Source organism: Amycolatopsis sp. NPDC051071 (assembly GCF_040682875.1).
Classification (GTDB): domain Bacteria; phylum Actinomycetota; class Actinomycetes; order Mycobacteriales; family Pseudonocardiaceae; genus Amycolatopsis.
Map to the genome: position 1 here is coordinate 1 of NZ_JBFBBY010000063.1, position 44,009 is coordinate 44,009.

Sequence of the window (44,009 nt, forward strand, 5' to 3'; positions counted from 1 at the left end):
AATACGACTTAGTTGATGTGGTGTCTGTATTTCAGAGGTGGGCACTACCGATCTCCCCCCCGGGGGGTCGCGACCCCGGCCGGGATCGCGACGATGAGGAACACCGGTACCGGCACGAACCCCCGGGTCAGCGAGTACAGGCCGTAGAGCAGCAGGCCGGTGACGCCGAGGATCGCGAGCTGCCGCGCCGTCAATGGTCCTAGCACCCGGTCCGGGCGGTCGACGTCGGCAGGAACACGTACGGGAGAAGTCATGGCGAATCGGTCCTCACTTCGTCTTCGGACCCCGCCGGGGCGGCAGGTCCAGGGGCAGGCGCAGTTGCGTTCCGGCTCGCCGCTTCGGCGGCGGCGACGCGCTCGCTCCGCTCGCGGGTGGCGGCGGTGTGGGTTGGCGGCGGGCTCCGAGCGGCAGCGGATACTGGCCGGAGGCCAGTGGCCGGTTGCCGGTGTAGGCATCCCGTGCCGGGCGGCGCGGGGCGCGTGCGGCGCGGTTGATCTGGCCGGACGGAGTGATCAGCCCAGGCCCGGTCTGCCGCGGCGGACTGGCGAGCGCCGGGTTGGCGAGGTCATCGGCGAGCGACCGCCGAGGCGTGGCCGGTGGCGCGGGCCGCAGATGGATCGGCAGCATTCCCGTGCTCGGCGCGATCAGCGCGCGCGGTAGACGGGCGGGCGGGCGCGCGTTGCGATTGACTCGCCCATCGCTCGTGAGCAGCCCTGGCTGCGGCGCCGGCGGCGGCATCCCGGGGCGCCGTTCGGCGAGGTCGTCGGCCAGCGACCGGCGCCCGACCCGGTCAGGGTCCCTGCGGGTGGTGATCGGCAGCCCGAGCTGGTCCCGTGGCAGCGCACCGGGCAGGGAGTTCGCCGGGAGCGCCCGAGGGTTCGCCGAGACCGCCTGCTCGTCCCCGGAACTGCCCGTGGTGAACAGCGACATCTGACCCGGCCCGGGTTTCCTTCCCGCTTCGGTGCCGGTGCCCGGCAGCTCACCCAGACGCGGGGAACGCCCGGGAGAGGAGCGTGTGCGGCGGACCCGCATCGGCAACATGAACTGGCCCGTACGCGTCGACGGCGGATCCGCGGGCGCGGTGTCGCGTCCACGAGCGCGAGAAGAAGGGCCGGGCTTGCGGCCCTTGCCGCCGAAGAAAGAGGTGGCGCCGCCGAGCAGGCCCATCGTCTTGTAGGCGATCGCGCCGCGCACCAGCGACCCGAGCAGCGACCGGCCGCCACTGCCGCGCAGGGGTCGTAGGCACCAGAACGGGATCTTCACCAAAATCCACATCAGCGCGACACAGAACAGGAGGTTGGTCAGCCCGTTCAGCGTCGGCCCGAACACGGTGAACCCGCCCGGGGTGAAGAACACCCGCAAGGCCACGCTCACCGCCCCGGCCTGTCCGATCGGGATGATCAGTACCAGTCCGTAGGCCTTCCACCAGAACACGGCGACGCCCTCGGTGTGGGGGAGGGCGTGCCACATCAGCAGGATCGGCGCGGCCGCGATCAGCAGGATCGTCGCGACGACCCGCACGATGAAGGTGAGCAGCAGGACGACGAGCATCACCGCGAGCGCGAGCCCGATGAACAGCAGCCAGCCCTGCCCGCCGTTGAGCGAGCCGAGGATCATGTCGGTCATCGCTGTGGCGGCGGTGTCCGGGTTGACCGCGCCGGTCATCAGCGCCGAGCTGACGGCGTTGGAGATCTCGATGCCCTGGGTCGCCAGGAACAGCGAGAGCGTCCCGGCGAGGAACCCGACCGCGAGCCGGGGCGCGATCTCCTTGATCGTGTAGCGGGTTTGCAGGGTTTCGTAGGCCATCAGGAGCAGGCCAGCGATCACGACGATGCTGCCGTAGAAGGCGAGCATCAGGTGCCACGATTCGTTCCAGGCCTGGCCGATGGCGGGCAGCATGCTCGGGTCCGGTGTGGACAGCACCGTTTTGCCCAGCAGATCGAGTAACGGGTTCAGTGCGCCGATCACCAGGCCGCGGAAGAAGGTGTCGATGGCCTCGGTGACACACGCGACCGGGTCGGTGAACCCGCACTCGCTCTCGTCGTCGGCGGGATCACGCGGAGACGGTTGCGGGATGCAGTTCGGTCCGTCACACGGCTGGCTCGTTGGTGGCTGGGTGGGGAGATTGCCGCACTCGGGCAGCACCGATCCGGGGAAACACGACACCGGCGGCGCCGACGGGCCGGGAACCAGCGGCGTACTCGGGAGTCCCGCCGGAGGCGCGGGTCGCGAAGACGAAGGCGTCGGCAGAAGGCACGCCGATTCGGCAGAACCTGGCACGCAGCCGGGATTGGGCGGCAGCGGCAGTACCGGGGGCTGCGCGGGCGCCAGCGGCGCCGCCGCAGCCGTAGGCGCGGGTGTGGCCGAGGCGGTCAGTGCGATTCCCGCGATGGCCACCAGCAGTGGCACCAGCACCGTGAGCGCGCGGGCCCATGGCGGCTGGGGCAGCCAGCGTCCGCGGCCGCAGTGTCCGTGACGGCGTCGGGCGGGTGCTGCCGGTGGTCCGAGCATGAGCCGGTCGCGGTGCCCCGACCGAGTGTCGGCGCCGTCAGGCTGAGGACTGGAATCGGCGGTTCGGGCGGGGCGCACGGCTGGCGCCGCCGGTCGACACCGGGCAGGGTCACGTGGACGGAAAGACGGTGTGTGGCGGGGGACGGTCATCGCTCACACCCCGCCCACGATGCCCTTGAAGATCTCGACCACGAGCGGGGCGAGCGCGGCGAGCGCGAAGCCGATGCCGGCGGCCTTGAACGCGCCCTTAGCCTTCTCGATCTCGCCGGGATCGCCCGAGGCCATCAGGTAGCGCAGGCCCCCGATGGTGATGAACACGACCGCGACCCCGGCCAGGATCCCCATGATCCAGTTACGGATGTTGTTGAGAACCTGATCGATGGTCGCCGCCAGCGCGACATAGTGGACCGTGTCCGCCCGCGCGGCCGAGGACGACAGCGCCACGGCGGCGACCAGCCATCCGAGAGGCAGCACTACCTGACGACGGGTCACACGGTGGCGAAGCCGGGGTCGTGTAGTGGCAGAACTGGTGCGGCGGCATGGGCGGTGGGGGGTGGGCACCGTCTGTGGGTGCGCTTCGCCTGGGCACACCGCGGTGGCCTGGGTTCCGCGACGGCGGGATGCGATGCGCCGTACCGGGAGGCGGACGGAGCGGGACATGCGGCGTGGTGTCAGTCGCATGAGTTCACCTCCCGGCCGGTCTGCGCGAGCGCAGCGAAGCCGATACGGCGAGTGTGGAAACGGGGTTCCGCGGGCAGTTGGGTTCCGCGCGAAGCGAGGTCCGATCGTGGACCCGTTCGCGGGACGGGAACGTCGGCAAGTCGTGGAAGACCGCGGAGCCAGGCAGGGGTTGATCGCGGTGCCTGGCGGATGCGAGACAACGATCCAGCAGGGTTGTCCCCGTGTCCGGTCAGGTCGGAAATCAGGCGCTGTTCAGCGCGGCTGCGTACCTTCCGGATCGCCCACCCGGCGCGGCCGAGAGGCCCTCCGGCGTCCTCGATCGGCACGTCACCGAAGCGGGTGTCCCAGATCAGGGCGGCCTCTTCGAGGGTGATGACATCGTCGCGGGCGGCGGCCGTCAGCAAGACCTCGGGGTGTCCGCCCAGTCGCTGAGGCGGTGCCGAGCGAAAACGTGCGGATCTCGCCGAGAGCTCGTCCAGTTCCTCGGTCAGCAGCGGGGCGTCGAGCGCCGCGCGCAATGCGAGATGGCCGCTGCGGAAAGCCGCCCACCGCAGACGCGCGAGGATCGCCGGCCGGTCCAGATCGACCTCATTCAGCCACTGCAGGAACCCGGTCAAGACTTCGGCGTGGATGTCGTGCTTGTCGCCGCTGAACCATTTGGTCAAGGCCGCCGCCACGGGCAGCAGTACGGGCAGCGCCAGCCCGACGCACGCGACTGTCCAAGTGCCGCGCTCGGTTCGCGCGCGGGTGATCAGATAGGTCCACGCCGCGTCCCGGACGGCCTGCGTGCACTCCTCGGCCACCAGCATCGCACCCAGCTCATCCAGCGGCACCGGCAGAGCGGGCAGGCCCGCGATCTCGGCGCCGTTCACACACACCGGACGCGGGCCGGTCACCAGCCACTCAAAGCTGGCAGCCGCGACATCGAACACCCCGCCCTCGATGCCTGTGCCACGGCCCCGACGGACAGAGAAAGAACCGTGTTCGGGTTCGACGTTCGACAACGATGAGTCCATGTCGGACACTCCCTAAAAGGCGAAATAAGGACGACCAAAGAAAGCCATAATTGGCGCCTCAAAACCGCCTCAAAAACGCTTCGCGAGCGCCTCAATATCGCCTCAAAAGTGCCTCAATGCTCGGAGTCGCGAGCGGTGGTCGGCGTGCTGCCTGGCGCGAGAACTCCATCGCGAGGCGCCGTCTTCGAAGGAGAAAAGTGCCTTTGAACTGCACGCATGTAGCTGTTCGATTCAGGTTTCGTGCGGCGGCGCCCTCAAGCTTCCGGCTTGACAGGTATGACGGTCAGGCAGGGCGAAGGAACTCTCAATGCGCAATCAGATTCTGGCAGCGTTGACGTACTCGGTGCGCCGCGCGCCGGTTTAGTAAATTAATCGGAAAATTTCCGATACCACATGTCCAAAATCGACGTTTTTTGCGGAGTTAGGGGGTGACAGCGCCACACGCCGCATACGTGGTGGCAACTCGTGCTCGGAGGTCCTGATGTTCCCTCGTCCGCAACCGTCGGATGGCCGCCCCGGTCGCCGCACAGACTTAACTCGCCCGCCGCGCACCCGGCGCGGTGGCGACCGTGCTCCCTACCCCGGAGCCCGTGTTCACAACACCATGGCAGGTGCCGGCGGAACCGGCAGCACCTCGCGTCCCGAGGGCACGCCGACCTCCTCGCGCCGGCGCCCGGCGCCGTCGTCGACCGCGTCGACTCCGGCGACGGTGTGGACGTGCGGGCCGGACCCGATCGACGCGCACGCGGTATGGCCGGTACCGATCGTGGAGTCCGTCACGGTGGCGTTCACCGACCCCGGTGCGCACGTCGTCCTGGTAGACCTCGACCCCGCACCGGCCACAGCACTGGGCTCCGGTGCGGACGCCTCGTCGACGACCGGCGAGGCGTCGCTGGCGGCGGCACGGGAGGCGGTGCGTGCGCTCGGCCGCACCGCCGACACGGTCGCCTTCCACAGCGGCGACGGCGGCTCCGCCGCGTCGTCGCGACCGTTCTGGGCCGGCCTCGTCACCGACGCAGACGACCCGTCCGCGGCGCTGGCCGGAACACCGTCGGCCTCGGCGCGCTCCGGTGTCCCCGGCAGCGCGGAAGGACAGGCGTCCGAGCGCGGCGCGCGGGCGGATCTCGTGATCGTGTCCCTGCCCGACGACGCCGCCGGATCGGTGTCGCTGGACCGGCTCGCGTTACTGGCGGCGAACCGTCTGCGTCAGGGCGGCATCCTCGCGGTGTACACGCACAGTGACTGGACGCGGGGGCGGTTGGTCGATCCGACCGGCGCGATCGTGGCCGCGGCCCAGCACGCCGATCTCCTCTATCTGCAGCACATCGTCACGCTGCACGCTCCCGTGGAGAAGGGCCGTCTGCGGGCCGCGCCGAGCGCGGTTGTGGCCGCCGAGTACGGCCTCGCCCGTCAGCGCGCGACGGTGCGCGGACTGCCCGCGCCGCATCTGCGCGCGCACGGTGATGTCCTCGCGTTCGCGCAACCGGGCGGCTCCGGAGCACCGCCCTCGGCGACCGCGGCGCCCGGTGCTGCTGGAGGTGGCCAGTGACCTCGCCCTCGCCGTGCCCTGCCGGGCTGTCCCCGGTCACTCCTACACCTGCGAAAGGCAGCGTCCTCATGTCCCACCAGCACCTCGCGACATCGGTCGCCACCGGCGCGACCAGTTCGCCCACCCCGGGAAGCGACGACCCGACCGTGCCGATCTCCCGCGCGCTCATCAATGCCCTCGATACCGCCGATGAGACCAGCCCGGCACAGGCGGATACCGCGACCGGACACGGCCCTGTCAGCCCGAGCAGTAAGGCCGGCGGGCTCGACGTCGGCGAATTGCCGTTGTCGGTGTGGGCGACCGCCCAGACCTCCCCGGCCTCCCAGCGCAAAGGCCGCTATGTACCCGAGTCGACCGCGCACCCGGCGAAGATGCTCCCGGCCGTCGCGGCGCACGCGATTCACGCGTACACCCGTCCCGGGGAGCTGGTGTTCGACCCGATGGCTGGATCCGGCACCACGCTGGTCGAGGCGATCGACGCTGGGCGTCGCGCGGTCGGCGTCGAGTACGAACCGCACTGGGTCAGCGTCGCCCAGGCGAACCTCGGCCTGGCCCGCGAACGTGGCCATGATCACGACGGCGAGCTCGTGCACGGCGACGCCCGGCAGTTGCCGTCTCTGCTGCCGGAGAAGTACCTGGGACAGGTCGCGCTGATCATCACCTCCCCGCCTTACGGGCCGTCCACCCACGGGCAGGTCGTCACCAGCGACACCGGCTCTCGAGACGGGAAGGTACACAAGTTCCACCACCGTTATGGCAGCGCGCTGGATCGCGGGAACCTCGCCAATGTCGGCCACCACCGGCTGCTGGCCGGATTCACCCGCATCCTCACCGGCTGCGCGGCGGTACTGCGTCCCGGCGGACACGTCGCGATCACCGTGCGTCCGTGGCGTGAGCACTCGGAACTGATCGACCTTCCGTCGCAGATCATCGCCTGTGGCCACGCCGCTGGGCTGGTCCCGGTCGAACGCTGCGTCGCCCTGCTCGCCCGCGTCGCCGACCGCGAGCTGGTCGCCCGAGGCTCGTTCTTCCAGCGCGACTTCATCCGCAAACAGCGAGAGCAGGGCCTGCCGCTGCATCTGATCGCGCACGAGGACGTCATCGTCCTGCGCCGCCCGCTCGAGACCGCTGGCTCGCAGGCAGCGCCTGACACAAGGTGGGGGCGGTCATGAGCGCCCGTGCCCGGTGCCAGGACTGCGGCTGGACCGTCCGGTACCCATGGCTGGATACCGCGCGACGCGCCGCCGCACGGCATCGCTGCCCGGCGCCCGAGCCGCTCGCCCCGGAACCGCCTCGGTTTGGCGGGCGATCATGATCGCGGCAGGGGGGAGGGCGATGTCCGTATTCCCGGCGCAGTGGCACTGGCCGACCGTGCCGGTAATGGGAGTGCTCGCCGCAGGCTTCTACTTGACCGCGTTGGCTGGCGCGAACTGGGCCAGCGCACACGACCTGCTCACCCTGGGCGGGCTGGCTGTTCCCGCAGGAGCCTGTATCGCGGGGATGGTCTTCATCGCCCGCGACGCCCTGCACGAGACGCTCGGCTCGCGAGGCGTGCTCGTGGCCATCGGCGGGGGCACGGCGCTGTCGGCGATCGTGGCCTCACCACGGATCGCGGTGGCGAGCGCGGCGGCGTTCGCCGTCTCCGAGCTCGCCGACTCGTGGCTGTACCGGCGGTGGCGCTCGCGGCGACGGGCGGTCGCGATCGCTGGATCGAATCTGGCCGGCCTGCTCGTGGACAGCGCTGTATTTGTGCCCTTCGCGTTCGGCTCGTGGGCGCTGCTGCCCGGTCAGCTCGCGGGTAAAGCCGCCGCCACAGCGGTGGTTTGCGTGGTCCTGGCGCTGTGGTCGTGGCGGCGGGAGGTGGCATCGTGAAGTTCTTTCTCGGTACCCACCAGCCCGCCTGGCTCGCTCGTGATCTTGGGGTTCCGCTGCTGGTCTCACACCGGCGCCTGGCGGGGCGCCGCAGCCTGCCTCGCGCGTCGGGGGAGTGGGCGCTGGATTCCGGCGGCTTCACCGAGCTCTCGCTGCACGGCCGCTGGCGTAGCGACGCCCGCGCCTACGCCGCCTCAGTACGCCGCTACGCCAGCGAGATCGGCCAGATGGCGTGGGCCGCGCCGCAGGACTGGATGGTCGAAGCGCACGTCCGAGCGCGCACCGGACTGAGCCTGCGCACCCACCTGCAGCGGACCGTGCGCAACTACCTGCAGTTGCGAGAGCTGGCGTCGGACCTGCCGATCATCCCGGTGGTGCAAGGTGATGAACTCGCCGACTACCACCGCTGCGCCGACGCCTACGAACGTCACGGTGTCGACCTCGACGCGCTGCCGCTGGTCGGTGTCGGGTCGGTGTGCCGGCGCCAGCACAGCGGACAGGTCGAACACATCGTGAGGTCCCTGCACGCGCGAGGTCTGCGGCTGCACTGCTTTGGCGTCAAGACGACCGGATTGGCCCGCTACGGCGATGCGATCCGCTCCAGCGACTCCGCCGCATGGAGTTACAGCGGCCGCTACCAGCCGGGCTGCACCCCGAGCCATCGCAGCGAATCCAACTGCCTGACCTACGCGATGGCCTGGCACTCCCGGCTCCAGCACACGCTGCGCCAGCCGAACCACCGGCCCGCAACCCGGTGCGCCGCATCACGCCTCTCGTCGGGAGCGCCTGGCCGTGCTCGACCAGGACACACCGGCTCACACCGCAACCAAGGAACACGCCCGCCTGCGCGGCCGGGCATCACAACAGGGGAGCGGCGATGAACACCATGGCTGAGCGCCGCGCCGACGCTGTGGATCCGCTGCGGTTCGTCGCGACCGAGGGCCCGGTGATCGGGTCGCTGTGCACCGGCGTGGCCGGTCTTGACCTCGGCGTCGCCGCCGTGCTCGGCGGCCGCATCGCCTGGTACTGCGAGGTTGACCCGCACGCGGCCGCGATCCTCGGCGTGCGACTGCCCGGCGTGCCGAACCTGGGCGATCTACGCGCGGTCGACTTCACCTCCGTCGCACCGATCGAGGTGCTCACGGCGGGCTTCCCCTGTCAGGACATCTCCGCCGCCGGTCGGCGCGCGGGCATCGAGAAAGGCGCTCGTAGTGGACTGTGGAGCAACATCCTGGACGCCATTCGCCTACTACGACCCCGCCTCGTCGTCGTGGAGAACGTCGCCGCCCTCCGCTGGAAAAACGGAGGCCTCGACCGAGTACTCGCGGGGCTGGCCGAAGCGGGGTATGACGCGGTCTGGCGTTGCGTACGAGCCGCCGACATCGGCGCCGCCCACCGCCGCGAACGCGTGTTCCTGTGTGCCGTCACCGCCCCGGGACGGGATGCGGATGATGCCGACCCCCCAAGCGCGCGACGGCGAACCCCGCGGCCCCGTCGACCCGGCACGGCGACGGGCGGGCGGGCATCAGGTCAACCTCAACGACGCGGTCGACTCCGTCGTCAAGCCGACACAGCCGACGCCGACGGCGGAGGACTCGCGGTCATCGGCGATCCAGACCGTGCGGAAACCGGGACGCCCGATCCCGGCCGGGTGCGTGACGCCGACCGACTCGGTGCGGCTACTGCCGACCTCGGCCGCATCGGACTCGAAGAACTGCACCCACGACACACACGACGGCGGACCGTCGCTTCCCGACCGCGCCCGCGCCCTGACCACACCGACACCGCCGACGGACGGAACGGGGTGCGCCGCGGCCCACAGCGGCGAGATCGATAGCTGCCTTCCCGCCGGTGCGTGGGGCCCTGCCGCCGACACCCGACCGCGCACGACGGTTCGTCTACCGACATCTCCGCCACACCATGACAAGGAGGCCCAGCCCTCATGGCCACTCCACGACTTCTGCCGACCCCGCGCGCGACCGACGGAACCAAAGGCTGTCCCGCGCAGCGCGGCTCGAAGGGCGATCTGATGCTGCCCTCGGTCGTCATCGCCGTCACCATGCCCGCACCGAAGTCCCGAGCGCGGAAGGAGGTGAAGGAGCGTGACGACCGCCCGTGCACCGCGCGCCCGCCGCACAGCACGCGGTGAACCCAGGCCGGTGGACTGGGGCGAGTACGCCGCCGCCGTGCACCGGTGGGAAGTCATCACCGGCCGCGCGGCTCCGTACCCGACCCAGCCCGGCCGTCACGGGCGTCCCGTGCTCGCGCCGCCGTTCGTCGAGTGGCTCATGGGCCTTCCCCCAGGCTGGGTCACCGCCGGGCACCTCGACCTGCCCCGCACCGCGCAACTTCGCGCTTTGGGCAACGGGGTCATGCCCCAGCAGGCCGCGCGCGCACTGCGTCACCTGCTGGACGACCTCACTCACCTGCACCGTCCGTCCTGCCAGCCGCCGGCCAGCCCCCCGCCGCGGGACAGGCGCTCTCGAGCGAGTCGACCGTCACGGGCGGACAGTGGTGTGACGCATCCGCCGGGCACTGCCCAGGCGACGCCCGCCGTGCGCACCCGCCGCAGCGATCCCCGCAAGCGGCGCTGAACCTGTGGCGCTCCGGGGCGAGGACACCACCGAGCCCGCCCCGGAGCGCCACGCTCCACCCGCTTCCACACCTCGACGTCTTGAAGGGTTTCTTCGTCATGCCCGTACACAGCTGGACACGCCACCCAGGGGGCCATCTGCGCCGCTGGGCCCGGACCGCCCGCCACCGCCTCCGACACCGGCGGCCACCGAACCGAGCACTCGCCAGCCATACGCCTTCCGGTGTTCAGCCCGCGCAGCATCCGGTGACGCGACGGTCGGCCGAGGCGATCGCGGTCCTGATCCGCGAGGGCTGGAACGTGCACCATCCGCCGTACGGCTACGCCACGATGACCGTGACCGGAGCACGGAGCCGCTACGGAGCGCCTCGCACCCGCCTGACACCGGACCCGCGCCGCGCTCTCGTGGTGCAAGACGTCTTTTACTGGCGCGCGATCACCGGCTTGTCGGTCGAGCACATCACCGCGCGGCTCGACGCCGACCATGACCGCTATCCACCGCCCGGGACACACGCCTCCTGGCCGCCCGCAGCGGTGTACTTGATGTTGACCAACATCAAGTACACCGGCTACCAGGCCACCGGTACTCGCGACGAGAACGGCGCCTTCTGTCCCGTCGAGCAGTGGGTGCTCTCCGACCAGCCCGCGCACCGCGCCCTGGTCACCCCCGCGCTGTTCTGGGCCGCTCAGGATCCCGTGACCAGCGTGCGGCGCATCCCGCACCGGCTTCTCGCCCCGGTCCACGGATCCACTGCCAGCGGTGACGAGAAGGAGGTGCGGTGATCATGGCATCGCGTCCACGATCCACAGCTCGTGCCGCCACCTCGCACCCGCCGACACGATCGTCAGCGCGCCGCCGTCCGTCCGCGACACTGGCGGACCGCCGATCGGGCACGCCGCGCCGTGAGCGCTACCCCGGCCGGCCACGAGGCCGATACCTGAGCCTCGGCGCCGGCGTGCAGAGCCTGTGCGTGTTCCTGCTCGCCTGCGACGGTGAGATCCCGCCCTTCGACGCAGCCCTGTTCGCCGACACCGGCTGGGAACCCCGGCAGGTCTACACCCAGCTCGACACCGCACGCCGCATCGGCGCGCGAGCGGGGATCCCCGTCCTGACCGTGTCGAACGGCAACATCCGCCACGACGCCCTCAAACCCGAGTCCCGCTTCGTCACCATGCCGCTGTTCGTGAAGAACCCTGACGGCACAAGGGGGATGGCCCGCCGGCAGTGCACCGGTGAGTACAAGATCAAGCCGCTCAAGAAAGCCATCCGCCAGATCCTCGGCTACCCGCATCCCACACGAGTGCCCCGTGGTGTGTTCGTCGACCAGGCCATCGGCATCTCCACCGACGAGTTCCACCGCGCCAAGGACTCCGACGTCAACTACACCCGCAACATCTTCCCCCTCCTCGATCTCGGGCTATCACGTACGGACTGCCTGGCGCTCCTGCGTGAACGCGGCATGGACGAGGTCGTGAAAAGCTCGTGTATCGGCTGCCCATACTCGGGAAATTCACGACTGCGGTTCATCCGGGACACCGATCCTCACGCGTGGACCGACCTGGTCGAGTTCGACAAAGCGATCCGTCACGGCAGCCCCCGCGCCAACGCCAACGGCCAACCGCTGCGCGGCCAGTTCTTCATCCACCGCTCGCTCCTGCCGCTCGACCAAGTCGACCTCGACGCCACACGCGGCGCCTCCAACGCCGACGAAGACGACCCAGACGGCTGCAGCCCGTTCTCCTGCCGCTCCGGCCATGCCATCACACAGCGGGAAACGACATGACCGCCGCCGAAACCCCTCGTCCGGCACCTGACAGCCCACCCGAACATCTCGAGTTGCCAACAGTCGACGGGCAGCTCTTGTATACGCCCGCGCAAGCTTCCCAGCGCCTGATCATCAAGGAGTCGTGGCTGCGTCGTAAAGCGGGCCTCCGCCAGATCCCCTGCACCTTCCTTGGCAAACACCTCCGCTTCTCTGACGCCGACCTCCGCGCGATCGTCGGCAACGGCTCCACCACAACCCAACGCCGACGGTCAAGCCATCGCCGTCACCGCTGAACGCGACTTCGCTAACGCGGGCGGGCACAGAAGGTTCTTTGCCGTCTGGGGTGGCTCTCTGTCCACACCAGAGCGTCCATGGATGTCGCCCATCGCCGTGACCCCCACACCAGAGCAAAGGAGTTCACATGCCCTGGCCCGAACAATCCGGGGACGACAGCTGGCGCGTCCGCTACCGACGCGACGACGGAACAATCGGCTCCGTCCCCGGCTTCCCCGATGAAAACTCCGCGAACAACTACATCGCGGATATGGACACAGACAAGCGCCGAGGAAAGTGGATCGACCCCTCAGGCGGCCAGACCACCGTCAACGCCTGGGCCTACGACGACTGGATCGACTCCCTCGACGTCGACCAACGCACCGAGGAAAACTATCGCAGCTTTCTCAAAGTGCACATCACCCCCAACTGGGGCACCACCACGCTCACCGAGCTCACCAACTCCAAGATACGAGCCTGGGAGAAGAAGCTGCGCAACTCCGGACTCGCCAAGAGCACCGTCGACAGCATCCTGAAATGCTTCGCTCTCATCCTGTCCGACGCCGTCGACGAAAAACTCATCGACGCCAACCCCATCCAGAACCGCCGCCGAGGCCGCCGACGCCGCACCGAACGCCGACCCCGCCAGATCTGGGCCGAACCAGCCGAAGCGCTCGCGGTCGCCGACCAAGCCGCCCTCTGCTACGGCCCCACCGGAGCCGTACTCGTCGCCACAGCGGGCTGGACCGGCGCACGCTGGGGGGAACTCGTGGGTCTCCAACGCCACAACCTCCACCTCTACGACGACAACACAGGAAAAATCGTTGTCGACCCCGACACCGGCGCACTCCACGAACCCACCGCAGGCGGTCTCTACCTCGGACCACCCAAAACCGAGGCCTCCGCCCGCGACATCACCCTGCCGCCCTTCCTGGTCATCCTTCTCCGGCACCACCTGGAGACGCACGACCATCCACATGTTTTCGTCACGCCACAAGGCGACCTGCATCGCAGGAGCAACTTCGCACGCCGAGCCTTCAGGCCGGCAGCAGACGGCAACAAGCACAAGGCCAACCCCAAGGTCTCACTCTGCGCAGCCAAGCCGGGCCTGAAGTTCCACGGACTCCGGCACAGCCACAAAACCTGGATGATCGACGACGGCATCCCCGAGATCGCCCAAGCACTCCGCCTCGGCCACGTACTCCAAGACAAAGTCCAAGAAACCTACTCCCACGTCGCCGCAGCCGTCGAACAACGACTGCTGGACGCACTCCAAACACGGTGGGAGAAAGCCGTGGCCAGCAGCACCACACCCACGGACGACTGTGCCTGGCGTCTCGCCGCTGCGTAGCTGACTAGAGGCGAGTGCGAGCGCCGTGCGGGACTCGCCTCAGGCGAACCGGAGCGCCTGAGTTCACGGTCTGCGAAACGGCTGGAAAACCCCGTTGCCGGAATTCAGGCGACGGTCCCGCGCTCGCGGCGGACGGGTTCACTCCAGGCTCCCGGCAAACACCACCTCGGCCCTGTCTGGCGGTGCCGCGATGAGCGGGTCAAGAGGGTGGCGAGCTGGACGACAGGTCCGGGAGTTGCGCTATCGGAATCGCCGCGGCTGGACAACATCCACATCTGGCTCAGGATCGCCGCGCTCTTCGCCGGTGAAAACTCGCCGATGATCGACCACCACTACAGCTACCCGGCCTTGAATGCCAATTTGAAGACAACGGGGGTCATCGCTTGAACCTAGAGCGCGCTCAGCTCAGAGCGTGAATGTCTGAACTGTGTACACGATCAGCAGTAACAGAACGACGACTAAGATCGGTGTCGTTGTCGCCCAACTACCGATGTTCGACAGCGCTATGGGCACGGACACTACGACCGGGGAGCCCGCGATCAGCGCCAGCGGGATCCGAAAGTTTAGTGTCTGGAGCCCGAACCTGTAAGCAATGCGCATGTTCGAGGCGTGCCAGCCGACCTGCTTGTGGCGCGGAGTGATGAGTGGGTCGTCGAACCGTGTACGGAGGTAGTCCGAGGCCATGCCGATCTGCGAATTGGTGAATAGGATGAGGATGCCCAGCAGCAGCGACACTAGTGGTGACACCAGCAGCAGCGGAGCGCTCTTACGATCGATCCCGAAGCCGAGCACGGCGGAGCTGACCGTTACCGAGCAGACGACCAGGGCTGTCCGGTGATCCATTTTCTTCACGATCTCATCGCGTAGTGCCTTGTATTCCGCGAGAAGCAGCTCGGTAGCCAAACCAGGATCGTTGTCGGCTTCGGCGATCAGCGCTGGTTCCGTGTGCTTCGCGTCCCGTCACGCCCAGCCCCGTTCTCGTTGCCATCTGAACATGAGGAGAACTCGGGTGCGCCCCTGAGCGTGTTACAGCGGAGCGGGGGCTGCAGGGGGCGGAACTCGTGTGAGTGGGTGGTTGTCGAGCTGGTGGCCGCCGACTCCGGAGTGCTTGGTGGACGACGATGTCCCCGGCGGAACGCTGAACTTTTTTGCGCGCCTCCGTTAGGCACCGATTGGTCGGTGGGGGCCAGCGTCTTGCGTCGTTGTCGGTTGAGCTGAAGGGCTGCGCGTAGAACGGTGCCGAGACTGCGGTGTAGGTCGTGCGGATTCGTCGTTGGCTGGGGGTGTGGTCGCTTTCGGGCTGACCGCTGTGGGGATGGCTTCCTTGGTGGCGGTGATACTCGGTGCGTCGGCGGTGGGTGTGTCGGTCTTGTCGGCGTCACGTTCGAGGTGGAAGTCGATGTTGATGGTCTTCCATGCCTGTGCTTTCACTTTCACGGAGCGCAGGGTCGCGTTGCGGTCGAGACGCAGCACGACCACGGCGCCCAGGGCCGTGAGGGCCAGAGCGCCGCAGATCATCAACGCGGCTACGGCCATGAGGTGATCCCCTCGTCGGAGTCGCTGTCACCAGTGCCCAGGGCGAGAGACGCTGGTGCCGTCGACACTGGGCCCGCTCCAGCGGCTGGGCTGGTGTTGTCGGTGGCGGGTTCCTCGCGGACCCAGCCGTTGTCGTCCTCGTAGACGACGGTGATGCCGGTGTGCTTGAGCAGGGCCAGAAGGTCTGGTCGGGGTCGTGTGGGCACGAGCAGCACGAGGGCTGCCGCGTCGACGAATCGAGCGCAGTCCAGCAGCGATCCGATGGCACTGCGGATTTGATCTCGGGTGACCTGTGCCTTGATCTCGACCAGCTCACGTGCAGTGTCGTCCCACAGGCTCGGGCTGAACGGTTGTGCTTCCTCGGAGGGTAGGAAGCTGAGCATGCTGGTCTTGTGGCCGATCCGTTGGAGGTGCTGCGTGTAACGATCGGCTAGCTCGTTTTTCTCGGCGCGCGAGCTGCGACGCAGATTCTGGTTCCGCTCCGTGTGTGGGATGAGGGGGGCTGCTTCGATGCGAGGTGCTTGGGCAAGGGCATAGGGCGCCATGGGGAGGCTGACCGGTAGATCGCCTAGTGGCTTCAGCCGGAACACGATGACCTGGCGCTGTAGGTGCGGGTTGGTCGGGTCGGGGGCGTCCACTCGGTAGTAGTCAGCGAGTATGAACTCGCCCAGGTACGTGGTACCGGTCGGACCGGAAACGAACCCCTCCAGGCTCCGGCCATCTTGCTGGTGGTTCAGGACGGCCTTGTTTCCCTGGGTGAACTGCTGGTCGCCGCTCTGCCCTTCGCCGAAGTAGTGCAGATACCCGTCATCGCCCAAGCCGCCGAAGAAGCCAGCTCCCACAGGTGAATCGGTCACAGCGAAGAACATGACCACGCGGGCGCGGCTGGACGGGCTTATCCCGCTCTGCGGCCTGCCGCCAAAACGCTGGTGAATCTCCCGACGCGGCAGATGCGTGCCCGGAGTCAATCCATCGAGCAATTCAACCCTCCTTGTTTACCCCTAGATTTGACCGTAAATGTACCACGTCAACGGCCGTACGGTAGACGAAGGGGAGAGCGACTGTCCGGCGGGGTCGCGACACGGTGCCGCCTCGGCTGGGCAGCGGCCGCGATCCGAATCCACGATCTCGGGCTCGATGGCACGGTCACCGGCGCATTGTTCTGACCGTGGGGTAACGGGTACTGGTGATTCTCCGACGAAGTGCAGGTGAGCATCGTCACGGATCCTCGGGATGGCCCGGTTGCCGTGACGCCTGTGGTGGTGTCCGCTGCCGACGAGCTGGTCGACGGCGTGACGGTGCGTGGTCTGTTCGGTCCGGCCCTGCGTGCGACGGGCGCGGTGGTACTGGACCTGTCGAAGGTGACGTTCCTGGCGATGGAGGCCGTCGTCCCGCTCCTGGCCGTGGCGCAGCGCTGCGCGGCCGAGCAGCGGTCGCTGACGGTGGTGGCCTCGATCCCGGTTCGCCGGAAGCTGGTGTCGCTGGGCTGTTCGCGATGATCCCGCTCGAACCTGACCCGGACGAGGCGGGTCGCTGACCCGCCTCGTCCGGGTGCTGGGGTCAGAAGAGCAGGTGGGCACAGCCCAGTGGACGGCCGCCGAGGCCATATTCGCCGGGATGGGCGGCCCGGATCCAGTCCCAGAACGGCCGGGCCGCAGGCTTCTCCGGGGTGATCGCCCATCGATAGTTGGGCAGGTCGCGGCGGAGCTGGTCCAGGACGCGTGTGCCGATCCCGTGCCGCCGGACCTGCTCGGAGAGGTCGAGTTCGCCGATCAGCGCGGTCCGGCAGGCGTGGCAGACCTGGTAGTCGATGGTGCCGATCTCGGTACCGGCCCGGTAGATCCGGTGGACGTGGAAGGTGACCGTCTCGTCATGGCGAGGGCGGTACGGGCTAAGCCAGACCTCGTCACCGAGATCGACGCCGCGCCGGGCCGGGAACGCGGGCCAGGTGGTCTTGTCCACGATGTCCAGCGTCGCCGCACCGAACAGCACTGTCCACTCAGGACACCGACGGGTGATCCCGAGACGAGGCTGCCGGGGGCGGAGGTGGAAGCGGCCGGTTCCCTGGTGCGTGCACACCGGGGAACCGGCCACAGCGGCCCGGCGGCGCGAGCAGGGGATGTTGCGCCGCGGCCTGGCCGATCCCTGTCTCGGAGGGGATCCCCGCAGATCTACCCAGGTTCGCGAGGGGTAGGAAACCACTCGTTCAGGCGGCGGACGCAGACCAGCGCCACGCGGCGTGCATCGCGGCGAACAGGGCCTCGTCGTCGGCGACGGTGGGCTCGGCCTCGCCGACAGGGAGCCAGGTCTCGTCGACGACGTACCCGTTCTCGCGACGGGTGAGGGAGATCCCGGGATAGAGCACAGCCCTGTCCGGACCGCGAGGATCGTCGACGACCACGGTCCGTGGTTCCCAGCGCGGCTGGACATCCCGCTCGCTCCGCACCCGGCGCGCACCTCCCTGTTCGGTCTCATTCGCTCGTATGTCGTCCACGCGGCAGTGCGTGTAACAGAGCGTGTCCAGCTGTGACGACGAAAACCGTGGTCAACAGGATGTACGGCAGAGAAAACCGGCGGTACTGCACCATTCGGGTTACCGTCAGTCGCAGGGAGGCGCGACCGTCAAACGGCCGAGGCCAGGGCACGGAGGCCGTCATGGCACAGAACACCGCAGGTGATGCCGAGTCGCGGGTGCCGGCGTTCATCGAGCCCATGCTCGCGACCCCGGCGCAGAAGCAGCTGCCGGACGACCCGCGCTACGCCTATGAATTCAAATGGGACGGCTACCGAGCGGTGATGCGGGTCGCCACCGACGGAACGACGAGACTGACTAGCCGCAACGACCAAGACTTCACCCGCCGGTTCCCCATCCTCGGCGACGCCCTGGGCGACGCGATGCGGGGTCGCCAGGCGGCGCTCGACGGCGAGATCGTCGCGCTCGGCGACCACGGCCGCCCGGACTTCGGGCTGCTGCAGAACTACGACGCCGGCGGCGAGGTGCCCGTGCCGTATTTCGTGTTCGACGTCCTGCTGCTCGGCGGCGACCGGCTGCTGGACGCGCCTTGTGAGCAGCGGCGGACAGTGCTGGAGAGGATCGAGCCGCCGGACAGGAACCTCGTCGCGATCCCCCCGTCCTACAGCCACGCCGACCTCTCGGCGACCGGCATGTCCCCGCATGATCTGCTCGACGTCGCGAAGAACCGCGGTCTCGAAGGCCTGATGGTGAAAGCGATCAGCTCGACGTATCACCCGGGACGGCGCTCGCCGGAGTGGATCAAGCACCCGCTGATCCAGACCCTGGAGGTCGTGGTGTGCGGGTGGCGTCCCGGGCAGGGCCGCCGCGACGGGATGATCGGCGCGCTGCTGCTCGGCGCCCACGACCCCGCCACCGGCGGCCTGGCCTACATCGGAGACGTCGGCACCGGCTTCAGCCACCAGGCCCTCATGGCCGCCCGGGAGAAACTCGCCCCGCTGGCCCGCAAGACCAGCCCGTTCGCCGGCGGCGTGCCGCAGGACCGCGCCAGGGGCGCGAACTGGGTGACACCGAAACTCGTCGGAGAGGTCGTCTACCGCCAGTTCACACCGCGCGAGCACCGGCTCCGCCACACCGCCTGGCGCGGATGGCGCCCAGACAAGAACCCGGCCGACGTCGCGGTTCCCGTGCCGGACTGAGCGACTGGTGGAGCGGACCGCCGGACAACCATCGCGGTGCGGCGAGGGAGAGCATGCCCGGCGGCCGGCTACACGAGGCGAGGGCCAGACCGGGGCAGCGCTCCCAGTACACACCCGCCCGGTGTGGCGCGGTGACGACCGATCGGATGCTGCTCGCGACGCTCCGAAGGCCGGGGTGTAGTCCGTTTGCCGTACGCGAGGGTGGACACTCTTGAGTGAGGGCCTTGTTCAACCCGCGAGCAACGCTCTGGTCCCGCCGGTCCAAAGCACTGCGGCCGGCGGGACGCCAGATCTATCCGCCGAACGCCTCGCCCAGCACCGATCTTCGGGTCTCGGTCAGAAGTCGGCCGGGGCCTCCGCGAGCGGCGGTTCGTGACGTTCCCGGCTGCGCAGATGTCTACGAGGCCCTGGTCACTGATGACCGGGACGAGACCGAACTCGGGCGCCGGTTCCGGGGCCGGGTCGTTCTGGGTCTCCCGATCCGGCACGTCGTCGGCCGTGGTGGTGAGGGGCGCTGCTTGCGCAGGCGTTCCTCGGCCTTGCACTGAGCGCGCTCACCTTGCTATGTGACATGCATCACACACGTATTTGTGTTCAAATCCTCTGCGATTCAGCACCTGTGTAGTGAGAGGACCTGCGCGGTCCTCGCCTCGAGGCCCGGTTTCCGGTACTCGAAGGGGAAGCCCATCGTTCCGCGCTCCGGCCAAAGAGACTGAGGACGGTGGGCTTCGCTATGTCCGGCTCGCGAACGCTGCGCCTCGGCTGTCGAGTCTCTCGACGTGAACGAACGGGTTTCCGAACACCGTGACCTCGCGAAACCTCGTGCCCTGTCTGCTGGGTGTTCGTGTTCGGCCGTCGATCCCCGACGTCGAGGGGCCCGGCAGCGCACCGGCCGCCGGGCCTCTCGACCTTCTGGGTTCTAGGGTCGGTCTTATTCGGTTTCCGGGTGTTTTGCGGGGGCGGGCAGCGGTGGGGAGAACCGTCCGCCCATGACCGGCGGCGTCGCGGTGGGCATCGTGACCGCGAGGAAAACCAGCACGCCGAGCTCCCGGTTCCGCCGTGCGCCGTCTTGTTTAAGGCTTAACCGGCACCTTGGGCGTGGCGGAGGTGGCGGCGTGGCCAACTCACGTTGGGCGGTGACGCGTTGCTGATCGTCATTTCGATCGCCTGTTCTTGCTACGCAAAATTGCGGTCACTCCGAGCAGGATCGCGGCCAGCAGGACTGCGATGCCGATCCAGGAGGTGGTGGTCATGAACACGCCTTACTGTCGATGGTGAGACCGTCGGCACCGGCACCGGCACCGGCACCGGCACCGGCACCGGCACCGGCACCGGCACCGGCACCGGCGAGGCCTGCGACGGCCAGCCCGACCCCCAGAGTGTCCGCGGCGACGACAGCAGCGACCAGACCGATTTCGCCACCGAGCAGGCCAACACCGAGTAAGGCCACCCCCAGAACCGCGCCTGCGCAGCCGTTCAGCGCCGATTGTTTCCCGAACACTTGCGGACTTACTCCCTGTCCTAGGGCGGTTGCGGGTCATTCCGTGTAGTGCCCGAGTGCTTCGAGGCCCTGTAGAACTCGCTCGAGGGTGGACGGTTTCGGGCCGCCGTCGGGGTGGTCGTCGGGTTCGTGGATGTACACCACACCACGGTCGGCCAGGCCGGCCGCGGCGTTCCGGATGACGTCGATGGGGGTGGTCAGGATCGCGGCGATCTCCGCGAGTGCCCGGGGTCGCTCGCACAGCTCGACGATCAGCAGCTCCACGGTGCTGGCGCTGGCGAGGTCGTGGGCCTGCACATCTTCGGCGGTGGTGAGCAGTGTCTCGAGCCGGGGTTCCCGCGCGGGCTGGGACGGTCCGCCGGTGATGGGGTGCGGTCCTGAGACACCCAGCCGGCTGCCGGTGGTGTCATCGGTCCCGGCGGCGTCGATGGCTGGCGAGAAGGCTTCGTCGGACACCGGCCGCGTGCCGCGGTCGGCCAACGGGACCAGCACGCCGGCGAGCAGATCGTCAGGACTCCAGAGCGTGTCGTCGAGGGTGACACGGGCGCGCAGGTCCGCGAGTCCGGCCGCGACGTCGAACACCGGCGGCTGGGGATCGGCCTGGTGTGCGCGGCGTAGCAGGTTCCGGGTCGTGTCGTCGGGTTCGGTCACCGCTGCTCACCTCCTCGGCTCAACTCGATGATGCGCTCCCGGTGGGGTGCGAAGACAGCATGTAAGCGGTCGATGTGGGTTCTCACGGTCGACGGGCTGATCCCGAGGACCGCCGCGATCTCCTGATCGGTCAGGTCTTCCAGGAAGAACAGCACCCCGACGACCTAGCGCCGGGGAGGCTGCCGGGACAGCAGCTGCCGCACCAGCGCCCACACGGACAGCTCGTCGAGGATCTCGTCGAACACCGTGTCCGCGTCCGGCACGGCGAGGTCGTTGTCGAACTCGACCTGCCACCAGCGGGTCCGGTACACGTCGAGGATCTTGTGCACGGCGATCTTCTGCACGTACCTGCGGTTGTCCTCGATGGCCCGGCAGCCGCGATCGGGCCAGAGCTTCCACAGCGCGAGGTAGGCCTCCTGGACCGCGTCACGCGCCAGGAACTCGTCCCCGCCCGCCACGCGGTAGATCGCCGCATAGGTCCGGCCGACCGTCGCCTCGTAGAAGGCCTCGAAGGCCTCCTCGAGTACGGGGACACGGTGGCGGTCCATAATCATGAGGCCATCGGCTCTTCGGGCACCGTCGACGATCTTTCGGGGTCCAGCGGTGTGCGGTGCACCGTCACCATGATCACCCCGTCGACATCGTGGTCCACGATCCGTGTTCCCGGCCCGGCCGCGGTCACCACGCGTTCGAGGCTGTCCCGTCGCAACCGGTACCGCCGCAGCGAGATCAACATCCGTGCCACCGCGCAGCCGCTGGAGACGACGCTGACGATGAGAACCGACCACATGTTCACCTCATCACGTCCCCTCGCCGCGTCGTATAACCACACCTCGGATCGAGCGTCCCTTTCTGTCTACAAGGCCGAGGAAAATGTTCCAGATGCGTGTGGGCCCTGGCGAGGAGGACGCGACTGTCGTCTTCGGCCGGGGCCACGATTGCGCGCACCGGGCGGCGACGATGCCGTCGGGCCCCGCGAACCCGCGCCGGCGCCGGCCGATCCGGCTGAGGGACGGAGGTCGATGACGGCAGTGCGCCTCCACGGGATCGCCGACTCATCGCTGTTGACGAGGGACAGCAAGGTGGCGCGAAGGGTTCAGGAAGGTCCTCACCGGGGTGCGCGTCGGCTCGTTTTCGGTGTGCGCCGGTTCTTGAGGTGGCCGTGATAGATCGGAGGGAAGCTGCGGACGCACAGGTCGAGGTAGTGGTCGTTGAGCGCGGTGTCCGGGGTCCAGCGGTGCTGTTCGAGGTCGGTGATGAGCGTGGTCCAGGCGGTGAAGACGGTGTCCCGGGCGAGGTCCTCGGCTTCATCGGCGGTGAGGTTCTCAGGCATGCGGAGCATGGTGCGCCCGGCGCGGGTGGCCTTGCGGAAGATGTCGCCGGTGGTGATCCAGGTCCGGATGAGTGGCTGGGCGTGGGCGATGACCCGCTCGGCGAACTGGTCGAACTCCGGGCCGGTGAAGCCGGCCGCGCGCAGGCGGTCGACAAGGGCGGCGTCGACGGGATGCGTGGCCTCCTCGTCGTCGAGCAGTTTCCGCAGGCGTTCCACCGCCCGGCCTCGGGTGGGCCCGACCGAGCCGACGGACAGGCCCAGCGTCTTGGCTACGTCCTTGTGGGAGTACTTGTTCACTACCAGGAGCCGCAGCAGTTCCTGGTCTCGCTTGGAGAGTTTCGCGAAGGCGCGCCAGAGCCGCCGGTCGCGCTCGGCCTGCAAGGCCTGCTCGTCCGGGGCGGGGTCGCCGCTGCTCACGGTCTCGACCAGGTCGTCGGTCAGCGGGCCCGTCCGCGCCTCGCCCTGGCGGAGACGCTGCGCTTCCCGCCGGGCGGTGGTGATCAGCCACCCGGCCAGGGCCCGGGAGTCCCGGATGTTGTCCCACTGGCGGAGCAGGGCGAGCCAGGTGTTCTGCACGATGACTTCGGCCTGATCGCGTTCGCATCCGTTGCCGCGGGCGACATGCCACACCAGCGGGGTCAACTCCCCGACCAGCCGAGTCATCGCGTCGTTGTCCCCGCGGCGGGCGGCCGCCAGGAGCGCGGCGTGCAGAGCGGGACCGGTCAGGCCATCCCATGCTGCGGGCACGACGACCGCCCGGACCTGCCCCTGCCGTGCAGAAGGCTGGACCGGGTCCATGGCGGCCGCCGCGCCCATCAGGATCAGGCCTGGCGCGGGAGCCAGGCGAGCACTAACGACAGCACTGTGACCATCGCGAGCACGCCGAATAATGCAGCGGCCTGATCCGGCTGCCACTGGCTGATGATCAGCAAAATGACGATGACCGACCCGGCAGCACCGGAACGCGGGAACGGTCTCTCAGGACCGCCCATGGGCATGGGCGGAAACAAATGCAACATCTCGATCTCCAGTTGTCGGACTCGAAGGGAACGCCCGCTCTTCCCCGCGCTCCGGCCAAAGAGACTGAGGACAAGTGGGCACTGCCCACTTAGTGTGGCGGGTCACACCAATACTCAACGAACCCCTCTGGTGTGACATGCATCACACACGTGTTGGTGTTCAAATCCTCCGAGATCCAGCACCTGTGTAGTGAGAGGACCTGCGCGGTCCTCACCTCGAGGCCCGGTCTCCGGTACTCGAAGGGGAAGCCCACCGCTCCGCGCTCCGGCCAAAGAGACTGAGGACGGTGGGCTTCGCTATGCCGGCCCGCCGAGCTGACCGGACCGTTGCGGCTCGGCTGCTAAACCTCTCGACGTAAGATGACGGGTTCTCGAATACCGCGACCTAGCCGATCGCGAGCTTTCCGCCGGTGGCGGTGACGGAGCGTTCGGGCGTGATCGCCGCGGTTGGGGTTGCCATCGTCCAGACGTAGGTCTGGTCAGCGGTGTCTCGAGCGATGAACACGAGTTGGTTGGTGGCCTGGTTGGCGTAACTGAGCACGACAGGATCGGTGGTGATCTGAGTCGGCGCGACCGTGGTCCAGGGTCTGAAGTCCGAGCTGGACGGGGCGGTCTGGCCGGTGGAGTGGATGAAGCCCATCGGTCCGCGGGCCGCGATTTCGATCCGGGACGTGGCAGACATCGTGGCCGAGACGGGACCGGACGCGGTGAGGCCGGGGATCGGGTTCCACTGGCCGGTGAACACCCCATTGGTCTGGCGCGTGGAAGCGACGGAGCCGTCGACGGAACGGGCGAAAACCTGAATCTGGTTGTCCAGCGCGACCACGGCGGCGGCCGGGCCGGTGGACTTCACACCACCGAGACCGCTCCACGGGCCGAGGGTGCCGTCGGCCGGATTGGCGGCCGGGTGGTACGTGGCGGTCTGGTAGAAGCCGTTCTTGTCCAGGACGACTACTTGGAGGTTCGCCCCGTTACGCACGACCGTGGGAGGTGTGACCGACAAGTTGTTGCCACCGAGCGGGCGCCACGCGGTCAATGGTCCGTTCTGACCGGTACCCGGTCGGGCCCACAGTTGCCCTTGGCCGTCGACTGCGAAGGCGTAGAGGACGTTGCTCGGTCCGATGGCCAAGGTCGGGGGGCCAGCAAGGAATCCGCTCAAGGACACGAGCGGTCCCCATACCTGCCCGGTTCGACGGTCGCCGCGAATCTCACTGTCGGTGCCGAGCGCGAGCGCCTGGAGACTCCCGTCGGCGTTTTGCGCGGCCGCTGACCTGCCGGTGAACGACTGATACCCGGTGAAGGTGGTCTTGTTCATCTGCAAGGTTCCGGGATCGGGTTGATCACCGTGGACGAGCTTGTGGTTGTTGTCGACCCAGAAATGCTGTAGCCGTCCGTCGGGGGTTTGGAAGACCGTGCTGGCCGCGCCTGTCACGGTCGGCACCGCCGGACGCTGAGGGGTGACGGAGGTGTCCTGCTTGCAGCTGTCGGGTTGGGCGGTGATGTCGAGTTCGGTGTTCCAGCCCGTTCCCACGATCTTGCCGCTGCCGTCGGAAGCGCCCGGCGCCCAGGTCTCGGTGTCCGGGAAGTACCGATACCAGCGCAGGACCGGTTGAACCACCCCGGACCCCGGGTCGAGGCCGCTGGCTCCGCGACCGTAGAGAATGTCACCACCTGGGGAGAAAATCTGCTTGAACATCTCCCAGCCGCCGCCCACGAACTTGTAACGCTGAGTCCAGCGCTGGGAAGCCGCGTCGTACTGGAAGCGGAACAGTTGGCCGCCCGGGGTCCGAGCGTATAGAACGCCGTCGCCGGCCGCGGTGATGGAGTCGAACTTGTCCCAGCCGGAATCGATGGTGCGGTGATCCCAGGTCTTGCCGACCGGGTCGTAGCGATGCCAGTGAAGGTTGCCGTCGGTTTCGTCGGTGAAAAAGTCGCCGTTTTGGTCGATGGTGATCCGGTTGCGGTAAGCGGGGTCGTGCCAGCCCACCCAGGGCTGGTCCTGGACGGCACCCTGGCCTTCCCACCCGGTTCCCGTCCACCGCCAGCGCACGAGGTCGCCCTCGTTCCACGGGAGGCCATCGCCCGGTACGCGGTGGACGATGGCGTAAAGGATGCCGCCGGGGGCGGCCAGGGCCCTGGCGTTGGCCCAGCCATTGCCGACCGCGGCCGACGGCTGCACCCAGTTGTATGTTCCGTTCGCCGGGTCGTTGTGCTGGTACTTCCACAGGTTTCCGTCGTCGCGCACCGACCAGAGAGTGGCCGGGGAACACTGCGCCGCAAGTGGTGCGACCTCGGCGTTCGCTGCTTGCTGCGCCAGCGGCGTGAAGGAGATCACCAACGCTACGGCCGTAAGGGCGCGGGTCACTGTTCTTCGAGCTCCGGAGCTTTGCATAGCGGTCCCATTCGTGCCGTTTGCGCTGAAGGACAGCGTGGTACCGGGCGGCACCAAACGAGCCGAAGCGTGCCCATTACCGCTAGCGCCAGGCTATCCGCGCGCTGTCCTCGGCGTTACTCTCGCGATTACTGGATGATCTCCGCGTAGTGATCTGGGGGGACTGGTGTCTGATGCTGCCCGATTCACGATTCTGGGACCGGTCGAAGTGTGGTCGGTGGGAAGGCTTGTTCCGGTTCCCGCTGCCAAACAGCGGATCCTGCTCGCTGTGTTGGTTCTGCGTGCGGGAAAGGTCGTGTCGGCGGAGGAACTGATCGACCTGCTCTGGGCCGAGTGCCCGCCGGCCTCGCCCAGGGTGGGATTGCAGACCATCGTACTGCGCCTGCGCCAGCGCCTGGGTGTTCTCGGGCAACGGATCGTCACCAAGCCGCCGGGGTACCTGATCGAGGTCGGACCCGACGAGGTGGATGTCGATGAGGCGACGCGTTTGGCGGCCGAGGCGGAACATGTGGCCGAACAGGGTGACCTCGACGGCGAGGCACGGCTGCTCGCGCGGGCACTGGGCCTGTGGCGGGGCGAGGCGCTGGCCGATATCGACGTACCGTCCTTGCAGGCGACCGACGGACAGCTCATCGGCGAATGGCGGCTCCGCTTGCAGCAGCGTCATCTCAGCGCCCGCCTGAGCGTCGGGAAGCACGCCGAATCCATCGGTCCGCTATCTGTCCTGGTGGGCGGTAATCCGCTGCGGGAGGAGTTCATCTCGTTGTTGATGCTGGCCCTGCACCGGGCAGGTCGTTCCGCGGAAGCCCTTCAGCACTACGAGCGGACCAGGCGCACTCTGGCGAAGGAATTGGGTGCCGATCCTTCGCCCGAACTCCGGGATCTGCACGAACGGATCCTGGCCGGCGATCCGGCTTTGAAACTGGTGGGTGCGAAGGAACAGGACGAGGTGGCCGCCACACTGAGACCGGCGAGGCACGTGGAGGTACGGGTGCCTCGTCAGTTGCCGACCGTGCCCCGCTCGTTCGTCGGTCGCGTACGGGAACTGAGCGCGCTCGACGCGGCTTTGGCTCAGGGAAATGGTTTGGCGGCGATCAGCGGGATCGGCGGTGCCGGCAAGTCCTGGCTCGCCCTGCGATGGGCACAGCGGAATGCCGCGCGTTTCCCCGACGGACAGCTTTATGTCGATCTGCGCGGCTTCGATCCCTCCGGCCCGCCGCTGCCCGCCGAGTCGGCGCTGCACGGTCTGCTGGAGTCCTTGGGGGTGGAGCGGACTCGAATCCCGTCCGGTGCCGACGCCAGGACGGCCGCTTACCGGAGCCTGGTCGCGGATCGGCGCATGGTGATCGTGTTGGACAACGCCAGGGACTCCACTCAGGTCGCGCCCTTGTTGCCAGGTGGTGAATCCTGCGTGGTACTAGTTACCGGCAGGCACCGGATGGGGGGCCTGGTCGCCAGACACGGCGCGGCCCCTCTGGTCGTGGACACGCTGGCCGCCGACGAGGCGCGGCAGTTGCTCACCGGCTGTCTCGGCGCACGCCGGGTCTCGGCGGAGCGACAATTCGTCGCCGAACTGGAGCGGCGATGTGCGGGGTTGCCGTTCGCGCTGAGTGTCGTCGCCGCGCGAGCCGCGACCAACCCGGGGTTGCCGCTGAGGTCGCTGGTCGAGGAACTCAAGGAAAGGTCCACGCGGCTGGACGCGATCGACTCCGGTGAGTCCGCGACGAATTTGCGCGCGGTGTTCTCGTGCTCTTATGACGCCTTGAGTGCCCCGGCCGTCCGGCTGCTCGGCCTCCTGAGCCTGGCGCCGGACCCCGACATCTCATGGCGAGCGGCCCAATGCTTGGCGGGCACCTCCACTGTCCGCAAGGTGTTGCGGGAACTGGAAGACGCGTCCTTGCTCCATCAAGACCACAGGGGCTGCTACCAGATGCATGGCTTGCTTCGGCTGTACGCTGCCGAGCGTGCCACCGTGGACATCGACGCGGCTGATCGGGTCTCCGCGGTGAACCGGTTGGCCGACGTCCATCTCAGTTCCGCCTATGCCGCGGACGGTCCCTCGTCCGCGGGGCGGGCAGTGATGGCGTTGCTCGAGACCAGACCGTCGGCGGGGGCCGGACAGGCGCGGAACAACGGGGTGGCCGGGCTGGGAATCAGGTGCAGACCGGTGCCGCGGTGAGACCGGCGCTGCGGACCTGGGCTTCCGGAACGGCGCGCTAGCGCGAGGACAGTGCGGCGCGAGCGGTGGGCGGCAGGCTTTCGTTCGGCCTGGCTCATCGAGCCGGGGGACGGATCCGCTGAGGGAAAGAGTCTGCCATGCCTGGGTCGCGTCGTGCTGGCCGTCGTCGTGCGCTCGGTCGGATTTCCACTCCCCGGTTGTCGGCGTTGCTGCTGGTGATCGTGCTGTCTTTGGCGACGTTCGGGTCCGATGCCGCTCGGATCACGCCGTACCCGGTCGACGATCAGCAGACCGCAGCGAGCGCGCCGAAACAGCGTTGGGCCAGTGCGCCGCCCGGTGGCGTCGATGCCGGCGGTCCCGCGCTCAACCGAGCCGAACCCCGCTCGGAGCAGTCGAAGTTCCCGCCGGTGACCATGCCGAAAGCGGACCTGCCGAAGCAGGAAGGCAAGCGGCTTCCCGCCGCACCGGCCGAACCGCGCGGGTTCGACGCGAAGACCAGTGTGGAGGTCGTCGACCGGCGCGGGGAGCGGGAGCGCACCTATCGCAACTCCGACGGCACGCTGACCACCCAGTACTCCGGCGCACCGGTGAACTACCGGCGTCCCGGCGGGGGCTTGGCCCCGATCGACCCTACGTTCGTGCCGGCCGTCGGCGGTGGCTGGCGCAACACTGCCGACACGGTGGAAGTGACCGTGCCGTCCGCTCTCACCACGCGGCCGGCGCGGTTGCGTTATGCCGATGGTCCGGAATTCGCTCTTCACCTCAGCGATGTCGGCGCGGCGGCGGGGCAGGTGTCCGGCAGCACGGTCACGTACCCGGACGCGCGCCCGCACGCCGACGTCGTCACCGAGGCGCTGCCGGGTGGACTGTCCCAGTCACTGGTACTCGACTCGGCGCAGGCGGCGGGCACCTGGCTGCTTCCGTTGCGACTGAGGGGAATGACGGCCAAGGCGGTCGACGGTGGCGCGGTCCTGGTCGACGAGCGGGGCACGGAGCGGGCCCGGTTGTCCTTCACTGTCTCGGACGGTGCGGGTACCCAGCCCGCCGGCACCCCATTCCGGCTGGTCGAACAAGACGGTGGTCCGGCGATCAGGGTCGAACTGGACCAGAAATGGCTCAGTGACGGCGCTCGGCGGTTCCCGGTCACGGCCGCGGTGGCGGTCGGTCCGACTACCAGCAACTCGAACATGGTCGTGACCGACAACCGCCGGACAAGGGACACCAGCGTCCTGAAGGTCGGCCGCAACGGCGGGTACTCCTCGACCTACCTGGCCTTCGACCAGCTGACCAACCCGAACAACGCCGGCAACATCCTGGGACACAAGGTCTTCGGTGCGCAGCTGTGGATGGTGAACTACAACGCCGCCTCCTGCGCGCCGAAGCCGATCACGGTACATCCGGTCCTCGAAGCCTGGGGGTCGGGTTCCACCGGCACGCCCGCCTACGGCGACCAAGTGGGCGGCTCCTCGTTCGCCCACGGCTACATCGCGCCGTTGCAGACCACCTCGCGATGCCCGACCGCGGGGGAGGGGATCGACCTGGGAGTCGGCGGCCGAGACGCGGTACAACGCTGGGCCACCGGTGCGGGCAACTTCGGCCTGACCGTCCGGGCCCCGGACGACCCGGGAGCGTGGAAGGTCTTCACCGGCAAAGGCACGGCGAATCCACCGGTCCTGTACGTCACGCACACGCCCTACAACGCGGAGTACCGCGTCGATGACCCCACACCCCACCCGTATGTCACCGAGGCGACCAGCGGGGCCGTGAAGATCACCGCGGTCAACCGGGGTGCGTCGGCGTGGAACCCTGCCGACTACGCGCTCGCGTACCGCGCGTATCGCACCAGCGACAACGCCTTGGTGGACCAGCGTGAGGCCGCGTCCATCCCGGACGGTGTCTCGGTTCCGGTCGGCGGATCGATCACCTTCGACGCCAAGATCTACTCCGAGCCGTCTCCCGCGTTCCATCTGCCGGCGGACAAGTACTTCTTCGACTTCACCATGATCCGCCGCAACAACGCGGGCTCCCCGGGCACGTACTTCACCGATGAGCAGATCCCGCCCGCCAGGGTCGCGCTGGAAGTCTTCAAGGTTCCGCCGACGATCACGGAACTGTATCCCCCCAACGGGTACACCACCGAGTTGCTTCGGCCGACGCTGTGGGGCAAGGGCACCCACCTGATTCCCGGCCAGGGCGCGCTGAGTTACAAGTTCGCCATCTACGACCATCTCCCGAAGGTCGATGACCCGCCGTTGCTGAGTTCCGGTGAACAGACCGACCAAGCCTGGGTGGTTCCCGCCGGGGCGCTGTCGTGGAACCGGGCCTATTGGTGGATGGCGTGGGCGAAGGACAACCAGGGATGGAGTCCCACGCTCAAGGACGGCAACGGCAACCCGATCGCGCCGACGTTCCTGACCTCCGTGCCGCAGCCGGAGATCACCTCGCATCTGGGCGCCGCGACCAACGGTGGTCCCGCGCGGGAATTCGACCCCCTGGTCGGCAACTACGTGTCCAGCGCGGTCGACGTGACCGTCCCGGTGGCCGGGCCCCCGCTCACCGTGGCCCGTACCTACAACAGCCTGGATCCGCGCCGCGGCGGGCTTTTCGGCGCGGGCTGGTCCGCCCAGTTCGACATGCGGCTCACCCCGGACGCCGATGGCTCGGGCAACGTCGTCCTCACCTACCCCGACGGGCAGCAGGCCCGGTTCGGGCGCGATCCCGACGGCGGCTTCGCCCCGCCGCCCGGCCGGTTCGCGACCTTGGCCACGGTGCCCGCGGCCGGGGGCGGCGGCTGGCAGCTGATCGATAAGCAGTTCACCGGCTACAACTTCGACCCCAACGGCCGGCTGACCTACATCGCGGACAACGAGAAACGACAACTCGCCTTCACCTACGACGTCGCGGGGCGCCTGGCAAGCGTCACGAACAAGGCCTCCAACCGGACCCTCACCGTCACCTGGACCGGCGACCACATCGGCACCGTCACCACCGACAAGGTCGGTGGCAAGGCACTGACCTGGACCTACTCCTACGACGGCGACAGGCTGACCAAGGTTTGCGATCCCGACAACCACTGCACCGCCTACAACTACGAGGCAGGCTCGCACTACCGCAGCGCGGTGGCCGACTCGCGACCCGACGGGTATTGGCGGCTGGGTGAAGCGGCGGGCGCGTCGACCGCGGTCAGCCAGGTCGGAGTGAACCTCGGCAAGGACAACGGGACCTATAAGGACATCGCCCTCGGCGTTCCCGGACCGCTCGGCGGCGCGGCGACCGCCGCGACCTTCAACGGCACCTCTTCCAGGGTCACACTGGCCGACGGGCAAGCGACCAAGAGCCGCAACCTCGCGGTGGAACTGTGGTTCCGCACCAGTGCGGGCGGTCCGCTGTTCGGCTCGCAGCGCAGCCCGCTCGACCAAGACTCCACCGGCGCCGTGCCGAACCTCTACGTCGGAACGGACGGCAAGCTGCGCGGCGAGTTCTGGTACGGGCAGGCCGCCCCGTTGGTGGCCCCCGACTGGGCGCCCAACGGCGGCAAGGTCAACGACGGGCAGTGGCACCACGTGGTGCTGTCCGGTTCGGTGGCCAACCAGAAGCTGTACCTGGACGGGCGGCTCATCGCGTCCCAGGACGGCGAGATCGCCCCGGTCGAAGTGCCCTACACCCAGATCGGCGCCGCCGTCACCACCGGAACCTGGCCTGCCTGGGGGCCGAACCCGCGGTGGTTCTTCACCGGCGACATCGCCGAGGTGGCCTACTACACCCACCCACTGGGCGACACGGCGGTGGCGGCGCACCACGCCGCCCGGCAGCAGGCCGACCAGCTGAACAAGATCGCCATGCCGTCGGGCCGGGTCGTCTCGACGATGACCTACGACACCGTGGCAGACCGGCTGAAGACCCAGGTCGACCGCGACGGCGGGCTGTGGCAGCTGGGCACGCCCACGGTCAGTGGCACCGCCGGCGGGCCCAGCCAGGCGAGCAACCTCATCCGGTCGATCACCCTGACCGATCCGAACAACCGCTGGCACCAGTACGACTTCGACGCGGCCAAGGGCCGCGTTCTGCGCTACGTCGCCCCGGTCGCCTCGGATCCCGCCCCAGCCCCTCCCTGCACCCCGGCCCCCGGCCAGATCTGCGGCGGCCCGGTCACCGGCGGCGGTGGCGTCACCACAGGCCAGGGCGTGCGCAGCTACGACTACGACGCCTCCGGCTACCAGAACACCATCACCGACGAGATCGGCGACCAGGTCAAGCTCGTCTACGACGCGCGGGGCAACGTCACCGCCAAGACCACCTGCCGGGTCCAGCACACGCCGCCCCAGCCGGGTGATTGCCAGACCAGCCACACCGCCTACCACCTCAACACCGGCAACCCGATGGATCCGGCCAACGACAATCCGACCGAGGTCCGGGACGCGCGTTCGGCCGGTGCGACCGACACGACCTACCTGACCCGCCTCACCTACACCCCCTCCGGCGCGATAGCCACCAGCACCGCCCCAGACGGGGGCAAGACCACTTACTCCTACACGGACGGATCCGAGGCCGCCTATCCAGTCGGTGGCGGCGGGAACATGCCCGCCGGACTGCTGAAGTCGATCACCGACGAGCGGGGCAAGGGCACCTCGTACCTGTACTACCGCACCGGCGACCTCGGTCAGCTCACCGACCCGACCGGTAGCGTGGTCCAGTACGGCTACGACGAACTCGGACGCAAGCTCACCGAGACTCAGGTCGCCGCGGCCCTGCCCGGTGGGAAGGCCACGACGACCTTCACCTACGACGCCGAGTCGCGCGTGGCCACCACGACGTCCCCGCCGACGAAGAACACGGTCACCGGGAAGGTCCACACCACACGCACCACGACGGGCTACGACGCCGACGGCAATCGGACGAGGATCCAGACCGAGGATCTCAGCGACGGCGACGCCGGTCGCGACGCGACCTTCGAGTACGACGGCCACGGCCGCCTGGCGAAATCCGTCGACGGCGAAGGCAAGGCGACCCACTACGGCTACGACCGTTCGGGCAACAAGACCTCGACGGTCGACCCGAACGGTAACCAGACGGTGTACGCCTACACCGTTCGCAACCAGCTCTACGAGGTTCGGCTCCGCGGCTGGACCGGCGACCCCGGCGGCGGGGGAGCGGAAGGCACGCCGAATCCCGACCTGGTGCTGCAGGCGCTGACCTACGACTACGCCGGCCGGATCGTCCGGCGCAGCGACGCCATGGGCCGCACGCTGGCCTACACCTACTACGCCGACGACCTACCGCACACGGTCACCGCCAAGGGCGTGCTCGGCTCGGACGGCAGCACCTGGTCGCTGAACATTCCCCTGGAGGACAACACTTACGACGCCGCCGGTCACCTGACGAGGAAGGTCAACGCCGGCGGCGTCACCACCGCCTACACCGTCGACGCGGTCGGCAGGGTGGCTACCGCCACCGTCGATCCAGGCGGCCTCGCACGCCAGAGCAGCCACACCTACGATCTGGCTGGAAACGTCCTGCGCACCGTCTACACCGGAAACGCGTCCAATTATCAGGGCGCGACCACCAAACCCGAGACGGTCGACTACACCTACGACGACGCCGGACGGCTGCTCACCACGACCGTCGGCAACGACGGAGGTGGCACCAACAACCTGACCACCAGCCGGGCCTATCACTCCAATGGCCTGCCCAAATCCATCACCAGCGCCCGGGGCAACGCCGCCGGCGCGGACCCCGCCGCGTTCACCACGACTTTCGCCTACGACGAACAAGGCCGGCTTACCGCCACCATCGCGCCACCCGTGCCGACCGAGTCCGGCGGCGCCCCCGCCACGATCACTCGGCCGAGCACGACCACCGGGTACAACGCCTTCGGTGAGCCGGCCCAGCTGAAGGATGCCCTGGGCAACGTCAGCGCCACGAGCTACGACCGCAACGGCAGAGCGGTGCGCACCACTCTGCCGGCCTATACCCCGCCCGGCACCACCCAGGTCATCGCGTCAACCTCCGGCACGACCTATGACGACGCGGGCCTGATCACCGCCACCACCGACGGGCGCGGCAACACCACCTCCTACACCTACGACCAACTCGGCCGCCTGACCCAGCGACAGGACCCCAGCGCTGACGGGGCGACGCCAGGCGGGGTGTGGCGCTACACCTACACCCGCACCGGCGAGCAGCTGTCGGCCACCAATCCGCTCGGCGGTGCCATCCAGTCCACCTACGACGACCTCGGCCGGAAGATCACCCGGACTCAGCTGGACCGCAAGCCTCAGCCGGCCGCTCACACCTCGAAGTTCACCTACGACGACGCCGGGCGGGTGCTGACCGCGTCCGATCCCAGCGGTGCGACCACGACCAACGGCTACGACGCCGCCGGTGGACTGATCAAGACCATCAGCCCGGCCAACATCATCACGACCTACGGCTACGACAAGGCCGGCCGCCAGTTGATCACCACCGACGCCGGAGGCCGCGCCCACAAGACCCTCTACGACTTGGCAGGCCGCCCGACCCTGGGCATCGACGTCGCACCCAACGGCGCTGAACTGCGCTACCGGTTCACCGGCTTCGACCCCGACGGCAACGTGGTGAGCGACACCGATCCGCTGGGCCACAAGACGACCATCACCTACGACGCGCTCGGCCGTCGCACCGGCCAGGTCGAGCCGGTCGCCGACGGCCAGTCCGTCACCACATCCTTCGGCTACGACGCCGCCGGTCATCCGACCCGCCGCACGGACGGCAGGGGCAACGCCACGATCACGACCCACAACTCCCTCGGGCTGACCGAATCCGTCATCGAGCCCGCCACCGCCGCCCACCCTGGCGCCAGCGACCGGACCTGGACCACCGGCTACAGCCCCACCGGCGAACCGGTCACCCTCACCGAGCCCGGGGGCGTCACCCGGCGCCGCACCTTCGACAACCTGGGCCGGCTGGTCAAGGAGACCGGCGCGGGTTCGGAGGCGACCACCGTCGACCGCGTCCGTGGCTACGACCTCGTGGGCCGACTGACCACGGTGGACGCACCCGGAGGGCAGAACACCTTCACTTACGACGACCGCGGCAATCTGCTGACGACGGACGGCCCCTCGGGGCGCTCCTCCTTCACATACAACGCCGACTCGCAGCCGTTGACCCGGACCGACGCCGCCGGTACCGCCACCTACGGCTACGCCAACAGACGGCTGACCACCGTCGCGGACGGCATCACCGGCGGTACCACCCGGATCGGCTACACCCTCGACGGCCAACCCGCGCAACTGTCTTACGCCTCCGGTCACGTCCGCGCCTTCGACTACGACGACCTGGGACGCGTCAAGAGCGACACGGTCAAGAACAACACCGGTAAGGCGGTCGCCACCATCGGTTACGGCTACGACCTGGCCGACCGTCTCACCACCAAGACCACCACGGGCGTCGGCTCCGGCCAGAACACCTACGGCTACGACCATCTCGGCAGACTCACCTCCTGGACCGACCCCGCGGGCACCGTGACCGCCTACGGCTGGGACGCCGCCGGCAACCGGATTTCCGCGGCCGGGAAAACAGCGGTCTATGACGAGCGCAACCGCCTGCAGTCTGATGGCGACAACACCTACACCTACACGGCGCGCGGCACCCAAGCCTCGCGGACGCGCAACGGCGGGCAAGCGGTCGGCCTGACCTTCGACGCCTTCGGCCGCATGGCAACGCAGGGCGGCGCGAGCTACGCCTACGACGGCCTCGACCGTCTCGTGACCCGTGGCACACAACGCTTTTCCTACAGCGGGACCGACAACACACCCGCCGGCGATGGCTCCAGCACCTACTCCCGAGGACCGGACGGCTCACTGATCGCCCTCCAACAGGGCAACGACAAGCGACTCACCCTGTCCGACCGGCACGGCGACCTCATCGGTGGTCTCAACCCCGCCGACGGTGCAGGCGGTCCCGCCGACTCCGCCGGTTTCAGTCCCTTCGGCAAACCGACCGCGACCACCGGCGCAAAACGCGACATCGGTTTCCAGGGCGGCTGGACCGACCCGGACACCGCTCACGTCAACATGGCCGCCCGCTGGTACGACCCGGCTGCCGGTCGCTTCACCTCCCGCGACGACATTCCCGGACCCGATGGTCCGCGATCGCCTGGCCTGAACAGGTACGGCTATGCGATGGGTGATCCTCTGCATTACGTCGATCCGTCGGGACACAGCCCCACCCTTGCACCGGTCTGCCTGGCCGCAGGCCCCGGGGCGCCCGGGGCCTGCCTGGCTCAGTACGGCATCACTGTCATCGTGATGGCACTGGGAGCGGAGATTGCCTTCGGGGGAGCCGAAACCAGCTTCTATCATCCCGGCTATCACGAAATTCCCGGATATGTGTACCCATGGTGGCTGTACGAGCCGGCTCCTGGGTCGGTTCCGCCCGGCACCGGGCCTGGGCCAGGAGCGGTCCCGCCCGGTCCTGGGGGGACGCCGCCTGGTCCTGGCAACCCTGGTTGCGGTGTTAAGTGTGTTTCGACGCCACACTGCCTCCCCGGCATGCCCTGTGCCCCGCAGAAGCCCAAGTGCGATGTGATCTGCCAACTGCAGAAGGCACATGACGCGGCCGAAAAGGCCAACAAGCGTGACGCCGAGAAGCGCTGGCGCAAACCGTGGGAAAGCCTGCTGGAGGAGTTCTTCGCCAACCCTGAAGACCGTATCTCGTGCGGAGCGGCCTGCCCGGCCTCACTTCTGGGAGCTTTCGGTCAGGCCATCGCGGACGGCACCAGCGTCTGGGAATCGTTCCTGAACCTGGCGGTGGATGCCGACACCCCGGTGATCGAACAGGTCTCCGAAGTCGCGGACGCTATGTCCGACCTCGGCCCGGGCGGTACCGACGAGGACAATCGCCGACGCTGTACCTCGAACTGGCAGGACTACGGCGAGAAGGAAAACGGACGCTCCACCTACGGCGAGGCGTGCGTGGTTTCCACGAATCCCAAAACTCGTCCCAGCAAACTGGGCGTTGAACCGGCTGGCTTCGAAACGAACAAGGGCATGGCTCGCTGCCACCTGATCGGGCACAACCTGAACGGCTCGAACACCGACGAACGCAACTTTGTACCCTGCTATCAGGACCTGACCAACAACAAGTGGATGTGGCATCGAGCGGAGAAACCCATCAGCCAACAGGTCGACAAGGGCAACTCGGTGTACATGATCGTCCGCCCGATCTATCTCGACGACGGCCCGATGCCCGCAGGCATCGCCGTGGCCGCCGTGGCGGAGAACGGCTGGACATGCAGCACGTACATTCCCAACCTCACCAAACCACAGGCCAGCGCCACAAACTTCTCGTTCGCCGGCTGTTAAATCTGAGGTAACGGCGTGACCGGATCGGTCACACGTGTGGGGTTGCCTTCTAGAATCGAGCATCCTTCTTCCAGACATGAGTCTGGAAGAAGGATGTCTTGGTGTCGCGTTTGGCACTCAGCCGCTCCTGCCCGGTCGCGATCAGAAAGCGGCACGGCCCGGCCGGATCAGAGGTCGCGGAGGCTTCCGGCGATCGCGGTGCAGGTCAGCCTGTCGGTGAGGTGGGCTGTGGCACTGTGGGCGCGGGAACCGTTGTGTACCAGGACATTGTTCACTTGGGGCCCGAACTGTGGTCGCAGGTCTTTCTCCAGCGCGTCGACGTCGCCGCGGTCGGCCACGTTCGTCTACACCAAGTCATCGGGTCCGGGCCAGGCTCCGAGCCCGTAGCGCGGGGCGGGGTCCAGCCGGTTGAGGGTCAGATTTCCGATCCCGAGCGGTGGCTCTCAGCTGACGCTCTAATTAGCGGCCGCGACTGCGCAGATCGATCAGCCGGACAGCGGCATCGACAGCCTGATCTGCCGGTATCGCCAGTGCCAGGACGTGTGAGTAGCTGTTCTCGGACTTGACGAGGACTCTGTCCGAATCGGGAACGGGTATCCGGACGTTGGCCGCGTACCCGAATGCTGGCCAGGGTCGACCGTGGGCGAAACCGGAGCACAGCAGCCACGCCAGCAGCACATCCGGCTTCCCGAGTGCGAGATGAGCTTTCGCCGCCTCAACAGCTTCCGTGCTGCTGAACCCGTTCTTGATCGCTTGAGGATCCAGACCCCGAGACCGCGCGGCTGCGTTCAGCTTGTCGATGCGTTCCTTAAGCGGGGGTTGACGGGGTATCCGGCACCGATGGCGGCTTTGTCGCCGTCCTTGATGTCTTTGCCCGCCCAGCACAGGGCACGGCGGATGCGTTCTTCGCGCGAGGACGGTTCGGCGAGCCAGATCGCCGTGGACGCGCATTCCAACGCGCCCCGCGTCACCGAAGCAGGCGCGTGAAGGTGCAGGAATCCTGAGTGCAAGACCAGGGCGTACAAAGCGTGAAGGTGGTCGATGGCGGTGCCCAGTGAGGCCCTGATCGCATGCGAGACCAGGAACGGCTCACTCCCGCGGTCGTCACCAGCCATCGCGCTCCCCGCGCCGACCACGAAGCCGCCGGGAGACCCGCGCCGATCAGCCCATACCGCCGCCCGCTCGGCCATTGTCGCCAACTGGGCTTTCGCCCGCCGATCGTCCTGGTTCATCACCGCTACATCGAGAATATCGACCCACGCGCTACTGCTAGAAAGCCGCGATCGACCACCTACGACCCGACGGCAGGTCAGTCGTCCGAGAGGCCGATCGGCTCGACAGGAGCCCGTTGAGGTCCTGCTCGCGGTCGACGGCCGCTTCGAGCGCGTCGCGGGCTCGCTTGAGCACAGCAGGAAGAACGAAGGCATAACGGAGCTCAGTATCACTGTTAGCAGATGCTAACGCGCTCATGAAGAAAGCAAAACTGCTGGTAGGAGCCCCGCGATTGAAACGTGTTCAAGATCGCCGCGATCGAACCCGCTGGCTTTTAATTCGAGGGAATCTGCAATTTATCGGCGTTGACGGGTTCGCGGCTGCGGGGTCATGGGTAGACCGCCCGGTCGGGTTACATAGCTGGAGCAGACGATGTGACCCCATTTGGCGGGGGTGGGACGGCGTGCTCCAGACTTGCTCCAGCTACTGAACAGTAACTGAAGTTCGGCATGTCAATTCTCAAAGTGAGGTGAACCGAAAAAACCGCCCTGCCCCGGCTAACGTGCCAGGTGGGCGGTGTTTCGTCACTGTGGAGCTAAGGGGACTCGAACCCCTGACCCCCTCACTGCCAGTGAGGTGCGCTACCAGCTGCGCCATAGCCCCGGAGCGAAGTTGTACTCCGCATCTCGTGTGTCCATACATTACACCGCTCGCGAGGGCCGTTCGCGTGGGGGTCACTTGACCATCGGAAACCCTGATGACCTGCATCTTTGAGCCTTATTTTTAGTTGTGTATTGACTCTGGTGTGACCCCGTTACGTTTTCGGCGCACGTGACGCCGAGGTCACAGCCCGCTACGCTGCGTCTCCACTGGGCTCCGCCTCAGCTCGCCCTGCCCGAATAACGCGGTGGAGGTCCTGATGAGGGTCAGAGCAGCCCTGATAGCCCTGTTAGCGCGCCGACCACGGCAGCGGAGTCGGGTGGAACACCAACACCGCCGACACCGGCCTGATCGTCAACGGCGACGACGTCACCATGTACGGCCTTTTCGTCGAGCATTACCAGAAATGCCAGACGATCTGGAACGGCGACCGCAGCCGGACGTACTTCTCCAGAACGAAATACCGTACGACCCGCCGAACCAGGCGGCCTGGATGAACGGCTCGACGCGGGATTACGCGGCCTACAAGGTGGCGAACTCGGTGACGAACCACGAGGCGTACGGATTCGGCAGTTACTGCTACTTCAACGTGAATCCGAGTGTGATCGCGGATCGCGCGATCGAAGCGCCGAACAATTCGAACGTCCGGTTCCGCAGCACGGTGTGCGCCGTGATGGCGGTCGCGGCGCGCACCGGCCTTCACCCCTATGGGTGGCGTGCCGCGCGCTCGCACTCCGCCGGTTCGATACTCGCAGCATGCCTCTCGTCGGTCTCACCGTCGTCGAACCCCGCCTGGCCTGGCCACTCGCCGCTGTCCGCGGGGTTTTCGCCATCCTGTTCGGCCTCCTCGCGCTGATCTGGCCGGGGGCGACCGTTCTCGCCCTGGCGATCATCTACGGCATTTACGCGATCATCGACGGCATCGGCGGCCTGATGCAGGCCTTCCGGCCGGGTGACGCCACCCATCGCGCCGCCTACGGAGTCCTCGGCGCGCTCGGCATCATCGCCGGTGTCCTGGTGCTGATCTGGCCGGGGATCACGGTGCTCGTGCTGGCCCTCCTGGTCGGCTTCTGGGCGATCTTCACCGGCATCGTCGAAATCGTCGCCGCGATCCGGTTGCGCAAGCAGATCGAGGGCGAGGCCTTCCTCATCGCGGCCGGCGCGCTGTCGTTGATCGCGGGCATCGTGATCGTGTTCAACCCGCTGGCGGGGGCGTTCGGGATCGCGCTGCTGGTCGGGATCTACGCGCTGCTGTACGGCGTGATGCTGCTCGTGCTGGCTTTCCGGCTTCGCAAACTCTCGCAGGCCTGAGCACCGCCTGGCCCGCCGGACGTGGATCCCGAACCCGGTCGACCGGAGACGTAGGCTGAACCGGTGAGCCAGCCGATCCTGTTGACCGTCGACGACGATCCCGCCGTATCCCGTTCGGTCGCCCGCGACCTGCGCAGACGGTACGGAAAGGACTACCGGATCATCCGGGCCGATTCCGGAGCCGACGCGCTCGAAGCGCTGCGCGAGCTGAAGCTGCGCGGCGACGCCGTGGCCGCGATCCTCGCCGACTACCGGATGCCGCAGATGGACGGCATCGTCTTCCTCGAGAAGGCGATGGACCTGTTCCCGAACGCCCGCCGCGCGCTGCTGACCGCGTACGCCGACACCGACGCCGCGATCCAGGCGATCAACGTCGTCGACGTCGACCACTATCTGCTCAAGCCGTGGGACCCGCCGGAGGAGAAGCTCTACCCGGTCATCGACGCGCTGGTGGAGACCTGGCGCGCGGTGGGGGAGCGGCCGGTCGACGAGATCAAGCTCATCGGCCACCGGTACTCGTCGCCGTCGTTCCACCTGCGTGACTTCTTGGCACGCAACGCCGTGCCGTACCGCTGGTACTCGGTGGACGACGACGAAGGCCGCCGCATCCTGGAGGCCGCGGACGCCGCGCCGCACGAAATTCCGGTGCTGGTCACGCCGGACGGCACGGTGCTGCGTCAGCCATCGGGGCCGGAACTCGCCGACGCTGTCGGCTTGTCCACCCGGCCCGCGCAGGAGTTCTACGACCTGATCGTCATCGGCGGAGGACCGGCTGGGCTCGGGGCGGCCGTCTACGGCGCGTCGGAGGGGCTGCGCACGGTCATCGTCGAGCGCAAGGCCACCGGCGGACAGGCGGGCACCAGCTCCCGGATCGAGAACTACCTCGGCTTCCCCGACGGCGTTTCCGGCGCGCAGCTAACCGATCGCGCCCGGCGTCAGGCGCTCAAGTTCGGCGCCGAAGTGCTCACCACCCGCGACGTCGTCGGCTTGGAAGCCCGCGGTTCGGCGCGGGTCGTCATGTTCGGCGACGGGACCGAGATCGCCGCGCATTCCGTGGTGCTGGCCAGCGGCGTCACCTATCGCGCGCTGGAAGCCCCCGGCATCGCCGAACTCGCCGGCCGCGGCGTCTACTACGGCTCGGCCGCCACCGAGGCACCCGAATGCAAGGGCGAGCACGTCTACATCGTCGGCGGCGCGAACTCGGCCGGCCAGGCGGCGGTGTTCTTCTCCAAGCACGCCGCCGAGGTCACCATCCTCGTCCGCGGCGAGTCACTCGAAGCGTCGATGTCGCATTATCTGATCGAGCAGATCTCGGCGATCGGGAACGTCCACGTGCGCACCCGGACCACGGTGGTCGAGGCACACGGCGACGAACATCTCGAACAGCTGACCTTGTGCGAAAACGGCGCGACCACCGAGAAGGTGCCCACCGGGCACCTGTTCATCTTCATCGGCGCCGCGCCGCGGACCGACTGGCTCGGCAACGAAATCCTGCGTGACGACCACGGTTTCGTGCGGACTGGGCCGGATCTGCTCACCGAAGGCGGTCCGCCGCCGGGTTGGCCGCTCGACCGCGACCCGCACTATCTGGAGTCGTCCGTCCCCGGCGTGTTCGTGGCGGGCGACGTCCGCGCGGCGTCGGTGAAGCGGGTCGCTTCCGCCGTCGGCGAAGGCGCCATGGCGGTCACTCTGGTTCATCGTTACTTGGAGGAGCAGTGAGCGTTCTGCCGAGGGAGGAACTGCGCGGGCTCTTCCTCTTCGAGCATCTCAGTGAAGAGCAGCTGGACTGGATCGCCGAGCACGCCGTGCTGGAGCAGTACACCGGCGGCACCACGGTCATGCGTGAGGGTGAACCGGCCACCTGCTTCTACCTGCTGCTGTCCGGCGCGCTGCGGATGACGCGGCTCGTCGGTGGCACCGAAGTCGAGACGATCCGGTCCGACCAGCGCGGCGCGTACTGCGGTGCGACACAGTTCTTCGTGCACCAGGAGACCGAACACACTTACGGCGCTTCGGTGCACGCTGTCAGCGACCTCACCTTCCTGACCCTGCCCGCGGCCGAGTTCGCCACCGAGTTCCGCCGCTGGTTCCCGATGGCGACGCATTTGCTGGAGGGTATGTACCTCGGCTGGCGCAACAGCGACACCGTGATCGGCTCGCGGCGGCGCCTGCTCGCGCTCGGCGAGCTTTCCGCCGGGCTGACCCACGAGCTCAACAACCCGGCGGCGGCCGCCGTGCGCGCGACGTCGGCGCTGCGGGAACGCGTCGCCGGGATGCGGCACAAACTCGCGATGCTGGCGAAGAAGAACGTCGACCCCGCGTTGCTGGAGCAGTTGATCGACGTCCAGGAGCAGCTGGTCAAGCAGGTCGCCTTGGCGCCGAAGCTGACCGCGATGCAGCAGTCCGACCGCGAGGACGAGATCGGCGACTGGTTCGAAGCCCACGGGATGGACCAGGGCTGGGACCTCGCCGACATCTACGTCCGTGCCGGATTGACCGTGCCCGATCTGGACAGGCTGCTGGAATCGGTCGGGGACACCTTCCTCGACGGCGCCATCCGCTGGCTGGCGTACGCGCTCGAGACCGAGATGCTGATGGGTGAGATCGGGGACTCGACGACCCGGATCTCGGTGCTGGTCGGCAAAGCCAAGCAATATTCCCAAATGGACCGTGCGCCGCATCAGTGGATCGATGTCCACGAAGGACTCGACTCCACCCTCGTCATGCTGGCCGGGAAGATCGCGCCGGGTATCCGCGTGGTCAAGGAGTACGACCACGCGGTGCCGAGGATCCCGGCGTACGCGGGCGATCTGAACCAGGTGTGGACGAACATCATCGACAACGCGCTCGGCGCCATGGGCACCGACGGCACCCTGACGCTGCGAACGTCCCAAGTGGACGATCACGTACACGTCGAGATCGGCGACACCGGCCCCGGTATCCCGGCGGAGATCCGGCAGCGGATCTTCGAGCCGTTCTTCACCACGAAACCGGTGGGACAGGGGACCGGGCTCGGCCTGGACATCTCCTGGCGCATCGTCATCGAACGGCACCAGGGCGACCTCCGGGTCGACTCGGCGCCGGGTGACACGCGGTTCACCGTCTGCCTGCCGGTCTCGGAGCAATCCGTGATCTGACCTCAGGTTGGTCGTGAGTGGCGATTCGGGGCCTAACGGAGGGTGTTTAAGGTACCTACGGCGGTGAACCGGATAGCGGCCGGTCCTTGAAGGACCCCTTGAGGGACCCGGGGTCGCGCGTGAAGGACCCCTTCCCTCGGCTCAGCCGAGGAAACTCGACCTTCACACCTTCCCCCAGTACAGGAAGGCCCCCTTCCTTGCGTCTAGGTACAGGAAGGGGGCCTTCATGTACTTGGGTCGCGAGCAACGCCGCAGGTGACGCGTAAGTGCTTAACAGCGGGTTCGCTCTAACCCGAATCGCCACGCACGAGGTGTTCGGTGGGCTCGGGTACTGGCGCCCGTGCTCGCGTGAAAGTACAGGAAGGCCCCCTTCCTTGCGTCTAAGTACAGGAAGGGGGCCTTCCTGTACTTGGGTCGCGCGTGAAGGACTCCTTCCCTCGGCTCAGCCGAGGG

General features: G+C 68.0%; 38 protein-coding genes, 1 tRNA gene and 2 pseudogenes. 20 read left to right on the plus strand and 21 right to left on the minus strand.

Annotation, left to right across the window (positions count from 1 at the left end; all coding sequences use genetic code 11):
- Positions 1–71: 71 nt before the first annotated feature.
- The 5 genes and pseudogenes from AB0M65_RS20995 to AB0M65_RS21015 all read right to left on the minus strand — a co-directional run.
- Positions 72–254: pseudogene (locus AB0M65_RS20995) on the minus strand (PrgI family protein); the annotation flags it as partial.
- A 13-nt stretch (positions 255–267) separates the two neighbouring features.
- Entirely contained in the window at positions 268–2,511 is a 2,244-nt protein-coding gene (locus AB0M65_RS21000; RefSeq protein ID WP_364029729.1) for a hypothetical protein, read from the minus strand.
- A gap of 153 nt (positions 2,512–2,664) precedes the next feature.
- Positions 2,665–2,985, minus strand: a complete 321-nt coding sequence (locus AB0M65_RS21005) for a pilin (protein ID WP_364029732.1) — start codon at positions 2,983–2,985, stop codon at positions 2,665–2,667.
- 197 nt (positions 2,986–3,182) lie between these two features.
- On the minus strand, positions 3,183–4,208 hold the full coding sequence (locus tag AB0M65_RS21010; protein ID WP_364029735.1) for a sigma-70 family RNA polymerase sigma factor: 1,026 nt from the start codon (positions 4,206–4,208) through the stop codon (positions 3,183–3,185).
- 594 nt (positions 4,209–4,802) lie between these two features.
- Positions 4,803–4,988: a hypothetical protein gene (locus tag AB0M65_RS21015; protein ID WP_364029738.1), complete on the minus strand. Its 186-nt coding sequence runs from the start codon at positions 4,986–4,988 to the stop codon at positions 4,803–4,805.
- A 1-nt stretch (position 4,989) separates the two neighbouring features.
- Here AB0M65_RS21015 and AB0M65_RS21020 point away from each other — a divergent pair, with 1 nt between their 5' ends.
- The 12 genes from AB0M65_RS21020 to AB0M65_RS21075 all read left to right on the plus strand — a co-directional run bounded on the left by AB0M65_RS21020 (position 4,990) and on the right by AB0M65_RS21075 (position 13,999).
- Positions 4,990–5,757, plus strand: coding sequence for a hypothetical protein (locus AB0M65_RS21020; protein ID WP_364029741.1), 768 nt, complete (start codon positions 4,990–4,992; stop codon positions 5,755–5,757).
- Positions 5,758–5,825: 68 nt separating this feature from the next.
- Positions 5,826–6,929: a DNA methyltransferase gene (locus tag AB0M65_RS21025; RefSeq protein ID WP_364029744.1), complete on the plus strand. Its 1,104-nt coding sequence runs from the start codon at positions 5,826–5,828 to the stop codon at positions 6,927–6,929.
- Between the two features lie 163 nt (positions 6,930–7,092).
- Complete coding sequence (locus AB0M65_RS21030) at positions 7,093–7,629, plus strand: VUT family protein (protein WP_364029747.1); 537 nt, start codon at positions 7,093–7,095, stop codon at positions 7,627–7,629.
- Entirely contained in the window at positions 7,626–8,510 is an 885-nt protein-coding gene (locus AB0M65_RS21035; protein WP_364029750.1) for a hypothetical protein, read from the plus strand. The genes AB0M65_RS21030 and AB0M65_RS21035 overlap by 4 nt, the downstream gene beginning before the upstream one ends.
- Positions 8,507–9,466 (plus strand): DNA cytosine methyltransferase, encoded by a 960-nt coding sequence (locus AB0M65_RS21040; protein WP_364029753.1) that lies wholly within the window; start codon positions 8,507–8,509, stop codon positions 9,464–9,466. The genes AB0M65_RS21035 and AB0M65_RS21040 overlap by 4 nt, the downstream gene beginning before the upstream one ends.
- Positions 9,467–9,571: 105 nt before the next feature.
- On the plus strand, positions 9,572–9,778 hold the full coding sequence (locus AB0M65_RS21045) for a hypothetical protein (RefSeq protein ID WP_364029756.1): 207 nt from the start codon (positions 9,572–9,574) through the stop codon (positions 9,776–9,778).
- Positions 9,732–10,223, plus strand: coding sequence for a hypothetical protein (locus AB0M65_RS21050; protein WP_364029759.1), 492 nt, complete (start codon positions 9,732–9,734; stop codon positions 10,221–10,223). Before AB0M65_RS21045 ends, AB0M65_RS21050 begins: the two co-directional genes overlap by 47 nt.
- 245 nt (positions 10,224–10,468) lie before the next feature.
- Positions 10,469–11,005 (plus strand): recombinase family protein, encoded by a 537-nt coding sequence (locus AB0M65_RS21055; protein ID WP_364029762.1) that lies wholly within the window; start codon positions 10,469–10,471, stop codon positions 11,003–11,005.
- Between the two features lie 2 nt (positions 11,006–11,007).
- Positions 11,008–12,006, plus strand: coding sequence for a hypothetical protein (locus tag AB0M65_RS21060; RefSeq protein ID WP_364029765.1), 999 nt, complete (start codon positions 11,008–11,010; stop codon positions 12,004–12,006).
- Positions 12,003–12,281, plus strand: coding sequence for a DNA-binding protein (locus AB0M65_RS21065; protein WP_364029768.1), 279 nt, complete (start codon positions 12,003–12,005; stop codon positions 12,279–12,281). Before AB0M65_RS21060 ends, AB0M65_RS21065 begins: the two co-directional genes overlap by 4 nt.
- Positions 12,282–12,409: 128 nt before the next feature.
- A complete protein-coding gene (locus tag AB0M65_RS21070) occupies positions 12,410–13,612 on the plus strand; it encodes a tyrosine-type recombinase/integrase (RefSeq protein WP_364029771.1) in 1,203 nt (400 codons plus the stop codon).
- Between the two features lie 207 nt (positions 13,613–13,819).
- Positions 13,820–13,999: a hypothetical protein gene (locus AB0M65_RS21075; protein ID WP_364029774.1), complete on the plus strand. Its 180-nt coding sequence runs from the start codon at positions 13,820–13,822 to the stop codon at positions 13,997–13,999.
- 18 nt (positions 14,000–14,017) lie between these two features.
- Here AB0M65_RS21075 and AB0M65_RS21080 read toward each other — a convergent pair whose 3' ends face one another.
- From AB0M65_RS21080 to AB0M65_RS21090, 3 genes are all read right to left on the minus strand, one after another.
- Entirely contained in the window at positions 14,018–14,515 is a 498-nt protein-coding gene (locus AB0M65_RS21080) for a hypothetical protein (protein WP_364029777.1), read from the minus strand.
- Between the two features lie 258 nt (positions 14,516–14,773).
- Entirely contained in the window at positions 14,774–15,148 is a 375-nt protein-coding gene (locus AB0M65_RS21085; RefSeq protein ID WP_364029780.1) for a hypothetical protein, read from the minus strand.
- The gene (locus AB0M65_RS21090) at positions 15,139–16,128 is read right to left on the minus strand and encodes a hypothetical protein (RefSeq protein ID WP_364029783.1); all 990 of its coding nucleotides are present in this window, start codon (positions 16,126–16,128) and stop codon (positions 15,139–15,141) included. The genes AB0M65_RS21085 and AB0M65_RS21090 overlap by 10 nt, the downstream gene beginning before the upstream one ends.
- A gap of 276 nt (positions 16,129–16,404) precedes the next feature.
- Here AB0M65_RS21090 and AB0M65_RS21095 point away from each other — a divergent pair, with 276 nt between their 5' ends.
- Positions 16,405–16,647, plus strand: coding sequence for a hypothetical protein (locus AB0M65_RS21095; RefSeq protein WP_364029786.1), 243 nt, complete (start codon positions 16,405–16,407; stop codon positions 16,645–16,647).
- Positions 16,648–16,708: 61 nt separating this feature from the next.
- On the opposite strand, the gene AB0M65_RS21100 is transcribed toward AB0M65_RS21095, so the two are convergent.
- Positions 16,709–17,110 (minus strand): hypothetical protein, encoded by a 402-nt coding sequence (locus tag AB0M65_RS21100; RefSeq protein ID WP_364029789.1) that lies wholly within the window; start codon positions 17,108–17,110, stop codon positions 16,709–16,711.
- Positions 17,111–17,354: 244 nt separating this feature from the next.
- Positions 17,355–17,594, minus strand: a complete 240-nt coding sequence (locus AB0M65_RS21105; RefSeq protein ID WP_364029792.1) for a hypothetical protein — start codon at positions 17,592–17,594, stop codon at positions 17,355–17,357.
- A gap of 209 nt (positions 17,595–17,803) precedes the next feature.
- Between AB0M65_RS21105 and ligD the strand changes: the two genes are divergently transcribed.
- Positions 17,804–18,820: a non-homologous end-joining DNA ligase gene (ligD, locus tag AB0M65_RS21110; RefSeq protein WP_364029795.1), complete on the plus strand. Its 1,017-nt coding sequence runs from the start codon at positions 17,804–17,806 to the stop codon at positions 18,818–18,820.
- Between the two features lie 1,249 nt (positions 18,821–20,069).
- On the opposite strand, the gene AB0M65_RS21115 is transcribed toward ligD, so the two are convergent.
- The 8 genes from AB0M65_RS21115 to AB0M65_RS21150 all read right to left on the minus strand — a co-directional run bounded on the left by AB0M65_RS21115 (position 20,070) and on the right by AB0M65_RS21150 (position 25,770).
- Complete coding sequence (locus AB0M65_RS21115; RefSeq protein ID WP_364029798.1) at positions 20,070–20,321, minus strand: hypothetical protein; 252 nt, start codon at positions 20,319–20,321, stop codon at positions 20,070–20,072.
- A gap of 36 nt (positions 20,322–20,357) precedes the next feature.
- Positions 20,358–20,972, minus strand: a complete 615-nt coding sequence (locus AB0M65_RS21120; RefSeq protein ID WP_364029801.1) for a DUF742 domain-containing protein — start codon at positions 20,970–20,972, stop codon at positions 20,358–20,360.
- On the minus strand, positions 20,969–21,127 hold the full coding sequence (locus tag AB0M65_RS21125; RefSeq protein ID WP_364029804.1) for a sigma factor-like helix-turn-helix DNA-binding protein: 159 nt from the start codon (positions 21,125–21,127) through the stop codon (positions 20,969–20,971). Before AB0M65_RS21125 ends, AB0M65_RS21120 begins: the two co-directional genes overlap by 4 nt.
- Before the next feature lie 9 nt (positions 21,128–21,136).
- The gene (locus tag AB0M65_RS21130) at positions 21,137–21,520 is read right to left on the minus strand and encodes a sigma-70 family RNA polymerase sigma factor (RefSeq protein WP_364029807.1); all 384 of its coding nucleotides are present in this window, start codon (positions 21,518–21,520) and stop codon (positions 21,137–21,139) included.
- Between the two features lie 2 nt (positions 21,521–21,522).
- Positions 21,523–21,762, minus strand: coding sequence for a hypothetical protein (locus AB0M65_RS21135; protein ID WP_364029810.1), 240 nt, complete (start codon positions 21,760–21,762; stop codon positions 21,523–21,525).
- Between the two features lie 318 nt (positions 21,763–22,080).
- Positions 22,081–23,121, minus strand: coding sequence for a sigma-70 family RNA polymerase sigma factor (locus tag AB0M65_RS21140; protein ID WP_364029813.1), 1,041 nt, complete (start codon positions 23,119–23,121; stop codon positions 22,081–22,083).
- A 5-nt stretch (positions 23,122–23,126) separates the two neighbouring features.
- Complete coding sequence (locus tag AB0M65_RS21145) at positions 23,127–23,324, minus strand: hypothetical protein (RefSeq protein WP_364029816.1); 198 nt, start codon at positions 23,322–23,324, stop codon at positions 23,127–23,129.
- A 385-nt stretch (positions 23,325–23,709) separates the two neighbouring features.
- Entirely contained in the window at positions 23,710–25,770 is a 2,061-nt protein-coding gene (locus tag AB0M65_RS21150) for a tachylectin-related carbohydrate-binding protein (protein WP_364029819.1), read from the minus strand.
- 163 nt (positions 25,771–25,933) lie between these two features.
- Between AB0M65_RS21150 and AB0M65_RS21155 the strand changes: the two genes are divergently transcribed.
- Together AB0M65_RS21155 and AB0M65_RS21160 are read left to right on the plus strand one after the other, a co-directional pair.
- Positions 25,934–27,895, plus strand: a complete 1,962-nt coding sequence (locus AB0M65_RS21155) for a BTAD domain-containing putative transcriptional regulator (RefSeq protein WP_364029822.1) — start codon at positions 25,934–25,936, stop codon at positions 27,893–27,895.
- 137 nt (positions 27,896–28,032) lie between these two features.
- A complete protein-coding gene (locus tag AB0M65_RS21160) occupies positions 28,033–37,236 on the plus strand; it encodes an RHS repeat-associated core domain-containing protein (protein ID WP_364029825.1) in 9,204 nt (3,067 codons plus the stop codon).
- 167 nt (positions 37,237–37,403) lie between these two features.
- Here the strand turns inward: AB0M65_RS21160 and AB0M65_RS21165 are convergent, their stop codons facing one another.
- The 3 genes from AB0M65_RS21165 to AB0M65_RS21175 form a co-directional block, all read right to left on the minus strand.
- Complete coding sequence (locus AB0M65_RS21165) at positions 37,404–37,574, minus strand: hypothetical protein (RefSeq protein WP_364029828.1); 171 nt, start codon at positions 37,572–37,574, stop codon at positions 37,404–37,406.
- Positions 37,575–38,024: 450 nt separating this feature from the next.
- The gene (locus tag AB0M65_RS21170) at positions 38,025–38,468 is read right to left on the minus strand and encodes a hypothetical protein (RefSeq protein ID WP_364029831.1); all 444 of its coding nucleotides are present in this window, start codon (positions 38,466–38,468) and stop codon (positions 38,025–38,027) included.
- 570 nt (positions 38,469–39,038) lie between these two features.
- A tRNA-Ala gene (locus AB0M65_RS21175) sits at positions 39,039–39,111 on the minus strand.
- 290 nt (positions 39,112–39,401) lie between these two features.
- Here AB0M65_RS21175 and AB0M65_RS21180 point away from each other — a divergent pair.
- From AB0M65_RS21180 to AB0M65_RS21195, 4 genes and pseudogenes are all read left to right on the plus strand, one after another.
- Positions 39,402–39,766 (plus strand): annotated as a pseudogene (locus tag AB0M65_RS21180) (coagulation factor 5/8 type domain-containing protein); the annotation flags it as partial.
- A gap of 98 nt (positions 39,767–39,864) precedes the next feature.
- A complete protein-coding gene (locus AB0M65_RS21185; RefSeq protein ID WP_364029834.1) occupies positions 39,865–40,419 on the plus strand; it encodes a DUF308 domain-containing protein in 555 nt (184 codons plus the stop codon).
- 63 nt (positions 40,420–40,482) lie between these two features.
- Positions 40,483–42,138 carry an FAD-dependent oxidoreductase gene (locus tag AB0M65_RS21190; RefSeq protein ID WP_364029837.1) on the plus strand — a complete coding sequence of 552 codons (1,656 nt, stop codon included), beginning with the start codon at positions 40,483–40,485 and terminating at the stop codon, positions 42,136–42,138.
- A complete protein-coding gene (locus AB0M65_RS21195; protein WP_364029840.1) occupies positions 42,135–43,556 on the plus strand; it encodes an ATP-binding protein in 1,422 nt (473 codons plus the stop codon). Before AB0M65_RS21190 ends, AB0M65_RS21195 begins: the two co-directional genes overlap by 4 nt.
- The last annotated feature ends 453 nt before the right edge of the window (positions 43,557–44,009 follow it).

Coding starts and splice junctions, on each gene's coding strand:
- AB0M65_RS21000 (WP_364029729.1), bottom strand. CDS start 2,511: ATGCTCGGACCACCGGCAGCACCCGCCCGACGCCGTCACGGACACTGC.
- AB0M65_RS21135 (WP_364029810.1), bottom strand. CDS start 21,762: ATGTGGTCGGTTCTCATCGTCAGCGTCGTCTCCAGCGGCTGCGCGGTG.
- AB0M65_RS21060 (WP_364029765.1), top strand. CDS start 11,008: ATGGCATCGCGTCCACGATCCACAGCTCGTGCCGCCACCTCGCACCCG.
- AB0M65_RS21040 (WP_364029753.1), top strand. CDS start 8,507: ATGAACACCATGGCTGAGCGCCGCGCCGACGCTGTGGATCCGCTGCGG.
- AB0M65_RS21025 (WP_364029744.1), top strand. CDS start 5,826: ATGTCCCACCAGCACCTCGCGACATCGGTCGCCACCGGCGCGACCAGT.
- AB0M65_RS21085 (WP_364029780.1), bottom strand. CDS start 15,148: ATGGCCGTAGCCGCGTTGATGATCTGCGGCGCTCTGGCCCTCACGGCC.
- AB0M65_RS21030 (WP_364029747.1), top strand. CDS start 7,093: ATGTCCGTATTCCCGGCGCAGTGGCACTGGCCGACCGTGCCGGTAATG.
- AB0M65_RS21145 (WP_364029816.1), bottom strand. CDS start 23,324: ATGTTGCATTTGTTTCCGCCCATGCCCATGGGCGGTCCTGAGAGACCG.
- AB0M65_RS21170 (WP_364029831.1), bottom strand. CDS start 38,468: ATGAACCAGGACGATCGGCGGGCGAAAGCCCAGTTGGCGACAATGGCC.
- AB0M65_RS21070 (WP_364029771.1), top strand. CDS start 12,410: ATGCCCTGGCCCGAACAATCCGGGGACGACAGCTGGCGCGTCCGCTAC.
- AB0M65_RS21185 (WP_364029834.1), top strand. CDS start 39,865: ATGCCTCTCGTCGGTCTCACCGTCGTCGAACCCCGCCTGGCCTGGCCA.
- AB0M65_RS21045 (WP_364029756.1), top strand. CDS start 9,572: ATGGCCACTCCACGACTTCTGCCGACCCCGCGCGCGACCGACGGAACC.
- ligD (WP_364029795.1), top strand. CDS start 17,804: ATGGCACAGAACACCGCAGGTGATGCCGAGTCGCGGGTGCCGGCGTTC.
- AB0M65_RS21140 (WP_364029813.1), bottom strand. CDS start 23,121: ATGGGCGCGGCGGCCGCCATGGACCCGGTCCAGCCTTCTGCACGGCAG.
- AB0M65_RS21160 (WP_364029825.1), top strand. CDS start 28,033: ATGCCTGGGTCGCGTCGTGCTGGCCGTCGTCGTGCGCTCGGTCGGATT.
- AB0M65_RS21130 (WP_364029807.1), bottom strand. CDS start 21,520: ATGGACCGCCACCGTGTCCCCGTACTCGAGGAGGCCTTCGAGGCCTTC.
- AB0M65_RS21065 (WP_364029768.1), top strand. CDS start 12,003: ATGACCGCCGCCGAAACCCCTCGTCCGGCACCTGACAGCCCACCCGAA.
- AB0M65_RS21010 (WP_364029735.1), bottom strand. CDS start 4,208: ATGGACTCATCGTTGTCGAACGTCGAACCCGAACACGGTTCTTTCTCT.